This is a genomic window from Vibrio tapetis subsp. tapetis (assembly GCF_900233005.1).
GTDB classification, from domain to species: Bacteria; Pseudomonadota; Gammaproteobacteria; order Enterobacterales; family Vibrionaceae; genus Vibrio; species Vibrio tapetis.
In genome coordinates, this window is the sequence record NZ_LT960611.1 from 173,014 (window position 1) to 230,684 (window position 57,671).

Genomic DNA, 57,671 nt, shown 5'->3' on the forward strand with positions numbered 1-57,671 from the left:
ATTGGAATAGCCAGTATGCTGTTGCCCATAAGGTGCAACATGATCATTTGGTGCGACATAAGTGTCGAAGTTCAGGCGCCCCTTAACTTTACCTTCAGAGCGGTAAGCTGGGGTACTTTTGTTGGTACCCACCAGAGTCTGCTCCACCGAGAGCTTGCTGATCAAGTTATCTAACGATCTTTCAGATGCGCACATCATGGTTTTTAATTCCGTCATGCTCGTGATAAAAGCACCGTCCCTGTCAGATAACTCAGCTAATGCGACCAGCAAGAGTTTTTCTTCCATGGATACAGTTTTATAACACCATGCTTTTTCGAGATATTTTGACGACATTAGATTCTATACCATCCAGTTTAAGGAGAAACAGGCAGTTTCAGGATTGCGCTTGGATCTCGCATTATAGCAAAGTCTCAGTCGCGTATCATGATACTAATTAACATAAGTATAGTGTGGTTTGTTAGTAGTAGAGAAAAGCCAATCGCTGAAATTCTATATGGGTAGAAATTGATGGTTTTTTATGTCGCGGAACTTGATGGGTTTTCTAGCTAATGGGATTCTAGAAAAAGGCTCACTTGTTATGTAAGTGAGCCTTTTTGTGTACGGAGTAGTGATTAGTACTTTAGTAGCAAGATAATCATAGGTGTCACTAAGCCAAGGCCCGCAGCCATAGAAAAGTAAAAGGCGAATGCAAGCTTATCTTTCTTTGAGTCCATGGGAATTCCTTAAAATACATGCTTTAAATAGTTTTTAGACAACCATTTAATGGAGTAGGGATTTTAATAGCCATTAAGTTGCATGTCAAATGCATCTAAATCGAATAGTACTTGATGAGATCGACGGGCACTTACTGAAACTCGAGAAGGGGAAGCAATATGAGCGTTCAAACAGAAAAGCAAAAAGCCCAAGAAACAATGAGTTTCTTGGGCTTTCTAAATTTGGTGGCCCCTCGCAGATTTGAACTGCGGACCAATCGATTATGAGTCGTAAAATTGCTTGTTTCATGAAATCTCGCTTTATCTCGCAAAGTTACAAAGTCATTGATAATTAAGGTCTTATCTGGCTTGATTTATCGCATGCTATCTTACAAACTGTCATTAAGCGACTTCCTAACTACACCCACAACTACACCCAGTTTCGCGTTGGGTGTAGTTGCGCAACGAGGAATACGATCATGGCAATTACACAAAAGGAAATTATCGGCCTTAAACCTAAAAGTAATGCCTATTACGTTTGGGATGACGATAGAACCAAAGGTGTTGGTCGTCTCGGGGTGAAAGTCTTTTCCAGTGGTTCAAAGAGTTTTGTTTTTCGATACTACCGAGCGAGCAAAAGGATCTTTATTCAATTGGGGCGGGTTCCTGCATTAAGCCTTACCGATGCACGAGAAACAGCAAAAGATTTGGGCTTAATGCTAAAGCGAGGGCTCGACCCCAAGTTTGAACTGGTGTCGGCAGAAAGAAAGCGAGAAGCAGAGCGAAAAGAGCAAGAAAGTAGGGGGAGTATCGACTTACTCTTTAAAAGCTATACAGACAACATGAAAAAAGAGGGTAAGAGAACCCATCAGACGGTTTTTAGCGCCCTAGAAAAAGAGGTGTATCCATTTATCTCTAGGGGGACGAAAGCTTGTGATGTCACCACTGACGATGTTGTTAAAATTCTCGCCCATATGATAAGGCGAGGGGCCGCTACGCAAAGTAATCGAGTTAGAAGTTATTTACATGCGGCATTTAACTATGGCCTTTCTCATGACAATGATCCCGCTAACTATTTAGAGGAAGCCAAATTTGGGCTGGCTTTTAATCCTGTATCTTCCATCCCGAAACAAAAAAGTGCAGAACGTGTTGGCGAACGATACTTGAGCTATGCCGAGCTTCATCAGTTTATGCACGATATTGAGTTTGATTTGGAAGGAGTCGTGGCATCCGAAGTGATGAGGTGTCTTATCCTGCTTTGTATTCATACTGGAGGTCAAAGGCCGTATGAAATTGCGGCCTCTAAATGGTCAGCCATCAACTGGGATAATCATACTTTGCATATTCCTCCTGAAATATCCAAAAATAAGCGTAGCCATCTTATCCCATTAACGGCTTCGGCCATCACCATCTTACGCAGGCAGCGAGATTCGTCGCAAGATAACCCTTTTATATTTCCTCACCATACTGATTTTCAGGCGCATGTAAGGCTAGATTCATTGAGCCAAGCTATCGCGAGGTATCGACGGGATCATCCTGATTTTGAATACTTTATTCCAAGAGACTTAAGAAGAACTTGTAAAACCCTGATGGGCGAGCTTGGCATCAGTAAATCGACCAGAGATAGGCTGCAAAACCATGCCCTCAATGATGTGAGTTCTAAGCACTATGATCGCTATGAGTACTTATCTGAAAAGCGAAATGCACTGGAAGTATGGGAGCAAAAGTTATCGGGTGTAGAGGTTACAAGCGAGAACGTCGTAAGTTTTAGAGCGAATAGTAGGTAAACCAAGCCGATTCGCACTGCGTATTTCGAAACGGTTTATATAGAGAAGAATATAGGGGCGTTGAGATACTTGATTGCCCCTAAACATAAGTGGTCATCCAAACAAAGGAACAAGTAGCCAATGATGAGTCTTAGTGATGCCGTACTACAGGAAGTAGAAGATCGAATCTGCGAGGACATCGCGCGAGCAATTACATATTTTGCTTCTAGGGCAGTAGGCGTTAATGTACTAAAGCTGGCGACAAAACTGTCAATTATTACCATGAATAACCTTGGTAGCTCCGAGAAGACATTGAGCGAAAGCCTTAACTTGCTCAATATACCAATGGCAAAATCGCTTATTGCAGCTAGCTTTTATCAATATACAACGGCTGAACTAACGGAAGCTCTTGAGGTTGTTCAGGAAAAAGAAGTGCAAAATGCTTTGCAAGATATCTATCGGTCATGGTACGCACAAAAATAGTTGGTGTAGGGGGCGATTCGCAGTGCGAATCGGTGAGGAATCTGGAGTAACAGGCCCAGCGAATTTACTCTATAAGGGCTCCAAAAAATCAGAGATGAGAACAAAGTCATCATATTACTCTAGGTAATAAGGTTCTTTTAATCCAAAGAATCGACAGTGGAAGCAGGCTGATTCTTTATGAATATGAAGCGACTTTCCCCTGGAAAGCCGCGATGACTCTTTTTACCTATTGGATCGCTACGAGTAAGCTTGGTTTGCCAAACTGTACAAGTTTAGCATTGTTTGTCGTGAAAACAGCTCGCCAAAAATTTTCTAATTCGTTAACGGATTTCTGAGAAGAGTAACGTTTAGCTCCCTCAACATATCCCGCCCCTATCACATAGACTTCGCTGCCGTCAAAATCGCCTGTGAATCCAGCTTTGTCTATAATAGTTAGCGCTTTGTTAGCATCGGGAAGGTAAACGCTCCCTTTTTTATAGAACGAGATTGTCGCGCTATTTTCTAGCATGTCAGAGACCACTAGCACAATTTTACGTGATGAGGTCGAGCGCTTTATAAGGTCGTCACTCAAGTTCATCAAGGTTCCTACAAGCTCAGTTTGAGGGTAGTTAATTTCTTCTTGCGGGAAGGAGGCTGCTAGAGCCTTATGAATGGCGTTTATTGCTCCTTTTTGTTGCTCAAGGCATTGGTCTAACTTATGTAGCTTCATGCGATTCATATTGTCGCGGCTTTTCTTTCCAAGCGCGGATTCAAACGTACCGCTAAATACCACATCGGTATATGCGCCTTTAGCCAGTGCCGAGAATGTGATGATAGTGATTTTATCGCCTGCTTGATTGAAACGTTGCATCTGCTGGTGAACAGATTTTTTCAGATTTGTGTCCAAGTTAATTGTCTTATCAACAATGACAAATAGTTCACGTTCGGCATGGCCAAGCTTAAATTCACTAACATCGGCATAGTCATAACAAGATGGAATATCATTTCTCTCGATCGCGCTTGCTCCGAATGACAGGACACTTGCAGCTAAACATAGTGTCGGTAGACCATATTTTTTTAGCTTCATGGTTTTAGTCCCATTTCATCAAGTAATCGAGCTCGTTGCTCTTCTTCCGTCTCTACTGCTTTGTCGGCCTGAGACTTAGCTTCGAACTCAGCCATTAAACGCTTACGCATCTCATCATCACTGAATTTTGTTGACTCTCGGAGCTCGGCTTGAATTTTGTTGGCCTCTTTTACCTGCGCAAGTTCTTCTTTAGCTCTGTTAATCGAATGACTTTGTTCCAGTGTAAGGTAGCTGTAGAAATTGCGCTCTGTTGCACTTTCAATCATTTCGATCACGGCACTTGACTGGGTAATGTCCGGTAGTTTTTTTGCCATTCTAGCCTGGAGTCGTGTTAAAGACTTTTGTGCATAGTCAGCTACGTTGGTCGCTCTAAATTCGTAATGTCTAATAAACTCGTCACGAGTTGTAAAGCGATGAGTGTATTCGTATGCCTCTCGGCTGTGTTTTCCTGCAAATCCAAAAGTCATTGATACCCATGTTGCAAAGGCTTGTAATAACAAGAATAAGATGCCCATAACAATAAAGGTGGCCCAGCTTCCGCGCTCGGTGGCTTCGCACGCTTCATTATTTCCGGTAGTAACGGCTTGCTGATTCTGTTCGGATACGAACGTTGGGGCAGGGGTACCGTCGGAACTGTACAGGTTATTGAAGTCGATCGCCTGAGTCGGTACTGAGTCACCGTTTTGTGTGTTACACAAGACGTTTTGCGTTTGAGCGGACTCCAAGGCTTTACCCCGTATATAGGTTAATGACGCTGCAATGACTATCACGGCGCAGACAGTAATAATGGACGCGCGGTATGTCTTCGTTGCGGTACCTAGCTTAAGCCTGTTAAGCCGCTGGATGTAAGGCTTTTCATTTAGGTCACTTGGAGAATCAATGCGGCCAACACGGTTACCTACTTGTGCAACCAGCTCTTTTTCAGATTGACTATCGGCTTTCCAAAGTGAACGGATGCTATCAACTAGCTTGTTCCGGTGGAGCTCGGCACCCATTGAGTGAGTAACGAGGGCCAAGCCGACCGCGAAGCCAAACGCCAATATGTAGGCCATGATATGTCGGGTATTCTCTGATGCGGTTAGGTCAATAAAGCCAGACATTGTGTAGCTGAACCCCCAAGCTTCCAGAAACAATACGAGCATCAAACCTAACACCATTGGTGTAGTCATTGGCTTTCTACCATCCTCTCCAACAATATCTAAGTAGTTCTTACAGTCGTCATAATACTGGCCGGAACGGTGATTTTGAGTGTAGTACGGCTTATAGTCTTGGCAAATTTGATGTTCTGAATGGAACCACCCTTTCTGCGTCGTCGCGTTCTTTGCCAAAGAGTTGATCTTGCCAAAAATGAAGTTTCTATGGCGGAAGCCTAGCCACCATAACCCTAATTCTTCACGGTGCTTGTAAAGAAAAAGAATGAGTAGCGCGGTTACTACACTACAGCCCAATACTTGCTTCCAATAAAGTAGGAGTGTGTCGATCATATCCATTTGTCTTTCCTGCTATAAAGTGAGTGATAGTTGCAATTGCTTACGGTAAAGATGCCCATGACTTCGATAGAACACTTCAGCGTATTTAGTCTTATTCTCCCCCGAATTGTGGAAAATCAAGTCGGCACAGACTAAATGGTCTTGCTTTTCTTTTGGGTACATTCGATAGAGCACAGTGTCTTCCCCTCGCACTGTTTGAACTTTCATATCGAAGGTGTAATCCGGCTGTTGCGATGGATCTTGGTATTCAAGCAGAATCGATAACGTTGGATCGATGGTAGATTCGTAATCGTCACTGTCGATTTGGATGGGGCCGACGACGACGAGCGTTTGTTTTTTCCCTTTGTTGGCCTTGCCAAACCACGTTGTTTTAAAGAGTGCTGGCAACGATTCGTAAACGGAAGTGTGGTTATTAGTTGATTCTGAATATTTAGGCGGTGGCGTCATTACGCATGAGCGAACGGGGCTTGATGCTCGCGCAGAACGGATCAACCACCAGCTATCATCGTGATATGTTCCTAAGTTCGCCATGAGTTGGTCAGTATTTTTAGCTACAGCGTATCGCTCGCCGCGCAGCTTAAGAGGGTTATCATCACGATAGATCACTTTAGGTTTTTTTTTTGCGGCAGCAGTTCGTGATTTCGATTTTTTTGGGGGAGGAGCTGTCGTTGCGAAGTGGCTGCTATCAACCTTAGTTTGTTTGTTTTTTAGGAATGCTATCACCCTAAACTGTCTAGGTTCCATTTTTGCCGAAGGCGTTATGTTGAATACATCGACAATTTCTATTCTTCTATTCTTGTTCCTGCCACTAGCATTAGAGTTTGGGGCTATTGGTTGTTTCTCACCTGCACCAAATACACTAACCGGAACTTTTTCTTCACTTAAATGAAGCAAGCGTGCTCCGATGTATTTTGCACGTTCCTGGGAAAGTGCCAAATTGTCTTTCTTTGTGCCTACAGCATCGGTGTGACCGACCACTATTATATTGGAGTATGTGTCCAAACTATCAAGGTAGGCTTTCAACATCTTGTCGAGTTTTACGCGTTTCCTTGCTGACATGTCACTCTCGCTCGACTCAAATAGCTCATCTTGAGAGGATATAGTGACTATGTTTCCTAACGTTAAAGCATCATCGGGGAACCCAAACTCTTTCGCTTGTTGTTCAACAAGCTTTTTGAATTCAAGTGATTGGGGATCGGTTTTATCCACTTGGTACGAGAAAGGAGAAAAACTGACTTCGTAGCCCAACTCATTGGCTGCCAGCTCCAAGGCTTTTTTGCGATACGACATGTACGCTTTTTTTCCGCAATGTCGAACGACACTTGTCCCAACCGGAAGTTGACAATCCCCAATGCGATAGCTTTCTACGACCTTAGCTTTTTTAGGTACTGTAACACACCCTGATGTGATGAGAATTATGATTGCGAATACTACTAGCCTAATCATAAAGTGTCCTTACCTTATTGATTGCATCTTGTTGTTATGAAAGAGTTGTCATTACCTTGCTATTCTAATATGTATTGGTTTCTAGCGCATTCCCATGTCGAAGTTCATTTGTTGTTCTATGCCTCAAATAAGCAATCATAATGTGAGCGAATGTTAAATGGAGCTCACTCTATTGTGATTTTAGCTCTTGGTTGTTGCGTGGTTTTAAGCGTTTTGAAATTAACTTGTGTCGTTCATTGGCTGGGTAGACGGTTTATGGCCCAACCTATCCACCTAGGTTGGGCAAAGAAATTGAATGCGTACTGCGATTATCTAAGTGGCTTATTTATAAAACGAAAGGTATGGGGCCGTTGCGATATTTGATTGCTTCTTAACTTAAGTAAATATTTATAAAAAGGCACGAGTAGTCAATGATGAGTTTTGTTGATGCAGTATTTCAGGAAGTAGAAAAGCGAGTTAATGAGGACATCGAACTAGCAATCACTGGCTCAGCTTCTAGGGTAGTAGGAGCTGATGTTCCAAGGTTGGCGATAAAGCTATCAGTTAACCTAATAGCTCTGAGGAAACATTGAACGAAAGCCTTAACTTGCGCGCCTTATTAAAGGAAAAAGCACTTATTGCATCTACTTTTTACCAACATACAACTGCTGAATTAACTGAAGCTTTTGGGGTTGTTAAAGTAAAAGAAGTGCAGCATGCGCTTAAGGGCATCTATCTGTCATGGTACGCACAAAAATAGTTGGTTTAGGGACCGATTCGCACTGCGAATCGGTGGGGAAGGGCAACAGTGCAAACTAATTTCTTCCCCAAACCGTGTTTGGGCAGCAGTAAACCTTCATAACAAAAATTAGATCAACAGGCTGTTGACTAAAATCAGTACCGCTTACTACGTGAAAGAGACCACTTCCAAAGTGTCCAAAGTGCTGTTAGGTGAACTCCAGCACCCAATAGTGCAATAGTGCAATAGGTTATTGCACAATTAGTTCGGCAGAATAGTGACACTAGATACAATCTTAAGTTATCTATTGAAACATAGTATTCAACTCTCATCATTAGATACCAAATTTGTTGATCTATACACAGATCATACTCGGGCATTAGTGTACTGTTGATCATGTAAATATGATTTTAAATTAATAGCTTAGATTTTATTTGGATATGACACGACAAGAACTTCTGCAACAATCAAGTACTCTTTTAGGCCGTTTTGCTCATGAGGTGAAGGTAGCGAATGCGATGGGGCAATTTGACATAAACACTGTCGCGGAGGACTTCTTGATTCCTATTTTAGCGACAGCTCTAAACTGCCCCGATCTACAAAATCAAAATCGAATCCGAATGAATTTTCCGGCAGTTGACCTTGGATGTAAAACTAGTAGGGTTTCAATCCAAATTACTTCTGATGCTTCAAGCGCTAAAGTCTGTGAAACGTTGAAGAAATTCGATTCTCACAACCTTGGCAGTGATTTTGACGACATCTACGTTTATGTAATAACTGAAAGACAGAAGTCGTATACCTCACAGCAATTGATGCAATCAGTGGAGAATCTATCTATTGCGTTTGACCCATCGAATAATATTCTCGACTACCAAGACTTGGCTCAATTGCTCAATGAAATTAGTAATGAGCAACTTGAATACATCAATGGCCATCTTGAAAAGGAATTCCAACGGACGGATGTTAACCTCCAATTTCGTAGAAATCTGGATGAGTTCTTAAGGGTTAATCAGCTAAAAATAGAGGATGAAAAGCGAACAAGAAAATACATACCATCAGTGTTTGTTGAAACCTCAGAAACGAAAGAGGAGATGAGGTACTTCGCAAATCCAATGTTTTTCTTCAGAAAGATTGATGACGATATACGGCGAATTAACCTAGTTCATTTTAATGAGCTTTTAAGAAAAGCGAAAATTGAACCTGTAATAGATAGTTTACTTGAAATAACAGCTTTAGAATCGCCAAGTAGCATGCATGAGCTTCAAGAACGTCTGACTAAGCAACGTGCTGCGCTCGAAGACATACAAGAGCATCTTTCTCCGTTCTCTTGGTATGGTGAACGAGCTGAACGGTTTGTACCTGAGGGTTACTTGTCAGGCTACTGGGATGTCTTTCAACACAGTATCGAATCGAGCGGAAGCGGGGTGTTCAGCTCTATCGAAAAGGTTTCAAAAAAAATTGGAATTACACAAGCCAAAATATTTTTAATCACGGGCATGGCAGGGCAAGGGAAAACAAACTTCATTTGCGATTTAATTGAAAACCAATTTAGATCATTTGAGATTCCCACAGCCTTTATTCCTGCACGTGCACTGAATGATCATCCGGGTCCTAATCGCATTTTGTCGTACATCAAAAACAACCGATATGCTCCAGATGTCCAAGACCTCCATGACCTTTTTACACTATTAAACAAAGTTGCCGAAGAGTGTCAAAAGCCTTTTGTGATAGCCATTGATGGAATAAATGAAGTTGGCGATCTTGATGGATTTGCTGCTGAGCTTCGAATTTTCCTAGATGCAATGTGCCAGTATGAATATGTAAAGATCATCTTTACCTGTAGGAATGAATTTTTCGATCATAAGTTTGCTAGTGTATTCGAATCTCTACACTCCAATCTCGTATACCGTGTCAAAGATCTTCGCAAAAAAATGTCGGACAAAAATAAAGTTAGACTTCTTGATGCTTATCTAAGCCACTTCAATATCAAAGGCAAGTTCTCAAATATTGCATCTGAGTTCTTAAAAAACGATCTTATTTTACTGCGAATTTTCTCAGAAATTAACGAGAACAAGAATATTGGATATGTTCCGGATATCTACAAAGGAGATATTCTAGAGAAATACTTGATGATGAAGGTGAATGAGTTTCCTCACCACTCTAAGCGTAACGTATTGAACTCATTGTATAAGATATGTAGCCGAATGTTGGAAGATGGAATTTTTTCTCAGATACCTGTTGAAGGGGATGAATCCGAGAGGCAGATTCTTGAACAACTGATTGGGGAAGATATCATTTTGCGAAGAGAGGTCCCATCAACAGGGCTTGCATCTTTAGGTATTGAAAATATTTCATTTACATACGATGAACTGCGTGATTTCTTACTTGCGTTTTATACTGTGACTGAACTTTCAGCGCATCAATTAAAAGTTGATAGTATTTTTGAAAAAATCATCGAATGGCCAGTCTATGAAGGTTTTTTCCGTTACGCGTATATTTTGGCACGGAAGCAAAGAAACGATACAGTTTTGTCTGCATGTGAATCTTCAAAAGACTTCTCAAATCACTATCTGAACAATCTTTCACTTTTATCAGCAGATATTCAAAACCCCGAAGATGTGGTAAGAGTCGAAGGTACTTTGAAGAATAGATCCGAGGAAAGTAACCTTCGGGCTGTTGCTTGGTTCTTGTTTAGAAAAAGAGAAGAGTCGGACCACCTAAACATTCGAATTTTACTAGATCATGTTAGCAAACTTGATGAGATAGAATCCGAACATTTCATGAAAGTAATGTTTTCTAGCTCTAGCTATTATGGCGGGCGCCATATCTGGCGGGATGACGTTAGCAACCTGCTAAATAGCTTGAAGGATCTTAGAGAAGAGCAAAAATTGGGGTTGGGTAGCTCTGCTTTAGCTATGGCATTACATTTTGTTCCATATGCTCATTGGGATGTGAGAGAAAGTACTCTCAATTTCTTTTCTAAGTTTCAACACACACCGGAAGTTCTGGGTGCAATTGAAGTATGCAGAAATGCTGTTTCTACAAAAGTGCAGAATTGTTTGAAGGAAATAGAAGAATGAGAGGCGACATAGCGCTAATTTTGACGACCTCATGGAAGCCAAATAAAGAGGAGTTTCTTATAGCATTGGGAATATCTCCTCGAGGTCTTGGCGAGCAGCTTTTTGGAACTGTTTTCGATGCACTTTTTGTAGCATCTATTGAAGCCAAAGCTGAATTCAAAAAGTATTATTGCGTCGAGTATGCAAACTTCACAGATTACCTGATAGCACGTTATGGCAAAACTCTAAGTGAAGACGAGCTAGAAACAAGTAGTGTGTTCATTGTGGATTGGTTACCGCAGATCATCAATGAAGACTTTGAAGATAATAAGCTAGGTATTGTTCTGGAATGTATTAAAAAGTTAGAAGAGGCTAATAATGAAGGTTAAATTTGATTTTATATCAAATAGCTCGTCCACATCGTTTGTGTACATTTCAGACGAAGAGTTGAACGAGGAAGCTTTTTTCGAAGCCGCTGGAGTAGACAGAGAAGGCCCTGTAGGAGATTTGTTTTATCAAATGTACAACGAAATTAAAACTTCGCTACGTGATTCCGGAAAGCAGGTGTTAACAAAAGAAGATGCCGAAAGCTTTGCCGCATATGAATTTACTCCGGATGTTGTAAATAAAATGAAAGATGCCATTGAACAAGGAAAAATTGTCACAACATCAAAACTTAGCAGCGATGGTTCCCTTGCAGAATCGTTGTTGTGTGTGTCTATGTTTGAGGTTGAGTCAGACAGCTTCTACATCAACGCTTACAACAATGTGTGGTAGATAATGTTAAAAGCTATTCGATATAAGAATTTGGGTTATACATCCTTTTTCAATCCAGATAATGGTTTCTTCGCTCGGGTTCCTGACAAAGGGAAGAGAGAGCCGTTCTGGTCACCACACGGACCTGAGTTGATGGATATTTCAATCACAAATTGGTGTGATAAAGGTTGTCCTTTTTGCTACAAATCATCAACGAAATACGGCAAGCATATGGCGCTAGATGATTACAAGAAAGTGATTGACCAAGCAGCAGACATGCATACATTTCAGGTGGCTTTAGGAGGCGGAAACCCTAATCAGCATCCTGATTTTTTAGAGATTTTAGAATATACATATTCCAAAGGAATAGTGCCTAACTATACAACGAACGGTCGTGGATTGAGCGATAAAGTCCTTAGTGCTACTCGCAAGTATTGTGGTGCTGTCGCTGTTTCTGCGTATCCACCGTACGATGAGGCAGCTAGGACGCTAAAGAAGCTGAACAACCTCGGTGTCAAAACCAATATTCATTTTATCTTGGACGCCAAGAGCGTTGACACCGCAATTGATTGGCTAAAACAGCCCCCTGAATTTCTTACAGGAATAAACGCTATAATATTCTTAAATTACAAACCATCTGGTAGAAAAGTTTTTGAAGAAAGGCTCTTGCGTAATAGCCCTAGGCTAAATGAGCTTTTTGAATTAGCTACCTCTCAGCAAAGAAAGCTGAAAGTTGGTTTTGATGCATGTTGCGTCAGCGGCGTCTTTGCGCGAACGAACGCTAATACGTCAATGGTGGACGCATGCGATGCAGGTAGATTTTCGTTGTATGTATCAGAAGATTTAAAAGTATATCCCTGCTCTTTTCAGGCTGGATTAGTAGAAGGAGAGCAGCTGAATAATAAGACAAAGCTTCTAGATATATGGATAAAGTCTAAAAACTTCAAATCTTTTCGACGTTATTTCAGCTCGGATCGTTGTGGGGACTGTAGCCACAGCTCAGTTTGTATGAACGGCTGCCCACTATTCGATGAGCTTGTAGTTTGTGGAAACAGGTAAATACCAATTACGTTATTTTCTTAAACAACGGTACTGTTGTGGTTCGATGAATTGGACCACAGCGTTAGAGTGATGATGCCTTAATGGTTCAAAACTCTTTGCGATACTTGAGCTAATCCGTTATCCGTAAAATTAGCAAAGTCTCTAACTCAGAAATGTCCAAAAGCATGTTGGGCATAACCTTTATGTATGTAGTGTCAAAATGTAAAAAACTCAATTCGCACTGCGAATCACCTTGTCGCAGTTAATTTCCCCCCACTTTTTTGCCCTCAACTACCTAAAAGATCCAAGTGGCCGTGCAATTAATTTGTGCGACTTTTTTAGCTGCATACTCTCCTTGTCATCAATCAGAACTAAAGGAGTTGTTATGACAAGAGATAAAATCATGTCTCTACAAGAGGTAGCCGCTGAGGTTAAACGTAGCCCAAGAACCGTATGGCGTTGGTGGGCAAAAGATAAGTCTTTTCCAAAACCAATCCAAATGAATGGCCGTTGTTTAGGGTGGCGAGAGTCTGTTTTTGTAGAATGGTTAAACAAGCAGGGAGGTGAGTAATGAGCCTTCCTTTAGCTGAGCGGACTGAAAGTAGCCCTAAAAAAGTGGGGGAAGGGCCATCCTTCCCAGACTCTAAGTTAACAGGAAGTAGTTTAAAGGTACTGAATACCGCAGATAACCTAAAAGCGCTTCTCGATTTTTTGTCTTTTAAACCCTACCTGAACACCATGACTTATGAAGTTGAGATTGAGGCGAGCACGGAAACAGGGATTCGTGTTATTCCAAGAGACGAACTTAATAGCATTTTAATAAGTGAGTCTTCTAAGCATGGCTTTCCAAGAGATGGAATCGAGCACCACCTTCATATCATTGCAAAAAAAAATAAACGCCATCCAGTAGCTATGTTCCTTGAAGGTAAGCTGTGGGATAGAGTGGAACGTGTAGATGCAGTGATTGACTGTGTAGTATCAAAACAACCTGAATTAACGAAACTGATAATGAGACGCTGGTTTGTGGGGTGTATTGCATCTCTTTATGAGGATAACTTTAAGAGTAAGTTAGTGCCTGTCTTGCAGGGCGACCAATCGCGTATAAAAACAGCCTATATCAGTCGGTTTGCTGAAATTGTAGAACACGCCTTTTTAGAAGGAGCTGAGTTAAATCCAACAAAGAAAGACAGCATCATCTCAAGTATATACTCTTGGATTATAGAGCTGGGTGAACTAGAACGCACCACAAAGCATAGCCAAGGTGCATTAAAAGCCTTTGTTTCGAAAAAGGTGGATACAGTAAGGCCGCCATACTGTCGAGTAGACATAAAAAAACCTCGACAGAGCCATTTTATAGCCACTGTTAACGGGGAAGACTTCCTTAAAGATAGGACGGGTAATACTCGCTTTGCCGTCATTGAGCTGACGGCACCTGTAGAGATTGAGCGAGTGAACTCGTTACTAGGATGGTCATTTAAGCGTTCAGGAAGCACCAGTTGCGATCACCCTGAGAAGCTATTGCAGTTTTGGCTCGAAGTGAAGTGCATGTATGACGAAGGAGAACCTTGGATGTTTTCTCCAGAAGAGCAACGGCGAGTAGATCGGCTATCCAATCGATATTTAGATAAAGGGCACTTCTACAAGTTGATCGCGGAGTATTTACACACTAGCTCTGATTATTCTACGTGTAACGAAGAGTGGCTGACATCGACTCAAATATGTGGCGAATTAGGAGTTCAAACTACTAACGTTGTACATATAGGGAGAGCGCTAAAAATGCTGGCTGACGATGAACTGCTGGATAGCCGCCATAAAAATGGATACCGTTTATATCAATTTCCAACAAATTCATAGCTACTCCAAAGACACCAAAGTTACCCCACTGCTTCACTTTATAAAGTGAGGTAGTGGGGTAACTTTTTGGTTTTCGCACAGTATCAAAATACAAGAAAAGCTAGATGGTGAGAGCCATAGACGCGTGCTTAGCCCTGTCACTCCATCGGAGTGACAGGGCTTACAGCAACCACCATTATTGGGCTAGTCAGCCATATATCAACATGATAAGCGCGTGACCACGGAGCTTAAAGGGCCATGGCATTCCCAACGCCAACAAAATTGTCATGCCTAAATATACCGCCCATAATCGAGCTGAATCTAAGTAACACAGCCATCGCTGTACAGTTATCGCATAAGAAATTCCAACTTTTAGCGCATTCTATTTCTGGGCCCACACGGGTTTCTGAAAGTATCAATTGATAAAGGCTTACGGCTATTCAATTGTTCGAGAACTTCTCACGCAGTAGCTTTAGTCCCATTACCATTTTTGATTTCATCGAGAGTGGCACTTTAAAAAAGTGGGGGCAATAACACTAACCTAACTTGAACACCTGCTACTGCACTATAGAAATATGAACAAGATGAAATAGCCAATTGAAAGCCGACATTATGTCGGCTTTTTTATTTTCTACTTCCATCATTTCTTAAGGAGTTCGCATGGCGACCAACTTCATGTTCAAAGTCTCACAGGTGTTAAAACGAAATCCAGATGGCTCACATGCAACGAGAGCCGAGAGAAAAAAAGTCCTCAAGCTCGTTGATCGTAATCTGTCAGAGCTTGGCTTTAAAAAACTGGCGCTACACAACTTAGGGCCAAAGCACTTAAACGCGGTCATTGGTATGTGGATGGCGAATGGCCTTAGCACTGGCACCATCAAAAATCGAGTAGCGCATCTTCGTTGGTTACTAGAGAAAATTGACAAGGTAGGTGTGCTGCCTAAGAGCAATATCAGTCTGGGTATCCCTAACCGCGTGTATGTGACCAATCAAGATAAATCTAGGGAGCTTAAAGAAGATCAACTGAGCCTTATTACAGATGCTCACCTGCAAGCTTCCTTCCGTTTACAGATTACTTTTGGCTTACGACGAGAAGAGTCGATGAAGATCTGCTTGAAAGAAGCCGATAAAGGCACGTATTTGAGGGTGACTAAAACGAAGGGGGCGAGGCAAAGAGACATCCCCATTATCACAACACAGCAAAGAGAGCTTTTAGAGCAAATTAAGCCGCTGGTTGGTGTTGGCTCATTGATCCCTTCGGATGTGTCGTATAAGACACAGGTGGGGCGTTACGAGCAGGCTTGTATAAAGATGGGAATAGATAAAGCGCATGGACTGAGGCATGCCTATGCACAGAAGCGCTATCAACAACTCGTTGGCTTACCATGCCCCGCTAAAGGTGGTCCGAAAAGAGGGGACATGACAAATGAGCAGTATGAAACGGTCAAGCTGATTAGAACTCAGATCAGCGAAGAGCTCGGTCATGGAAGAGAAGAAGTCACAGCGGTCTACCTAGGAAGGTAGAAAACACCAATTTTGACTCAGTGGGTTCTATTGCTCGTGATGTGACACTTAACCCAACTGAGTCAAAATGGGCGAGTCCACAAAACCAAAAGGTTAAGCGATACATAAACAGTCCCACATCGACAAAATGCCAAAAAGAGTTATAAAGGGTCAAAGTAGGTTATAATCTGAGCAAAGCAAGTATTTAAAGGAGGCATGAAATGCTCACAGAATGTTTGGAAGAGTTAAGCACGATAAAAGTATCAGGTCTGGTTGCATTCTTGGTTATTATCGCAATTTGTACAGCTGGAACTTTATGGTTCGCATGTTGGTACGATAAAAAGCACGGAATTGATCAGTGAGTGTAACAAGTGTTTCTTTAAGAAAGCGCCTCTTTAACAAAGGGGCGCTTTTTTTAGTTCCGTTATGAGCTGATAGCTGGAAAAAGCTAGGTTTGGCCTAACCGCCTCAAAAATGTGCGTTAAGTCACTTCCTAACTACACCCACAACTACACCCAGAACCGTAAAATGCAAAAAAGGCGTAGTAGGTACTAACCTGCTACGCCTTTCTAAATTTGGTGGCCCCTCGCAGACTTGAACTGCGGACCAATCGATTATGAGTCGACTGCTCTAACCACTGAGCTAAGGGGCCGATAGGGGACTGATTATAGGGTATGCGGGTTAGTGTGTCTAGATGCTAGGGGGTTGATTTACGCCTAGTTTTTAGCCGTTCAGTTCACGGATAATAAAAAAGGTGAGCATTTGCTCACCTTTTAATCAACTTTCGAATTTTAAAGCGGTTGTTTACTCGTCTAGGAAGCTGCGCAGAGTTTCTGAACGGCTTGGGTGACGTAGTTTACGTAGTGCTTTTGCTTCGATTTGACGGATACGCTCACGTGTAACGTCAAATTGCTTACCAACCTCTTCTAGAGTGTGGTCAGTGTTCATGTCGATACCGAAACGCATGCGAAGTACTTTCGCTTCACGTGGCGTTAGGCCAGCTAGAACGTCTTTAGTCGCGCCACGTAGGCTAGTCGCCGTTGCAGAGTCTAGAGGCAGTTCTAACGTAGTATCTTCGATGAAATCACCTAGATGCGAATCTTCGTCGTCACCGATTGGTGTCTCCATAGAGATTGGCTCTTTAGCAATTTTCAGTACTTTACGGATCTTGTCTTCCGGCATTTGCATGCGTTCAGCCAATTCTTCCGGCAGTGGCTCGCGGCCCATCTCTTGAAGCATTTGACGCGAAATACGGTTCAGCTTGTTGATGGTTTCGATCATGTGTACAGGGATACGAATCGTACGTGCTTGGTCAGCAATCGAACGAGTAATCGCCTGACGGATCCACCAAGTTGCGTAAGTCGAGAACTTGTAACCACGACGATATTCAAACTTATCAACCGCTTTCATTAGGCCGATGTTACCTTCTTGGATTAGATCCAAGAATTGTAGGCCACGGTTGGTGTATTTCTTCGCGATAGAAATAACCAGACGTAAGTTCGCTTCAACCATCTCTTTCTTCGCACGACGAGCTTTCGCTTCACCGATAGACATACGACGGCTGATATCTTTAATGCTTTGTACCGGAAGAGAAGTTTCACCTTCGATTGCTTTCAATTTTAGAATGCAACGACGGATGTCATCTTCACTGCGGCGAATTTTTTCTGCATACGGCTTATCTGACGCTAGAATTTCATCTAACCAAGCTTCTGAAGATTCATTACCAGTAAACAGGGCAACGAAAGACTTCTTAGGCATTTTGCCGTATTCAACACAAGTACGAATAATCAAACGCTCTTGTGTGCGAACACGATCCATAGACGTACGTAGTTCTCTGACTAGGTAGTCAAACTGTTTTGGAATCAAACGGAACTGGCGGAAAGTATCCAGTAGTTCTGTTTTTAATTCAGAAGCCATTGCCACGTCGCGGCCTTGCTCATTAATAGCAAGTTGCAGGTTTTGATAAGCGTTGCGTAGATCTGAGAATTTCTCAGCAGCAAACTCTGGATCAATACCTGTGTCTTCTTCTTCCTCGTCTTCGTCGTCGTCCGACTCTGCTTCTTTATCTTCATCTTCAAGATCTTGCTCAGCAAGTTCAGAACCGATGTGAGTCGCAGTTGGCGCCGTTGTACCATCATCATCAGGATCAACAAATCCTGCGATAAGGTCGGTAAGACGAAGTTCTTCAGCTTGAACTTTATCAAATTGTTCTAAGATGTATGAGATAGTGCCAGGGTACTCAGCAACAGAAGCTTGTACCTGGTTAATGCCATCTTCAATGCGTTTCGCAATATCGATCTCGCCTTCACGAGTCAACAGCTCAACGGTACCCATTTCACGCATGTACATGCGCACTGGGTCTGTAGTTCGGCCGATTTCACTTTCTACGCTTGAGAGGGCAGCCGCTGCAGCTTCAGCTGCGTCTTCGTCCGCGACCGCTTCATTCATCATGAGGTCATCAGCATCGGGTGCTGTTTCAACAACTTGGATACCCATGTCATTGATCATCTGAATGATGTCTTCTACCTGCTCAGAATCAACGATTTCTTGCGGTAGGTGGTCATTTACTTCGGCGTATGTCAGATAGCCTTGCTCTTTGCCTTTAGCGACAAGTAACTTTAGCTGTGACTGCGGATTTTGATCCATAGACGATATCCAACTTCTAGTCAGGTGATGAATTTAGTTTTGCGAAATGCAAACCGCCAATTTTAACAAATATTTTGCACGCTGCCTATGTTAACTTTGCATAGTAAGTCGACAATTTGTGACCGTATCTATGCTTTTAGGTCTAGCATGAGGGCTACTAATTCCCTTTTTTCATCGGCACTTAGGCCAACGCTTCTATCTTTCGCTTGTAGCGATTCAATTTGTTTTTCAACGCATTGGGCAATAATGTTGTCCAATGAGTCTAAAAATATGTCTTGCAGGTCATTATCTTCACCTAGTGGGATTTCCCAACCGGCTAATCGAGATAATAATGGGCTGCTTTGTTCATTGCGCCAGTGCTCTAAGAGTTGACCTGTGTTTATATTGGGATGCGCACGGCACTTATCAAGTACTTCAACAAATAAACTTAACCCGGGTAGGGCAATATGTTCAACGCTCGATAAATCTGGTACCAATTCACTATAGCTCGGATTTTGTAATAGGAGTGCTATTACGACGCGCATCGGTGTACGTTTAATGTCTTTATGCGGCTGAGAGCGTGCTGTTTCTTCGCTCGGTAGCGTCGGTTTTTTATAGATCCCGGTTTTTTGCCCGAGTAGCTTTAGTAACTGTGATTGCAGGGCGTTATCAGGAATCTTATTAATTAATGGTAATGCCAGTGCTTCTAAAGCGGCTTTTCCTTCATCATTGCCGACATCAACCTGTGACAGCAAATTGTTAAACAGATACTTTGATAAAGGTTCAGCATCGCGTACTTGGGTTTCAAATTCATCTTTGCCAAATTTTCGGATATAGCTGTCAGGATCTTCTCCGTCAGGCAAAAATAGAAACTTCAACACATGGCCGCTTTTTAGAAAGCTGAGTGCATTCTCAAGTGCTCGCCATGCGGCTTCTCTACCCGCCCTGTCACCATCGTAGCAACACACTACGGTGCCGGTTTGGCGAAAGAGTAATTGTAGGTGGTCACCCGTGGTAGAGGTGCCAAGTGAGGCGACTGAGTAGTCTACGCCATATTGCGCAAGGGCAACCACATCCATGTAACCTTCAACCACCAGGATTTGTGGCGGTTCACGGTAAGCTTGTGTCACTTCATAAAGGCCGTATAGCTCTTTGCCTTTATGGAAAATAGGGGTTTCTGGGGAGTTTAGGTACTTAGGCGTGCCATCGCCAATAACACGGCCACCAAAACCAATAACTCGGCCTCGACGATCGCGGATAGGAAACATCACTCGGCCACGAAAACGGTCATAGCGGTTGCCTTTGTCGTTTTCAATGAGCATACCACCAGAGACAAGCATCTCTTGCGCGGCGGGTGTTTGGCCAAAGTTTTTGCGTACTAAATCCCATTCATCAGCAACAAAACCGATACCGAACTTTTGTACTACTTCGCCTGATAGACCTCTGTCTTTAAGGTAATCAATGGCGACTTTACTGCTCGACTGTTTCAGTTGAGAACGGTAAAACGCAGATATGCTGCCCATCATGTCGTATAGGCTACGTTTTTGTTCGGTATTGGCTTTTGGTGCTGTCGAGTATCCGCCACTGCGTTGTTCACGTGGTACTTCTACGCCTACAAATGAGGCCAACTCTTCGATACTTTCAACAAACTCTAAGCGTTCGTACTCCATTAAGAAGTCGATGGCGTTACCATGGGCTCCACAACCAAAACAGTGATAAAACTGTTTTTCTTGGCTGACACTAAAAGAGGGTGTTTTCTCATTGTGAAATGGGCAACACGCGCTGTAGTTTTTGCCTTTTTTCTTCAGTTTTACTCTCGGATCGACAATATCTACGATATCAACTCGCGCCAGTAAGTCATCAATGAAGGAACGTGGAATTTGTCCGGCCATATAACCTGATAAAAGTAAGAGTGGATTTATTAGCTTGCGGATACAAACAAGCCGTGCGCTCCATCAGGATAGCACGGCTTGCTGAATTTTCTTTAGGGCTTAAGCGAGTTTAGAGCGAACTAAACCACTAACTTTACCCATGTCTGCACGCCCTTGAATTTGTGGTTTCAAGACAGCCATTACTTTACCCATGTCTTGCATGCCCGTTGGATTAGATTCAGCAATTGCGCTATCAACTAGTGCACTTACTTCTTCTTCACTTAACGGTTGAGGCATAAAGCCTTCAAGTACGGTAATTTCTGCTTTCTCCACGTCAGCAAGATCTTGACGATTTGCTGATTCATATTGAGCGACAGAATCGCGACGTTGTTTAACCATTTTTACCAGCACAGCAAGAATGTCGTCATCAGAGAGTGTAATACGCTCATCAACTTCACGTTGCTTAATTGCTGAAAGGGCTAAACGAATAGTGCCAAGGCGCGGTTTGTCCTTGGCTTTCATCGCTAGTTTTTGCTCTTCTTTGAGTTGGTCAATCAGAGCCATAACTCAGTCCTTATGGATTAAGTTATTAGTACAGACGAACGCGACGTGCGTTTTCGCGAGCAAGCTTCTTAGCGTGACGCTTTTGAGCTGCTGCTTTAGCGCGTTTACGTACTGTAGTAGGTTTTTCATAGTGCTCACGACGACGCACTTCAGAAAGGATACCTGCTTTTTCGCAAGAGCGCTTGAAACGACGTAGAGCTACGTCGAACGGTTCGTTTTCACGTACTTTAACTACTGGCATATGCCTTTCACCTCAGGGGTTATTCGTTAACGCTGGTACTTTACTAACCAATCACAAATATGAAAGGTCTTTAACCAGCTTGATCAAAATGGTGCGGAATTTTAATCCGATCAGAACCCTTTTGTAAAGTATTATCGCAGTCAGAACTGGTTAATTTTTTTCCTAAGCGGTAAACTTGCGCCAATTCTAGCTAATACTGAGAACGTAATGCGCATTTTAGGTATCGAAACTTCCTGTGATGAAACAGGCATTGCCATCTATGATGATGAGAAAGGGCTCCTTTCGCACCAATTATACAGCCAAGTAAAACTGCATGCCGACTACGGTGGTGTAGTGCCTGAATTGGCTTCACGTGATCACGTTAAAAAGACGATTCCTCTTATTAAAGCCGCGATGGCTGAAGTGAATTTAACGCCTGCCGACATTGATGGCATTGCGTATACCGCAGGGCCAGGCCTTGTTGGCGCTCTGCTTGTCGGTGCCACTATTGGTCGCAGCATCGCCTATGCATGGGATGTACCGGCTGTGCCAGTGCACCATATGGAAGGTCATTTGTTGGCCCCAATGCTTGAAGATACACCGCCGTCATTTCCATTTATTGCTCTGCTTGTTTCTGGTGGTCACACCATGATAGTGGAAGTAAAAGGCATCGGTGAATATAAAATTCTTGGTGAATCTGTCGATGACGCGGCAGGGGAAGCGTTCGATAAAACAGCAAAACTTATGGGGCTAGATTACCCTGGTGGGCCGCTGCTATCGCGTTTGGCTGAAAAAGGAACACCAGGGCGTTTTAAATTTCCTCGTCCGATGACTAATGTACCAGGGCTTGATATGAGCTTCTCTGGTTTAAAAACATTTGCAGCTAATACTATTGCAGCAAATGACAATGACGATCAAACTCGCGCTGATATTGCGCATGCATTCCAAGAGGCCGTGTGTGCCACTTTGGTGATTAAGTGTCGCCGAGCACTCGAGCAAACGGGTATGAAGCGAATTGTGATTGCTGGTGGTGTGAGTGCAAACAAACAGCTGCGAGCTTCACTGGAGCAGTTGGCTAAAAAAATTGGCGGCGAAGTGTTTTACCCAAGGACTGAGTTTTGTACCGACAACGGTGCAATGATCGCCTATGCAGGTATGCAGCGCCTTAAAAACGGTGAAGTGTCTGACCTTGGCGTCGAAGCCAAACCAAGATGGCCGATTGATCAACTTGAGTCGATTAATCGCTAAATAAAACAGAGTTTAAAAACACGGCAGCTTATCGATATAAGCTGCCGTTTTCATTTGAATTGAACAACAGAAAAAGCTAATCAAGCATAAGGAAATATCATGGCTATATTCTCTCGTCATAATCACAACATGCACTATTTAGATGTAGGCAAGGGACCAGTATTGTTGTTTGGCCACAGCTACCTTTGGAACAGCAAAATGTGGGCGCCCCAAATTGAAGCTTTGAGTCAGAATTATCGCTGTATCGTACCGGATTTATGGGCTCACGGTGAGTCAGAGGCTCTGCCAAAGCAAACCACAAACTTACAAGATTACGCGGCCGATCTCTTAGCGCTAATGGATCATTTAGAAGTAGAGCACTTCAACATTGTTGGTTTGTCGGTAGGTGGTATGTGGGGAACAGAGTTAGCAATGCTTGCACCTCAACGTGTGAAGTCTCTGGTTATCATGGATACCTTTATTGGGTTAGAGCCTGAAATTACGCATCAGCGATACTTCGCCATGTTAGATGGAATAACGGCAGCGAAAAGCGTTCCTGCTCCCATTGTAGAAGCAGTGGCTCCTCTGTTCTTCGCTAATGATGCAAAGCAAGATAATCCAGAGCTGGTTCAGGGGTTTGAAAGCTATTTGGCTAGCCTTAAAGGTCAAGCGGCTGTTGACGTGGCGCGAGTTGGCCGAATTGTATTTGGGCGCCGTGATCAGTTTGAAGAAATCGAAAACTTAGCCCTACCGGTGTTAATCATGGTCGGCGATCAAGATAAACCAAGACCTGTGTTTGAATCTTACTTAATGCAAGATGCAATCACGGGGAGTGAGTTAGTGGTTATTCCAAATGCTGGTCACATCAGTAACTTAGAGCAGCCAGCTTTTGTTACTGAGAAGCTGACGGCATTTTTGGAAGCTAACGCGATCTGAATCCGCTAGGCTTTAGATGAGGTACGGTTACCTACTTTGGGTTCCGTACCATCATACAAGCGGCGGATATTTTGATGATGGCGAAGGATAATCAAACAACACAACATCGAGACGGGTAGGGTGTAATCTGGCGCGACCCACCATGTAAATAATGGGGCAATGAGTGCAGTGACGATCGCCGCAAATGACGAATAACGCGTAAAAAATATCACTACAAGCCAAGTCGTCATTAACATGGCGGTTAAATCTAACCCCATGGGGGCCATGGCTCCTAATGCCGTCGCCACTCCTTTTCCACCTTGGAAGTGAAAAAACAGCGGGTACATATGCCCCAAGCAAGCCGCAATACCCACCAAACCTAAAATAACGTCATCGACATTAAGGTACCAACTTAGCCAAACAGGTATCGTTCCTTTCAACATGTCACATAATAAAACTGCGGCTGCTGCGGGCTTTGAACCACTACGAAGTACGTTGGTTGCCCCAGGATTTTTTGATCCTGTGGTGCGTGGATCTTTAATTTTCAGCAGTCGACAAATCAAAACCGCACTCGAAATCGAACCTAATAAATAGGCCAATATGATCATAATTAGTGCGGTAGCGGTCATTGCTTTCCTTATGCAGCAAAGTTAATGCTGAATAGCTGGATGATTTTTAGTATATTTTACGGGTTTTTCTTTCAAATGGGTATCCGACCTGTAGAAGAGTTGATTAAGGATCAAAAATGGCACTGGACAAAGTTTTTATTGAGCAATTAGAAGTTATTACTACGATCGGTGTTTACGACTGGGAACAAGAGATCAAACAGAAGCTGGTTTTGGATCTTGAAATGGCTCACGACAACCGCCCTGCGGGAAAAAGTGATGATGTCGTCGATGCGCTGGATTACTCAAAAGTAAGTGAAGCCGTATTGAACCACATTGAAACAGGTCGCTTTTTATTGGTAGAGCGAGTGGCTGAAGAAATTGCAGAGTTGATCATGACTCAATTCTCAGTGCCGTGGATCAAAATCCGTTTGACTAAGCCTGGCGCTGTACCGCAAGCAAGTGGCGTTGGGGTGATCATCGAACGAGGCACTTTATGATAACGACCTACATTGGAGTAGGATCAAACATAGAGCGTGACAAGCACGTTCGTGTTGCGTTAGAAGAATTAGAACAGCTTGGTGAAGCGTTACGCTGTTCAACGGTGTATGACTGCGCGGCGGTCGGTTTTTCGAGTCATTCTTTTTACAACTTGGTTGTAGAACTGAAAACGTCACATTCCTTACGCAATTTCATGCAAAAATTGCGTGAGATTGAATTGAAGTGGGGCAGAGAGCCCGATGCTCAAAAACTGCAAGACCGCACGTTAGATTTAGATATCATTTTGTTTGGTGAAGAAGTGTCGGCTTCTTGCCCGCAATTACCACGAGACGATATCTTTAAATTCGCGTTTGTTATTCAACCATTATACGAATTGTGCCCTGATCGAGTCATTCCACAAGATGGCCGAACGGTGGCGCAAGTTTGGCAAACCCATTCTGACTTAGATTCACTGATCGCAGTGGATCTTTTTAAATAGTGAAGATGCAATGAGTTATTTTGAAGCCTTTATGTTGGCGCTTATTCAAGGCCTAACGGAATTTTTACCTATTTCGAGTTCTGCTCACTTGATCCTACCCTCTGCAATTTTAGGTTGGGAAGATCAAGGCCTAGCTTTTGATGTGGCGGTTCATGTTGGTACCTTGCTGGCGGTTGTGATCTATTTCCGCAAAGAAGTGATCACGTTGTTTGGGGCGTTATTTGGTTCCATATTTAAAGGTGACCGCAGTAAAGAAGCCAGATTGGCATGGATGATAGTGCTAGCGACGATCCCGGCTTGTGTGTTCGGCTTGTTCATGAAAGACATCATCGAGCTTTACTTACGCAGTGCGTGGGTGATCGCAACCACCACCATCGTGTTTGCTTTACTTCTTTGGTGGGTTGATAACAACGCAAAGTTAACCGATGACGAATACGTGGCGGATTGGAAAAAGTCGCTGTTTATTGGTCTGTCTCAAGCTGTGGCAATTATCCCGGGTACTTCTCGTTCTGGCGCAACCATTACGGCTGCGTTATATCTTGGTTTTACCCGTGAAGCTGCCGCACGTTTTTCATTTTTAATGTCGATACCGATCATTACTTTGGCGGGTGGCTACTTAGGCCTGAAACTGGCCATGAGTGGGGACCCGATACATGTAGGTTTTCTGCTAACGGGCATCGTAACGTCATTTATTAGTGCGTATATCTGTATTCACTATTTCTTAAAGCTGATCTCGCGCATGGGCATGCTGCCATTCGTTATCTATCGTCTGATCTTAGGCTTCGGTCTATTTGCTTTCTTGATGATGGGGTAAAAGCCGAATACAGAATTCGCTTTGCTTACGAGAGTATAGAGTTCTAGAAACAACAAGAGCCTAAAGGTTTTACACTTTTAGGCTCTTCTTTTTCTGTATTCTCAGGGCAAAGCCCGTCTCTGGATTCGCTGTTTTCTGCTCTATCGCTTTATATCTGCAATCGCTTCGATTCTTCGCTTATCCAACTCATCTCGAATTGCTTTGCCTTGAAAACCATCTGCGACCACCTGTTGCACGTCTACTGCCATTGCGGCTTCATATGCTAAGAGGAACATCCCGCTTTGTTCGTAGGGCATGTTTTCACAGCCTAGGCGACCTAGGTGGTCAGCCTCACAACAAAGTAGTATTTGTTTAAAACGGTCGGGCTTACGCCATGCATCCATTTTGTTGAGAATTTTTAGCATGGTACTTGGCTTAAGCTCTGGCGCTCGATGCACATTGGTGTGGTGTTCACAAACCAGTAAAGCTAAATCGCGATAATCATTCGGTACTTTGATTCGATTGCACAAGGCTTTAATAATTTTCAGCCCAGTATGGCAATGCATTTTGTGACTAGGCCATTCACTTTCAGGCGTAATGCCTTTACCTAAGTCGTGTACTTGCGCAGCAAACCGAACTATAGGTGACGAGCTAAGTTTTGCGGCTTGGTCTGCCACCATCAAGGTATGAATGCCTGTGTCTATTTCTGGGTGCCATTTTTCAGGTTGCGGTACACCAAATAGGCAGTCAACTTCTGGAAGTACAACGGCGAGCGCCTGACAGTCACGCAGAGCGCTTAGAAAGACACTTGGCTTTTGGGTTAAAAGGGACTTTTGCCACTCTTGCCATACTCGCTCGGCGGTAAGGTGAGCCAGCTCTCCACTGGTCACGATGTCGATCATTAACTGGTTGGTTGAAGCGTGTACCTGAAAGTTAAGTGGCGCTAACTTGGCAGCAAAACGAGCCACTCGCAATACACGTAATGGATCTTCACTGAATGCAGGCGAAACATGACGCAATAGGCGAGCACCGATATCTTGCTGGCCGCCATAGGGGTCGAACAATTCACCTTCTGTACTTTGTGCTATCGCATTAATGGTTAAGTCGCGTCGGATAAGATCTTCTTCCAATGTTACATCGGGCGCGGCGTAACACTCAAAGCCTGTGTAGCCATGGCCTGATTTTCGCTCTGTACGAGCCAATGCATATTCTTCATTGGTTTTTGGGTGTAAGAAGACAGGGAAGTCTTTACCGACGGTTTGAAAGCCTTGGTTAAGCATTTGTTGCGGGGTAGTTCCCACTACCACCCAATCGCGGTCATGCACTTTTAAACCGAGTAATTGATCACGAACGGCTCCACCAACTAAATATACTTCCAACTTTGAGCTCCTAAATGAGACAGATGCTTTACTTTCCATCCTGCAATGGTAGTTTGCTTGAATCTTAGCGAAGAGACATGAGTATGTATAAGGATTTTTTTGGCTTTGCGGAAGCACCGTTTTCAATTGTGCCTAACGCCCGTTATATCTTTTTGAGTGAGCGTCACCGGGAAGCCATTAACCATTTACAGGCAGGGCTTGGAAACGGTGGTGGTTTTGCCATGCTAACAGGCGAGGTGGGTACGGGGAAAACAACCGTATCCAAAGCGATATTGGCAGGGCTTCCTGATGACGTGCGTGCAGGGTTATTGTTAAACCCCACCTATTCGTGTTCTGATTTATTGGAATCAATCTGTGATGAGTACAATCTGGCTTATCCAGAAAACGCATCGCTAAAAGTACTCACTAAAGCTATTCATCACTATTTGTTGAGCAACCATGAGCAAGGTGCACAAACTTTGTTGGTGATTGATGAGGCGCAACACTTAGCGGTTGATGTACTTGAACAGCTAAGATTGCTGACCAATTTAGAAACCGACACCGAAAAGCTACTTAAGGTGTTACTTATTGGCCAACCCGAATTACAGGCAAACTTGCAGACCACAGAACTTCGCCAACTGGCACAGAGAATTACAGGCCGCTATCATTTGTTGCCACTTAGCCAAGATGAAGTGCTGCAGTATATTGAATTTCGCTGTACCAAAGCTGGTGGCAAACAAAATCTCTTTTCCATGGGGGCGATGAAGGCTGTGGCTAAATCTACCCAGGGTGTCCCCCGCTTAATTAACCTAATTTGCGATAAGTCGCTGCAATACGCGTATCAATCTGGTGAAAACAGCATTAGCGCCAAGTTAGCGACGCTGGCTTGTCAGGATGTCATGGCATTTCAGGCTCCGATGTCTCAATCTTTGTCGGTTGAAAGACCCGGCTCTAAGGCGGTTTATAGTGCCAATTCATCGTTATTCGCTACTCTAGTTCAGGTTGGTTTTACTGCGTTAGTCAGTGTGGGCTTAGCTGCAGGGTCTTACCTGGCAACGCCTCAGGTAATGACGTGGTATCAGGAGCAATATGGCTCTCAAGTGAAGGTCGAGCCTTCTCGCAAAGTTGCAAAAATCATCAGTGTTGAATCAAGTTTGCAGCCTTATCTTTCTCAGGCGGTAGATAATGTAGCAGCAGTGCAAGAGCTATATAAAGTATGGGGCCTGAAGGCGTCCATTGTTGATGGCAATTGCAGCGAAAGAAATCCCGGGCCATATTATTGCGAGCAAGCTCGTGCTGATTTTTCTCAAATAGTTAAAACGGATCGTCCTGTGGTACTAAAAATGCGGGTCGGAGACGAAAACTTCTATTCAGTTCTCTACCGTGTGGATGGCCAAAGTGCGGAATTATTAATGGCAAACAAGCGCATTCAAGTACCGAGACAATGGCTAGAAGATAACTGGCAAGGGGAGTATCAGTATTTGTGGTATAGCCCGATTAATCAGACGTTGAAACCAGGCCAATATGGGGCATTGGTTAGGGTATTAGACCAGCAAGTGTCGAAGGCCATTGGTGAGCCTGAATCTGGTAATGATCAATTTGACGCTGGGTTAAAAGGTAAGGTAGAAGCATTTCAACGTTGGCAAGGGTTGGATGTAGACGGTATTGCTGGTAGAAACACCTTGATTAAAATCGACAGTATAATTAATAAAGCTGCTCCTCGACTTCGTTTTGAAGAAGGAGTTAAGTTATGAGTTTATCTATAAAGCAGGCAGCTATCGTACTGCTACCTAGCCTAATCGCGGGAGCCATTGGGTACTCACAATATCAGCCTCAGCAAGCACAATCAGAAGGACTTATTAAACCGTCCGAATTGGCACCAATCAGTTTGATAAAAGTGGTGCCTTATCCTGAGTTTGAAAATTTGGCGCTTATTGAAAGAAACGTCAACCCAAGTCGTACTCAAGTAGCCGTTGCTCCTATTCGTTTTGTTAACGGGGAGGTGCTTGAAGGCGAAGAAATAAATGATCCTCTGGTATCGACAGACCCAACGCCAACAGAGTCAGTCTCGGCTAAATCGACTAGTCATCACTCCGATGGCGTTGAATTTGAAGAGTTAGACTTATCTTCACTTTCACCTGAGCTTGCACAGCAAATTCAAGATGCTTTTACCTCCACTGATGCTCAGAGTTCGGACTATGCATATGATGACAAAAAAGAAAGCCCAGTCGTTTCTTTGCAAAATGAAGGACAGAGGTTTGCTGGTAAGTTGCCAGCGATGAACCTACAGACGCACATGTTTGCTTCTAATCAACAAGGTCGCTGGATTAAAGTAAATGGCAAAGAAGTGCATGAAGGGGAGTGGATAACGCCTCAGGTACAACTGATGACTATCAATCCACGCAATGTCGTGATCAGTTATGACGGTGAGCAAATAGAAATGCCGGCATTGTATGAATGGCGAGGCTAGAAAGCTTTGCTACGTGTGTGAGGAAAAACTAAAAAAGGCGACCTAGAGTCGCCTTTTTTCTTATTGGGCTAGTGATTAGCTCCAACCGTTTGGTGATTTTTTTCGGCTTGGGATCATGTGGGGCAGCAATAGGCCGAACAACAAACCAAGGCCCGCAACACCGCCACCATACATAAAGTATTTGAGCAGCAAATCTTCTTTTTGTGTATCTAGCTTGGCACGAAGCTGACGAACTTCGTCTTGCGAAGTCAGAAGTTGTTTGTTCATTTCACTCTGGCTCGACTCTAAATCTTTAATTTGAGTATTACGCGCAGCAAGAGATTCAACAAGACCTGCTTTTGCTTCATCAGAGCTTTGACGAGCTGTCGCCAGTTTCTCTTTTACTTCGGTTAGTTCTTTTTCTAACAAAGGTAAACGTTCAGCCATGCTTGGTACTTTAGATACAAACTTACTCTCAACCCAACCCTTACGACCTTTTGAGTCGACGATCTCGCTGTAACCAGCTTTACGGTCAGCATTGACTAGGTTGACTTTATCACCAGCGTTTACACTACCAATAATGCGAAACTGATTGCTTGGACCTGCATGCATGTAGGTAAATAGGTTATCTGAAATGTAGCGGTTTTGAGCGTAACTGGTCGGCACTAAGAAAAGTGTCATGACAATCAAGCTAAGTAGTTTTTTCACAATATGTCCCTTAATTGATACTTGTGCGAGACGACGGCGTAGGAAGATGCCGTTCTAATCAAAATACAATGAGGGAATAGTAAGAAGTTTCGAGGCTTGGTGCAACAAAAGAGGGAGGCAAAGCCTTAATGCCGATCGTTTAGCTACTTGAACGATCCTCCAGAGGCCTCATAATCGGTCGTAACGTAAGTTACGGCCGATTTTTTATGTCTGAGTTTTCAAAAGAGTTACAGGTTACCGCAGAGTTTTGCCACGAACGTCCAATCGATGTGTTTAATAAACACATTCCTTGGGAATGGGTTGAAGAAGCTGTTCAACAAACTGGACGAGTATCGCTCAGAAAGCGACGCCTCCCCGCAGAGCAAGCTGTTTGGTTAGTATTAGGGATTGGGCTCCAACGTAATCGCTCCATTCAAGATGTCTGCGACAAGTTGGAGTTAGCATTCCCTGATGTAGATGGTGAACTCACACCTATGGCAACAAGCAGTATTATCAAGGGGAAAGAGCGCCTCGGCGATAAACCTATGCGTTACTTATTTAAAACTACAGCCCAACGGTGGGAGCAACAATCAGACTTTGACGAAGTTTGTGGCTTAAAGCTTCTTAGTGTCGATGGAACGTATTTCAAAACTCACAATACCGAAGAAAATCAGCATTTTGGGTTTGCTCAAAAAGGTGCATCATTTCCAAGCGTGTTGGCAGTAACATTAATGTCTACACGTAGCCACCTTGTGTCCGATGCTGCTTTTGGACCAGTAACAAACAGTGAAATATCATATGCCCAACAACTTGTGGGGTCAGCACCAGATGACTCATTAACACTTTTTGATAGAGGGTTCACTTCTGCGGAGTTATTTACCAGCTGGCAGGGTGCTAGCAGTAACAGCCACTGGTTAACACCAATCAAAACCAAAATGCGCTATGACATAATCGAGAGTTATACTGATTATGATCATCTCATTGAGATGCCTGTTTCACCACAAGCTCAAAAGCAGACTCCCTATCTTGGCAAGAGATGGCAAGCACGCCTTATTCTAATTCCAACCCCTAAAGGTGAAATCAAAGGCTTCATTACTTCGTGCTTATGCCCTGAGCGCTATCTGTTTGATGACTTAGTTAAAGTGTATTGGGAGCGTTGGGAAATCGAACGCAGTTACGGCGAACTAAAGCAGTATCAGTTACAAAACAAACCAACATTACGAAGTAAGAAAAAAGTCGGGATATATCAGGAGCTATGGGGAATATTAACCAGCTATAACATCGTGAGGCTGGAAATGGCTGAGATGGCTAAACAACATGAAGTTGAGCCTCTACGGATCAGCTTCATTAATGCCTTATTTTTGATTATGGATGAGATGATTTGGGCGAGCGACACTCGAAGTCCAGGAGCGATACCAAAAAACTTAAAAGCTCTCAGGGACAATGGGAAGCGGCTTATTCTCCCCAAGAAACGGAAAAGGAAACCATACCCCAGAGCGGTTTTAAAAAAGCCAGCCCGATACCCCAATAAACATGCCACTCGCTCTTAAGCGAGTGGCATTAAGGCAAAGCCTCCCTTTATGTGCGTTTGAGTCAATTAATGACACAACCCTTACACGGGTTAAGAGAATGCAGCTTGTAGACCGTAGAAGAAAATTACAGCCAATAGCGCACCTGCAGGAAGAGTAACAACCCAAGATGCAACGATGTTACGAACAACGCCAAGGTTCAATGCCGCAATACCGCGAGCAAAACCAACCCCTAATACAGCACCAACCAGAGTTTGTGTTGTTGAAATTGGAAGGCCAGTACCTGACGCTAATACAACGGTAGATGCAGTTGCAAGTTGCGCTGCAAAACCACGGCTCGGTGTTAATTCAGTAATACCAGTACCGACAGTCGCCATTACTTTGTGACCCATGGTTGCAAGACCCACAACGATACCGATACCACCAAGAGGAAGAATCCACCAAGCGATTGAGCTTTTTGCTGTGATTTCGCCTAAGTTTTCAACCGTTGAAACAACCGCTGAAAGAGGACCGATCGCATTTGCTACGTCGTTTGAACCATGAGCAAATGCCATGGCACATGCTGTGATAACCATTAACACAGTAAATACGCTTTCTACACCAGCGAAGCTATGGTCATTCTCTTGATTAGCGAATTTCTTCTGAATGTAGAAGTAGCCACCAACCATAACAAGGGAAGAGAAACCTGCAGCCCAAAGCCATGCTTCAGCACCTTCTAGGTGCAAGCCAACGTGCTTAAGCCCTTTTTTAATGGTTACAAGTGAAATCACCATTGTGGTAATAAACATGTAAACAGGAACAAAACGTTTCGCATTAATCAATGGATTTTCAGTATCAAAAATCAGTCGCTGAGCACTGACGAAAATCGCATAGGCAAAGAAGCCTGAAATTAACGGGGTAACAATCCAGCTACCAACAATCCCTTGAACCGACGCCCAGTCTACCGCTTCAGTACCGACTGATACACAAGCAAAACCGACGATTGCACCAATGATGGAGTGCGTCGTAGAAACCGGCCATCCCATGTACGATGCAAGCAATAACCATGTACCCGCGGCAAGCAGAGCTGACATCATACCAAACACTAATACATCAGGTTGATGGGTGAAGTATGACATCTCAATTACCCCTTTACGGATAGTATCTGTCACTTCACCACCCGCAAGGTATGCACCTGCGAATTCGAATATCATCGCAATGATGATGGCTTGTTTTACTGTTAGCGCTTTAGAGCCAACAGAGGTACCCATGGCATTGGCTACATCATTGGCACCGATACCGATCGCCATCATGAAACCAAATAGAGCTGCAATAATAATGATCACAGTGCCGTAGTTCTGAAGGATATCCATTGTAATACCTAGTTTGTTGAAAACTGTTGAGTATATTTTCGTGCGCGCACGCATAAGAGTAGTGCTTTGTTTTGGTAAACACTACTCAGTAATCATACTCGTTGTTATTAAGTTAAAGTTAGATTAAGAACGAGAGAGCATGAGCTCAAGACGCGAGCCTACACGCTGCGCTTGATCGGCAATGCCGCCCATCCATTCTAAAATCTTGTACAAGAACATGACATCGATTGGGTTGTACTTAGATTCTATCGCCATTAATTGTTGACGAAGTTCGATCTGAAGTGCATCCGTATCATCTTCGATGACATCAAGTTGATTGATCATTTCAGCTACTAATGTAACTTCGCGACCTTTGAAACCCGTTTCCAAAAGTTCATCGAGTTCGTTGATAACGTTTTGTGCTTGATCAGCAGCATCGAGGCAACGTTTCACGTAAGCGATGAAATTCTCTTGAAGAGGAGCTGGGATTTGAAGTTGACGACCTACAACACGACCTGAAATGTCCTTTGCAAGGTTTGCCAGCTTGTCTTGCTGTGTTAGCAATTCAAGCATGTCAGTGCGGTCTACAGGCATAAATAATCCACGTGGGAGCTTTAAGCGGATCTCACGTTTCAATACATCAGCTTCTTTCTCTAAATGAGAAATTTGCGCGCGAATTTCGGCTGCTTTATCCCAATCACCCTGAGCACAAACTTCAAAGAAGTTGACAAGGTGGGAACAACATTCGTTTACGCACACAACGTGACGCTGCAAAGGCTTAATTGGGGACTTTGCAAATAACCCCATAATTGTATTCACTGGCATGGTCATTCAACCTATTTAAAATATAACCTGATAAAGAAACATGCACCATATGACGGCGAATTCTTAAGCGGTGGCTATAAAGTCGCGCATGTTAACCCAATCACCCTGTCATTAAAACTGTTTTAGATCATTATTAGGGTGATAAATCCCACTTGCTCGGGTGGGGTTTAAGCCATATGCTGTCATGGTCATCCGTTAAAGGTAGAGCTATGGAAACCGAGATAGAACTGAAGTTTTTTGTTTCACCAGATTTTTCAACAAGTTTGGCAGAAAAACTAGCAAATGAAAAAGTCCTTCAGCACAGTTGCCGAGACTTAGGCAACACCTATTTTGATACCCCAGATAACTGGTTACGTCAGCATGATACGGGACTACGAATTCGTCGTTTCGATGATGTTTTTGTGCAAACAGTCAAAACCGCGGGTCGTGTCGTCGCTGGATTGCACCAACGACCAGAATACAATGCTGAGCATACTAACAATACGCCCGACCTTTCTCTCCATCCTAGCGACATTTGGCCATCAGGCAAAGACAATCAGGTACTTCAAAGTGAGCTAGTTGGCATTTTTTCTACTGATTTCACTCGTGAGCAGTGGTTAGTCAACATGACCGATGGCAGCCAGGTAGAAGTTGCTTTCGATCAAGGCCTTGTGAGCGCGAATGGAAAACAGACGGTCATATGCGAAGTTGAGCTTGAGCTTAAGTCGGGTCAAACCGATGCTTTGTTTAATTTGGCACGAGTACTATGTGCAGAAGGGGGGATTCGTCTAGGCAATTTAAGTAAAGCCGCTAGAGGTTATCGATTAGCGTATGACTACCAGGGTGACAAAGAAAAACCATTGAGCCTAGTCGATACCAATGGCACAGATAACGTAGAGTATTGTTTTATTCAGTCATTAGAGCATGCGTTAGAGCATTGGCACTACCATGAGCAAATTTACTTCGAGCGAGATTCGTTTGAAGCGCTGCATGAAATTGCCCATGCGATCTGCTTTATTCGCCAAACCCTAACCGTTTTCGGTGGTATCGTTCCAAGGCGCGCAAGCGCTATCATTCGTCAAGAACTTAAGTGGTTAGAAGAAGAGCTAACTTGGCTTAAGTCGGCCGATTATCTTGAAGAGTTAATGGACGATAAAGGGCATGTATTACGTAAGCTTGATGCGCAAAAAGAATTGGTTGAACAGCTACAAATTCAACGAGAGTCTTTGCCTGCTAGAGAAGAGCTACTAAAGCTCTTTCAATCGGCGAGATACACTAAGTTACTGTTAGATTTAAGCCGCTGGATTTTAACGCGTGGTTGGCAGCCGTTTCTTGATGAGAAAGCTCGAGATCAAATGGCGCAGAATATTCGCCCTTTTGCCGTCAAACAACTCGATCGTACTTGGGCTGAGTTAATGGAAGCATTCCCGCCTGAGCGAGAGCTTGGTCGCCAAGAATACATAGATCAAAAATATCGATTGATCCGCAATTTGTATACTGGGATCTGTTTTGCTTCGTTATTTGATGCGACGGATAGAAACAGCTTTCGCTTGCCGTGGGCCGATTTACAGCAGGGCATCGATGACTTACTGATGCTGGAGCCACTACAGAGCTTATTGGCCTCGCTTGAAGGTGATGAACAAAAGCAACTTGAAAAGTGGTTGAAACGCCAAGAGTACTCGATATTGCATGCTATGGAGCAAACTCGCTCTATGGGAATTGAAGTTGAACCTTATTGGCAATAAGCACAACCTCCTTACTCACACTAGATTAAGCCAACATAATGTTGGCTTTTTTGTTTGCCCAGCGAAGCTGGCAAACCCATTAGGCTGAAAGAAGCCTAAATCACCCTGATTGAGGGGAAGATAATCCGAATCGCAAGGGCGTTGCTGGCCAACGGCAGGGTTTGAAGGAAGCGATAGGAAGTTAACAGTACACAACGAAAGTGAACCTGATTCGGCAATTTAGGTGGGTAAGCGTGCAAAATAGCGTGAAGCCCGATACTCAATCAGACCTAGATTGTGCTTGAGGGTGGCATTGTTAACAGGGAGCCAGTGCAGTAACTGGGGAAGCCTGACACCACATCCGAGCAAACGTCGGAAGCATAAACTCAAGGCGAGAGCCAAGATCTATGTTGGTGCGAGGTGGCAGATGAATCCGTAGTAGTGAGTAAAGCTCGGCCGGTGAAGCCCAGTAATGGTGTGGAGGATAAAACTGAGCTGACCATCAGTAACACGTCTGATGGGACAACATTTTGCCAAAAGCAATCTGGTGTTGCGAAGGGATGAAGTACATTTTAAGTCTGTGATGAGCAGATGTTTTTTTTTCAGTGGTATACAAGTTGATTAGCTATCGAGGTATTCCGTCTCGGTCTTTGTGAAAGCAAAGCACTGAAGCGAGAAACCGTACAAGGGAGTAACTCTGACTCACTCTAGTAAATTGCCATTGAGCTAGAAGGCTAGAGAGTGGAGTGAAATACACCAACACTGTGAGAGAGCATTTGTCCCCACACGGCACACAATCTAAAGGAAAAAGTTGAGAGTTTACTACAGTTTATATGGTCACTTGCTCCACAAAGAGCGACTCTATAAAGGATTTAAAAAAGTGTGGAAAGCGAAAGGCGCGGCCGGAATAGATAGGCAGAGCCTAAGCGACTACGCCCAAAATCTGAGTGATAACCTAGATCAACTTCTTCTGGAACTCAAAACCAAGCGATACACCCCTCAACCCGTCAGACGGGTAGAAATACCGAAAGATGATGGTGGGGTGCGATTACTTGGGATCCCAACAGTACGGGATAGAGTTGTCCAACAAGCTCTAAATGATCTATTAACCCCAATCTTCGAAGAGCAGTTTCACCCATCCAGCTTTGGGTATAGACCGAATCGAAGTTGTCACGATGCTATAAACAAAGCGACGATGTTCATCCGTCGATACGGAATGCAACACGTCGTAGATATGGACTTATCGAAGTGCTTCGATAAGCTCGACCACGAGCTTATTCTAAAAAGCATTAAGAAACGAGTCACAGACAGTAGCGTACTGGAGCTCATCAAACAGTTCCTGAAAAGTGGCGTAATGGTTGATGGAGAGTGGCAGCATACCGAGATAGGTAGTCCGCAAGGTGGAGTAATAAGCCCACTGATAGCGAACATCTATCTGGATGCGTTTGATCAAGAGATGCGAAAGCGAGGACATCGAATAGTCCGTTATGCCGACGACATACTGATCTTCTGTCGCAGCCGTAAAGGTGCAGAAAATGCGCAAGTACAGGCAACGAAGGTCCTGGAAAAACAGCTCAAGTTAACGGTGAACGAAACCAAATCACACATAGCGCACAGCGGCGAAGGTGTGAAATTCCTTGGAATAGAAATCGGTAGCCATTATAGCCGTATTCAGCCAAAGAAAATGTCGACGTTCAAAGGAAAGTTGAAGCGAGTGACAAGACGCAATGGCGGTAAGCCATTGTTAGAAGTCATTAAACAACTGAATCCACTTCTGAGAGGGTTCAGCCAGTACTTTCGAATAGCGAATGCCAACAGGGAGTTTAAGAAACTGGCCGCGTGGTTAAGGCGAAGACTTCGCAGCGTCCAATTACGATTATGGAAAAAACCGACCCGACTCCACCGCAGGCTAAGACAGCTAGGTTACGAAGGGTCATTCAGGTATATCTGTATGGATAGTTGGAGAAATGCTGCGAGTCCATTAGCCAGTTACTCGATGCCAAATCAATGGTTTAACGACCTTGGATTAGTGAATCTTGAACACGTTAGGACAGGATATGTGTTCAGCCATTATGCTGAATGGAAATGTGCATGAGCCGTATACGAGGTCCGTACGTACGGTTCTGTGAGAGGGATGAGGCGGAGACGCCTCACCCTACTCGATATGTTCTCAAAAATTTACTTTATAGCTCACCTTGTTGATTAAAAGTTAACCGCGTCACAGTTGCTTCATGCAGATTTAAGTTCTTAGGCTTCCTGCCGCTGACTTTAGTGACAACAAATGCTAGCGAAAACATGAACAACAAGGATTGGATCACAATTAGCAAAAACAAATGGGCAAAAACGATCAGTTAGACAAAGGTGGCTAATTGATTTTGCTATCATGCCGTATTCATACGAAGCGTGAAATAAATACTAAGTACCGAGAATTGGCTTCAAAAATGGGATGCTGTGTCGTAACGCAGATCAGACAAAAACAAAATAATGGAGTGCCGTCTATGGCAAGCTTGACGTTTAGGCCTTGGGAAAGAATCATTACCGATATTAAATTGGTCCCCAAAATGGTGATGTTAATGGTGTTCAGCTCACTATTAATCATCGGTAAACAGCTTTGGGATGCGAACACATTTTATGATTCGTTGATTCTTGTCCAAAAAGACCAAGTTATGGAAGTGTCTAACGCGCAGGCCAACTTCTTCAATAACGTCATTAGAGAAAACAATGAGCAAGGGAAAGTGCTTGTTGAGCGCTCCATGTCCTCTCAAAGCCAATCAAATAGCAGTCAATATACTTACTTAGTTGAGCGTGATACGGGCAAAGTTATCGGTCACCCTAGAGCACAAAGTATGACTGATTTATCCATTCAAACGGATGCAGGCTCACGGCTTTCTGATTTACTGGGTAAAGTGCAACAACAAGGTCTCGGTTATGAGTTAACTGGCGGAGAGCGCTTTGAATATGCTAAGCAAATCGATGGGGTAAATTGGCTTGTCGTTACATCGCAAGGCACTGATACCGCTCTTGATATCTACAATGATTATTTAGTACAGATGGTATGGCAGACCATAGCTATGATAGTGATCTTCATTGTCATCTTGTTAGGTGCCGCAAAAGTCATGTTGCGTCAAACGTTGTACATTGCCGAAAGTATACAGAACCTAGCCAACAAAGATTTGTCAGAGACCATTGATATGGACTGCAAAGATGAATACGGCGATTTAGCGAGAGAGCTAGAGAAAACTCGCAGGCAATTGCATGACGTCATCGCAACCCAAGTTGCTTCGTCGCAAGAACTATTTTCGTTGACTGAAATCATGACTATTAGCATGTCTGAAACCAAAGATTCAGCGCAAGAAGAGTTCAGCGAAATAGACCAGCTTGCTACGGCGATGAGTGAAATGACAACCACGGTACAAACCGTGGCTGATCATGCACAAAGTGCGTCAAGTGTAACAGAAAGTGCATCTGAGCAAGCTGAAAAAGGCCAGCGCTTTGTAATGGACTCTGTTGGGAAAATGAATGAGCTATCCAGTGATATTTCTCAATCTGCCCAGGCCGTTAATGAAGTTGAAGAGCGTGTAGATGCTATCGGCAGTGTGGTTGGGACGATTCAAGGGATTTCTGAGCAAACTAACTTACTCGCATTGAATGCAGCCATTGAAGCAGCTCGTGCCGGAGAAGCAGGCCGAGGGTTTGCGGTTGTCGCAGATGAAGTGCGTAACCTTGCTCAGCGAACACAGCAAGCAACGGTTGAAATTCAAGACATGATTTCTCAATTGCAAAGCAGTGCGAATAGCGCGGTGGAGCTGATGGAAAAAAGCGTTGTTGAAGCGGCCGACGGTGTTGAATTGGTAACAAATGCCGGAGCCGAGCTCGGGGGTATTGTTGCTCAAGTTACTCAAATTAATGAAATGAATTTCCAAATTGCCACAGCAGCAGGACAGCAAAGTACCGTAGCAGAAGAGATGAACCAAAATCTGACTAACGTACGTGAATTGGTTGAAGCCTCTGTTGTTGTTGTCACAGAGCTGTTAGAAACATCAGAAATGATGGAGTCCAATGCGGCAGAATTAGATACTAAGATTCAATCTTTTAAAGTGTAAAAAACTCTTAAATAGATCAAACAATTGACGCCCACATAGCCTATGTGGGCGTTTTTTTATGTTACTGTTTTGTCTCGCCGCAAAGACAAGGATAGACGATGACCTTACCCGCCCCGCTAGATGCTCAATCACAACAAGCTCGAGAGCAAATAGAACATCAGTATCCCAATGTGTTTGACACATGGCCTCAAGCCAAATTAACTGAACTGGATCTCGTGTTAGGTTTAAGTGACTTCATTGCCGATTCATTGCAACGAGACGAGAAGTTGTGTCAACGCCTACCCGAAATGTTAGCGGTGCAAAACCGGTCTATTGACTATCGTGAAAAATTAAAGCGTCAGTTAGCCAAATGCGAAGACGAAGCAAGCTTGAATCGTAAGCTACGCCAATTCAGACGTAGAGAGATGTGTTATATCGCTTGGCGAGACTTTGTTGGTTCATGGTCGCTAGAAGCAAGTTTAATGCACCTGTCTGAACTGGCAGAGGCCATGATTTTCGAGAGCTATCATTGGCTTTACAAAACCTGCTGCCAAGAGTGGGGCACACCGTGTAATGCTGAAGGCGAAGCGCAGCCATTACTCGTGATCGGCATGGGTAAACTTGGCGGAGGTGAACTCAATTTCTCTTCTGATATCGATCTGATTTTTACTTACCCTGAAAATGGTGAAACTCAAGGTGTTCGCCGCACAATAGCTAACGCTCAGTTCTTTACTCGCTTAGGTCAGCGATTGATTAAATCGTTAGATCAGCCGACATTCGATGGCTTTTGCTATCGGGTAGATATGCGCTTACGTCCATTTGGCGAAAGTGGTCCTCTCGTCATGAGCTTTGCTGCACTTGAAGATTATTATCAAGAACAAGGCCGAGATTGGGAGCGGTATGCCATGGTTAAAGCTAGGGTCATGGGCAGCGAAATGTACCCTCAATATCAAGAATTGCGTCAGATGCTAAGGCCGTTTGTCTTCCGTCGCTACATGGATTTCAGTGCGCTGCACTCCTTGCGTCGAATGAAATCGATGATCACCAGCGAAGTTCGTCGTCGTGGTCTGAGCAACAATATAAAATTGGGCGCTGGTGGCATTCGCGAAGTGGAATTTATTGCTCAGGTTTTTCAACTTATTCGAGGCGGGCGTGAGCCAAGTCTAAGAGGGCGAGGGTTACTGGAAACTCTAACCGCGATCGAAGAACTCGGTCAGTTGGAAAGTACGGAAGTAGAACAATTAAGGTCGGGATACTTATTTTTACGCAAAATGGAAAACCTGATCCAAGCGTTAGCGGACAAACAAACGCAGACCTTACCCGACTCAGAAATGGATCAACAACGTTTGGCTTACGCCATGAAAGCCGAATCTTGGGGCGACCTGCTTACTCAGACTCAAGCCCATATGGAAAACATCCATCAAGTGTTTGAAGATCTTATCGGTGAGGAAGAAGAAGACGGAGACGCAATTCCGAAGCACTTTAGTGAATTGTGGGATATGGCTCATTCGACAGAAGTGATCGAACAAATCCTGGAACAAGATTTACACATTGAACAGCCCGCAGATATGGTGAATACCATTGTTCAGTTCAAAGCCGATTTAGCGAAGAAAACCTTGGGGCCACGCGGGCGTGAGGTCTTAAACCGACTAATGCCTAAAGTGTTTAACGCCCTTTATCATCATAAAGATGCGCAGTTTGGTCTGTCGAGAGTGTGTTTTTTACTAACCAATATCTCAACTCGAACCACCTATTTAGAATTGCTCGATGAACATCCGGCCGCATTAGTGCAACTTGTGCGCTTATGTACGGCTAGCCCTATGATTTCAGAGCAACTGGCTCGTTATCCAATATTACTTGATGAGTTAATCGATCCTCAGCAATTGTACAACCCGATTCCGTTGTCTGCTTATAAATCGGAACTGCGAGATTACTTAGCGCGTATTCCGCAAGATGATATGGAACAACAAATGGAAGCGCTGCGCCAATTCAAACAGATTTGTATCTTAAAAATTGCGGCGGCAGATATTGCAGGTGTGCTGCCTGTGATGAAAGTGAGCGATCATTTAACGTACCTAGCCGAAGCCATTGTCGATGCGGTTATTAGCCAAGCATGGTTGCAAGTCACTGAAAAGTTTGGTGAGCCGACTCATTTGAAAGACAGAGGAAGTAAAGGCTTTGCCGTCATTGGTTATGGCAAAGTCGGGGGGTGGGAGCTCGGATATAACTCGGATTTGGATATCGTGTTTATGCATGATTGCCCAGCCTCGGTCAATACTGACGGTAATAAAGAGATTGATGGTAGGCAGTTTTATCTGCGCTTAGCACAACGAATCATTCATATTTTTTCAACTCGTACCGCTTCGGGGATTTTGTACGAAGTGGATACTCGTTTGAGACCATCGGGTGTGTCGGGTTTGCTTGTAAGCCCAGCGGAAGCTTTTGATGAATATCAGTTGTCGGATGCTTGGACTTGGGAGCATCAAGCGCTGGTTAGGGCTCGAGCTATTTATGGTGATGCCCCTCTCATTGAGGCATTTAGTGGTACAAGGACTAAAATACTCGCCCTGACTCGAGAGGAAGCAACGCTTCAGAAAAACGTCGTTGAAATGCGCCAAAAAATGCGAGAACACCTAGGAAGCAAAAAAGCCGGCCGTTTTATGCTTAAGCAAGATGAAGGTGGTATTACCGATGTTGAATTTTTGGTGCAATACTTGGTCTTACACTTAAGCAAGACATACCCAGAGTTGATTCGATACTCTGATAATGTCCGAATCTTAGAGGTCGCGGCGCAATTAGACATATTGCCAGAGTCACAAACAAAGCAATTGATTTCGGCCTATACAACGCTTCGTGATGAAATTCATCATAGAAATTTATTAAACCAAGATGCAGACGTCGATGAAAGTCGATTCCTTGAAGAGAGGCAAGTGGTTACAAAGGCTTGGAATGCTTGGCTTGGTAAACAACAATAGTTATTTTTTGATGGTTTGGGGTTGTGTTACCATGCCCACAGATCTGATGTATTGGAGACAGTTATGAAACCCATTTTGCCTGATTACGCTCAATCTGGTGTATTGATCGTCGGCGACGTGATGCTTGATCGCTATTGGTATGGCCCAACAGGACGTATTTCCCCTGAAGCGCCAGTACCCGTGGTTAAAGTAGAAGAAAACGAAGAGCGTCCGGGTGGTGCTGCAAACGTAGCAATGAACATTGCCGCATTAGGCGGCAAAGCACACTTGGTTGGATTAACCGGTCAGGACGAACCTGCAAGAGTGCTCACCGATAAACTGTCATCACTGAAAGTGAAGTGTGATTTTGTTGAGTTGGAAGATTTCCCTACAATCACCAAGCTGCGAGTAATGAGCCGTGGTCAACAATTGATCCGCTTAGACTTTGAAGACAGCTTTAAGAATGTTGACTCTAGTTACGTCCTTACTCGTATGGAGCAAGCGCTACCAAATGTGAAATCGGTGATTTTATCGGATTACGCAAAAGGCGCATTGGAGCACGTTCAGGCGTTTATCCAGAAAGCTCGCTCGGCTAATGTGCCAGTCTTCATTGACCCGAAAGGCGCAGATTTTGAGCGCTACCGTGGTGCAACCCTATTGACGCCAAACATGGCTGAATTCGAGCTTGTTGCGGGTAAAGTTAAAGATGAAGCTGACTTGGTTGCTAAAGGTCTGGCTCTGATTGAAGAATTTGAATTTGAAGCACTGTTAGTTACACGTAGTGAGCACGGTATGACGTTGCTTCGCCGTGATCAAAAGCCATTCCACTTACCAACGCAAGCACAAGAAGTGTATGACGTAACCGGTGCGGGCGACACGGTTATCTCAGTATTGGCAGCCTCAGTTGCTGCGGGTAAGTCATTTGAAGAAGCGTGTGCTTTGGCTAATGCTGCTGCGGGTGTTGTTGTCGGTAAGCTAGGCACGTCTACGCTGTCTACCATCGAATTGGCAGAGGCGGTTCACGGAAGCCAAGATACTGACTTTGGTATTATTAGCGAAAATGCACTCATCGAAGCGGTGAAAAAAGCACGAGCTAAAGGCCAAAAAGTGGTGATGACCAATGGCTGCTTCGATATTTTGCACGCCGGTCATGTTTCTTATTTGAATCATGCGGCTGAATTAGGCGATCGCCTGATTGTTGCGGTTAATACCGATGAGTCCGTCCGCGCACTAAAAGGCCCGGGTCGTCCTGTCAATCCAACTGATCGCCGTATGGCGGTATTAGCCGGCTTAGGCGCTGTTGATTGGGTCGTACCATTTAATGAAGAAACCCCACAACGTTTAATTTCGGAAGTGCTGCCAACTTTGCTAGTCAAAGGTGGCGACTACGAACCACATGAAATTGCTGGTGGTGAAGAAGTGATCGCCGCAGGTGGTGAAGTTCGAGTTCTGAACTTTGAAGACGGTTGCTCTACGACTGAAATCATCGAAGCGATTAAAGGCGGAAAAGGCTAGAATTCGCAGCGCGAAGCCCGTCTCTGTATTCTACTCAAAAAAAACGACGCATCACGCGTCGTTTTTTATTCTTCAGTCTTTAGTACTTAGCTTTTAGTACTTAGCTTTCAGCACTTCTTAACCCGCAGCCTTAAGGCCCGCATTAATATCAAGAATATCTTGCTCGCTCAGCGTACCAACCGCTTGACGCAGTTTTAGTACACTTAAGATGTAATCGTAACGTGCGTTAGACAGGTTACGGTTCGCATCGTATAGACGGCGAGTAGAATCAAGAACATCAACGATTGTACGTGTGCCTACATCAAAACCGGCTTCTGTTGCTTCAAGTGCTGACTCTGCAGAAATTACAGATTGGTCGTAAGCACGGATAGCACCGATAGTCGCTGAGATGTTGTTGTTTTGTGCGCGCACGTCTTTTACAACGCTACGGTATACTTTCTCAAGGTCTTGGCTCGCTGCAACGTATTTTGATTCAGCTTGTTTTACTTGAGATGTGGTGTTGCCACCTGTGTATAGCGGTACGGCTAATTGAACACCGATGTTGAAATCGTTGTTAGATTGATTGGCAACAGATTCTGTTTTATCTGAATACTGGTAGCCACCTTTTAGGCTCAAAGATGGTAGGTGTCCAGAACTTGCCAGTTTGATCGAATCTTTCGCAATGTCTTGCGCAATACGTTGAGCAAGTAAGCTTAAGTTTTTCTCTTGCGCTTCTTTCACTAAGTCCGCAGACGGTGTGTCCGATTTGCTTGCAGAAAAACGCTCGGTATCTAATACGTCTAGGTTTGCGTGTTCTTGACCCGTGATTTCACGAAGTGATTCGTAACTGTTGATCAACGTGTTATCTGCAAGTACTTCAGATGCCAATACGCTGTCGTATTGTGCTTGTGCGTCATGCACATCAGTAATGGCAGAAAGACCCACTTCAAAACGTTGCTTAGTTTGCTCTAGTTGACGAGCAACGGCTGCTTTTTCAGCGCGCACGAACTCTAGGCTGTCTTGTGCACGAAGTACTTCAAAGTAAGCCTGTGAAACACGAAGGATCAAACCTTGTTGTTGCGCAGCGTAAGTTGAATCTACTTGACGGGCACTCATTTCAGCCAATTCAAGGTTTACCCAGCTGCTGCGTTGATACAACTCTTGAGTAAAGCCAACACCCGCAGAAAGAACGTTACTTTCTCTTTCTGGACGATCTGCACTAGTTCGAGCAATGTCGTAACCTGCAGTTAGGTTAATTTGTGGCAGTAAGGTACTACGAGAGCTGTTTACTGCTTCAAATGCTGCTTCGCGAGATGCTGCTGCACTAAGTAATTGAGGATCATTCTGTTTTGCTAAATTGTAGATCTCAGTGATGCTGTCAGCTGATGCTGTTGCGGACAAACCGCCAAGCGCAGCACTGATTAAAATTGGAAGCAGCTTTTTCATCTTGCTTTTCCTTTGCCTTAAATTAATAAATGACGCCACACGAGTGTAACTTATATTATTGCTCATTGTGCAAGCAATAGCGCTATTTGTCACTATATAGTCCACTCGTATAGCAAAATAACTGGTTCTCTAAATTTTTTTGCAATCATTGTCAAAAAAGTTGAGCGCTGTCATTGGTCATAGCGCTTAAGTCCTAGTATTATTTCTACTTCGGAGGGTTCTATGTGCCAGTCAGACAACAAATTCAAACAGTTTACTCATAGTGATGTGAAAATCATCTCAAAAACCATACTTTTTTCAGGTTTTTTTGAAGTGGTGAAATACACCTTTCAACATAAACTATTTGAAGGTGGTTGGAGTAGCAATGTTCAACGTGAAATGTTTGAACGTGGTCACGCAGCAGCCCTGTTACCATATGACCCGCTGACCGATCAGGTCGTCATGATTGAGCAAATTCGTGTTGGGGCATTGGAACATGATAATCCGTGGCAGCTTGAAATAGTGGCAGGTATCATCGACGAAAATGAATCGGCCGAAGACGTTGTAAAGCGTGAGGCATTTGAAGAGGCAGGTATTGCTGTTGAGCTCGTTGAGTCAATCACTAGCTATTATCCTTCTTCGGGTGGGTGTTCAGAGAAACTCGATGTATTTGTTGGTCTGGTGGATGCATCAAGCGCAACGGGCGTTCATGGCTTAGACTATGAAGATGAAGACATTAGAGTGCATGTTTTCTCCAGAACTGACGCTTATCAAATGGTCAAAGAGAGAAAAATTGAGAATGGTGCCTCAATAATGGCATTACAATGGTTAGAATTGAACCATGAAGAATTAAAATCTAGGTGGGTAAACGAGTGAAAACAAAACCATACCATGTCGATCTCGCCGAGTTGATGCGTGTGTATGAAACCAACTATGCTAAGTTGAATGCTTTGTTGCCAACCCAACCGAGTGTAGGAGATGTACGCTCCTACCAAGTAGAACAAATGGTGTACCAGATTGAAGTGTCTGAAATCACCAAATATACAACGGTAGTCGATATCTGCCAGTGTGAAGAGTTACCGATTTTTCCACTGCCTAAAATGGCCGTTCGTTTGTACCACGATGCAAGAGTTGCGGAAGTATTTGCTAGCGAGTTGATGGTTAGGGTTCAAGCTAAGTACGATTACCCTAATACTAAAATGGCACAAAAAGATGAAAAGTTTCAGCTTAATCGTTTCCTCGGTGAATGGTTAACGTTTTGTTTGCGTAAGGGCATTAGCCGTACGCCTGTTTATTAGTTGTCAGATAGAGCATTAAAGAGAATTAGTCAGGTTTTATATTTTGAGATTGGCATTAGAAGCAACGGAAAGCATTAAGCTTATACAAATAACAGATACCCATCTGTTTGAACCAGAGGATGGCTCTTTGTTGAGTGTGACTACTCTCGACAGTTTTCATGCGGTTGTCGACGCCGTTCAAGCAACTAAATTCGACTATTCCGCTATTCTCGCAACAGGTGATATCTCTCAAGACCATACCGATACTTCCTATCAGCGCTTTGCCAATGGTATAGCACCACTGAAAAAACCGTGCTTTTGGCTACCAGGTAACCACGATTACAAGCCAAGCATGCAAAGTGTTATGCCTTCTGAGCAAATCGTTGCAACTACTCATGTCTTATTGGGTGATAAATGGCAGATCATCTTACTAGATAGCCAAGTGGCCGGTGTACCATATGGTCGCTTAAGTGACGAGCAATTGACCTTGCTTGATGAAAAGTTATCAACTCACAGCGATAGACATAGCTTAGTGTTGCTGCATCATCACCCAATTTTGGTCGGAAGTGCGTGGCTTGATCAACATACCCTACAAGAGTCTGAACAATTGTGGTCGATTATTGGTAAGCACAACAATGTAAATGGCATATTGTGCGGCCATGTTCATCAAGACTTTGACGTTAAGCACCAAGGAGTGCGTGTTATCGCGACTCCATCAACGTGTGTTCAGTTTAAGCCGAATTCAGCAGACTTCGCACTTGATAATCAATCTCCAGGCTGGCGCATGCTAGAATTGTTTGCCAACGGTGAATTGAAGCTTGAAGTCGGCAGGCTAGAATCAGATAGCTTTTTACCGGACTTTACCTCCGCAGGTTATTAACTTGCCGCTACCTTTCGAGGAAAAACCGCCCGTGAATACATCAGAAAAACCATCGCTATTACTTTATATTCATGGTTTTAACAGTTCGCCTAAATCCCTTAAAGCTCAGTTAATGATTGAGTTTTGCCAACAAAATCGTCCTGATATCAAAGTGATTGTTCCTCAAGTTTCGTGCTACCCAAAGGCTGCAAGCCAACAGCTTGTCCAGTTGATAGAATCTCATATCAATGATTATAAAATAGGGCTTGTAGGGAGCTCTCTGGGCGGTTATTTGTCGACTTGGCTGAACAGTCGTTATGGATTGAAAGCGGCATTAGTCAATCCAGCAGTACGGCCTTATGAATTACTCGTTGATTATTTGGGTGAGCAAGTTAACCCTTATACCGATGAGAAGTACTTGCTTGAAACCGTGCACATGCAAGAGCTGAAAGCGTTAGATGTTACCCATTTAACTCAGCCTGACGATTTTTGGTTGTTGCAACAAGAAGGCGATGAGGTATTGGACTATCGTCAAGCGGTCGATAAATACCAGTTAAGCCGTAAAACGGTTGAACCTGAAGGCGATCATAGCTTCGTTGGTTTTGAGCGATACCCAGAACAAATCATCCAATTTTTAGAACTATAGAAACCTTGACCTCATCAACGCAATGGGTATGGGGTCATAAATTTATCCTTTAGTTTCGTCTCTCACTTGACATCACTTGGTCTGTTCCAGACTATGTCTCATCATAGTTTCGAACACTGCGTATTTGCTGCCTTTTTCTTCTATCAGGCTTATTTTCCAACAGTGTCCAGTATAAAACTTAACAATCTAGCTGCGAACGACAATTTGTGGCCCAAATCATTTGAGTATAAATCCGTATTATGGCTGAACAATATAATGCGAAAGACCTTTCGGTTCTTGAAGGTCTTGACCCAGTAAGACATCGCCCTGGCATGTACACTGAAACCGATCGCCCGAACCATCTCGCTCAAGAAGTGATTGATAACTCGGTCGATGAAGCGTTAGCAGGGCATGCAAAGAAGATAAAAGTCATTCTTCACGCTGATCAATCACTGGAAGTGATCGATGATGGGCGTGGTATGCCTGTTGATATCCACCCAGAAAAGGGGATCTCAGGTGTGGAACTTATTATGACCAAGCTGCATGCTGGTGGTAAGTTCTCTAACGATAACTATAAGTTTTCCGGTGGCTTGCACGGCGTAGGCATCTCTGTTGTGAATGCCCTATCAACGCGTGTTCAGGTAACAGTGAAGCGTAATGGCGAAGTCCATGAAATTGCCTTTGAAAGCGGTAACACGGCGTCTCCATTAACGACAACGGGTACGTGTGGTGTGAGAAACACCGGTACATCTGTTCATTTTTGGCCTGACCCTAAATACTTTGATAGTTCTAAATTTTCCGTATTGCGCTTAGTCAATAACCTGCGTGCAAAAGCGGTGCTTTGTTCTGGCTTGGAAATCACCTTCAGCGATAAAGTGAATGGCGACGAGTATAAGTGGCTTTACGAAGACGGCTTGAACGACTACCTAGCGGAAGGTGTGAAAGGTTATATCGTTCTACCTGAATCACCTTATATTGGTGAATTTGTCGCAGAAACAGAAATGGCAACGTGGGCGATCATTTGGCAGCCTGAAGGCGGTGAACTGATCACCGAGAGCTACGTAAACTTAGTACCAACCAAACAAGGTGGTACGCATGTGAACGGTTTGCGCCAAGGTTTGCTTGATGCCATGCGCGAATTCTGTGAGTTCCGTAACTTGTTACCTCGTGGAGTTAAGCTCACGGGGGACGATGTATTTGATCGTTGTTCTTATGTATTGTCGGTCAAAATGCAAGAGCCACAGTTTGCAGGGCAAACCAAAGAACGTTTGTCTTCTCGTCAGTGTGCAGCTTTTGTTTCTGGTGTGGTTAAAGATGCCTTTAGCTTGTGGTTGAATGAAAAGCCACAGCTAGCTGAATTGTTAGCTGAATTGTGTATTGCCAATGCGCATCGCCGTATGCGAGCAAGCAAAAAAGTGGTTCGTAAAAAAATCGCTTCTGGCCCGGCATTACCGGGTAAGCTGACCGATTGTTCAGTACAAGATTTAAACCGTACCGAAATTTTCTTTGTGGAGGGTGACTCGGCAGGCGGTTCTGCGAAACAAGCTCGTGATCGAGAATTCCAAGCAGTAATGCCTCTACGTGGTAAAATTCTGAATACTTGGGAAGTGTCTGCTGATCAAGTCTTGGCCTCTCAAGAGGTACATGATATCTCAGTCGCTTTGGGTATTGACCCTGACAGCGATAATCTAGAAAGCTTACGTTACGGTAAGATCTGTATCCTTGCGGATGCGGATTCCGATGGTCTTCACATTGCGACCTTACTTTGCGCTTTATTTACGCGTCATTTCCGTTCTTTGGTTGAAGCGGGTCATATTTATGTGGCGATGCCTCCTCTATTTAGAATCGATTGCGGCAAAGAAGTGTTCTACGCCTTGGACGAAGATGAAAAAGATGGCGTTTTAGAAAGATTAAGTAAGAAAAAAGCCAAGATAAACGTTCAGCGATTTAAAGGACTGGGTGAGATGAACCCACTTCAATTGCGTGAAACCACCATGGATCCAAATACTCGTCGTTTAGTGCAACTTACGATTGATGATAATGCGGAAACCGATGAAATGATGGATATGCTGCTAGGTAAAAAGCGCGCCGATGATCGACGCACTTGGTTACAAAGCAAAGGCGACTTGGCAGAGGTTTAATAGATGTCTACTGAAATTACATTTGATGGCGTTGAACAGCAGCCAATGCGCAAGTTCACCGAAGACGCTTATCTCAATTACTCCATGTATGTAATCATGGATCGCGCGTTGCCTTATATTGGTGACGGCTTAAAACCAGTACAGCGCCGTATCATTTACGCGATGTCAGAGTTAGGCTTATCAGCCGCGTCAAAATATAAAAAATCCGCTCGTACCGTTGGTGATGTACTGGGTAAGTACCATCCACATGGTGACTCTGCGTGTTACGAAGCCATGGTGTTAATGGCTCAGCCGTTCTCTTACCGTTACCCATTAGTGGATGGGCAAGGTAACTGGGGGGCGCCAGATGACCCTAAGTCTTTCGCAGCAATGCGTTATACCGAAGCGAAACTGTCTAAATTTGCTGAAGTTCTACTGGGTGAATTAGGCCAAGGCACAGTTGAGTGGCAACCAAACTTTGATGGCACAATGAAAGAGCCACAAATGTTGCCTGCTCGCTTACCTCATATCCTGTTGAATGGCATTACAGGTATTGCGGTTGGTATGGCGACAGATATTCCTCCGCATAATGTGCGTGAAATTGCCAAAGCAACCGTTCACTTGATCGATAACCCTAAAGCTGAACTAAGCGACATTATGAGCTTTATTCAAGGGCCGGATTATCCAACAGAAGCGGAAATTATTTCTCCTTCTTCTGATATCGAAAAAATTTACCGCACCGGTAAAGGCAGCATTAAAATGCGTGCGGTATGGCACAAAGAAGGCAGCGATATTGTCCTGACTGCTTTGCCACACCAAGTATCGGGCTCTAAGTTATTAGAGCAAATCGCCGCTCAAATGCGAGCGAAGAAATTACCAATGGTCGACGATCTTCGTGATGAAGGCGATCATGAAAACCCGACTCGTATCGTGATTGTGCCGCGTTCTAATCGTATTGATTGCGATCAGTTGATGAACCACTTATTTGCCTCAACCGACTTAGAAAAGAACTTCCGCGTTAACTTGAATATGATTGGCCTAGACAATCGCCCTCAAGTTAAAGGGCTAGTCAAAATCATTTCTGAGTGGATTGAGTTCCGCCGAACGACAGTACGCCGTCGCTTGCAGTATCGATTAGATAAAATTCTTGCTCGTTTACACATCTTAGAAGGTTTGTTGGTTGCTTATCTCAATATTGACGAAGTCATTGAGATAATCCGCACTGAAGATGAACCTAAAGGTGTCTTGATGCAGCGCTTTGGTATCAGTGATATCCAAGCAGATGCCATTTTAGACATTAAACTGCGTAACTTAGCTAAGTTAGAAGAGTTTAAGATCCGTGGTGAGCAAGAAGAACTAGAGAAAGAGCGCGATAAACTGCAATTGCTTCTTGGCTCTGAGCGCCGTATGAATACGCTGCTTAAGAAAGAAATTGAAGCGGATGCTGAAAAATACGGTGATGACCGTCGCTCTCCTATTATTGAGCGTGCAGAAGCAAAAGCAATGACTGAACGCGATTTAATCCCAAGTGAAACAATCACCGTTGTTTTATCGGAGAAGGGTTGGATACGTCACGCGAAAGGCCATGATGTTGATGCCTCCACCTTGAACTTTAAATCTGGTGATAACTACCTTGCGCATGCAAGAGGTAAGAGTAACCAGCAAGCGGTGTTCTTAGGCAGCGATGGCCGCAGTTACTCGTTGGAGTCACATTCACTGCCATCTGCACGAAGCCAAGGTGAGCCAATTACAGGCCGCTTGAACATCAGTCAGGGTACTTCGGTGACTCAGGTGATCATGGGTGAAGATGAGCAATTGTGGCTAGTGGGTTCTGATGCGGGTTATGGCTTTGTTTGTAAAGGCAGTGACTTGTTGTCGAAAAACCGCAGTGGTAAAGCTCTGGTTAACTTACCAGCAAGCTCTGAGTTAATGGCGCCAAGTGCGATTAATAACTTAGACAATGATGAGATTTTAGCAATCACGAATCAAGGTCGAATGTTGATGTTCCCGATGAAAGATTTACCACAATTGGGTAAAGGTAAGGGCAACAAAATCATTAATATTCCATCGGCTAAGTCAAAAGCTCGTGAAGAGATGGTGTCGCATTTGATTTCCATCCCGCAAGGCGCAACAATCACTCTTTATGCCGGTAAACGTAAGCTCGGTTTGAAACCCGCAGACCTAGAGAACTTCCGTGGTGAGCGTGGTCGTCGTGGTGGTTTACTGCCAAGAGGATTGCAACGAGTTACGCGCATTGAAATTGATTCTGACGAGTCCGATATAGAAGACGTTCAAGAGTAAGTTTCTATAACGTTAACGTCTAGAACGAAAAAATCCCCGGCTTTCCGCTGGGGATTTTTATATTTGGCTAGAGGCTAGAGGCTAGAGGCTAGAGGCTAGAGGCTAGAGGCTTATCCTTTTGGATCATCGCCAACCGTGACTTGCAGCCTTTGTTCTTCCCCTTTTCTTAAGACTAACATGCTGACTTCGGTGCCGGGTCTTAGGCCTGCGACAATTTCCAATACACTGTCTCGTCCTTTTACTTTTTCATCGTCAATCATCAAGATGACATCTTGTTTTTGGAATCCAGCTAGCGCTGCAGGCCCTGTTGGGTCTATCCCCATGACGATAATGCCACCCACGTAGTCACCCCCTAACAACCGTGAAGACACGGCGTTAATATCTTGGCCATCAATACCAATATAACCGCGAATGACACGACCATCAGCAATGATTTTTTCCATGATGGTGTTCGCTAAAGAGTAGGGAATGGCGAATGAAATCCCGTAGGTTTCAAAATCGGTCGCTTGTTGAAAAGACGCGGTATTGATACCCACCAGTTCACCACTGGTATTAACCAATGCGCCACCAGAATTACCTTGGTTGATTGCTGCATCAGTTTGAATGAAAGCTTGGCGACCATCTGCACTAATGGAGGAGCGGCCAGTGGCAGAAATGATACCAAAGGTCGTTGTTTGACCTAAATTATAAGGATTACCAATCGCCAAGACGACATCGCCGACTTTCGCTTGATAGTCTGGATTCAATGGGATAACAGGCAGGTTTTCTATTTCTACTTTGAGTATAGCGAGGTCAGTTCTACGATCCTTACCGATCAATGTGGCAGCAGAGTAACGGCCATCTTGCAGGGCAACGATAATTTGATCTGACTGGGCAATAACATGGTAGTTGGTAATGATGTAGCCTTTATTACTGACAATGACACCAGAACCTAAGCCTTGCGTTTTTAATTGAAGCTTATCTTCTTCTACGTACTGTCGGCTATAAATGTTGACCACAGCAGGTCCGGCACGCCTAACTGCGTGGCTAAATGATAGCAGCAGATCGCCAATGGTCTCTTCAATTAGAGGTTTCGGTAGGTTGATAACGGAACTACGAAGTGATGGTACGGCTACCAGTAGTATGATGGCAGTCGCCAAGCCCATTAATATTGAGCGCAGAAGTGCTTTTCCCATAGTACCCTCTCATCGATACTGCATAGAACCTCAGTTCGACTCGAATCATTATTAAAAATTGAAGCGATTACAAACATGTAGACCCAAAGAATAGCACTGCTTTTAGATGAAAGAAAAGGGAACTTACATCAAGTTCCCTTTATCAATGCTTACGCGTTATCTCATTAGGTTATCTAACGACTAAATAGATAGTGCGATCACCACGTTGAATATTGAGCGCTAACACACTTGGCTTGCTTTCTAATAAGCTGCGTAGTTCAGCAAGGTTTTTCACTCTCGTGCGGTTTACGCCGAGGATAATATCGCCTGCTTGCAATTGGTAAGCTTCAGCAGGGGAACCTTTTGCTACTTGGGTAACCTTAACCCCTTTCTTTGAATCACTGGCATCAGTGTTGACAAGTTCAGCACCAGTCAGCCCTTCGTGAAGTTTATCCGCTTTAGTTTTCGCGTCGCTGGCTTCTTGTAAAGTAACATCAAACGACTTAGATTTGCCGTCTCGTATTACCCCGAGTTTCACTGTTTTCCCTGCGCCTAGAGAGGCGATTTTAGCTCTCAGTTCACCAAAGGTCGCGATGTTTTTATCGTTGATGGATACAATGATGTCACCCGCTAGAATGCCCGCTTTATCAGCCGCACTGTCTTGCAAAACTTGGCTGACAAACGCGCCTTTACTTGAATCATAACCTAAGGCTTCGGCAAGCTCTGAGGTTATTTCACCACCTTGAACGCCTAGCATCCCGCGCTTAACTTGGCCGAACTCCAAGATTTGGTCAGTGATGTTTTTCATCATATTGGTAGGGATGGCGAATCCAATGCCAACATTGCCACCGTTAGGGCCAAGAATGGCGGTGTTGATGCCTATTAGTTCTCCGTTAAGGTTCACTAAGGCGCCACCTGAATTACCACTGTTAATTGCCGCATCGGTTTGAATGAAGTTTTCAAAGTTTTCTAGATTAAGGCCACTGCGTCCTAGTGCTGACACAATGCCGGAAGTGACGGTCTGGCCAAGTCCAAATGGATTGCCTATCGCTACGGAAAAGTCACCGACGCGCAGCTTATCGGAATCGGCTAACTTAATTTGAGTGAGGTTTTTGACCTTTTTACTTAGCTTTAAGAGTGCGATATCAGACATTTCGTCGCCACCGATGAGCTCTGCATCGTATTCACGGCCATCACTAAGTTGGACGCGTATCTCATCGGCTCCCTTAATGACGTGATAGTTGGTCACTATTTGACCTTGTTTGGCATTGACGATTACGCCAGAACCTAAGCCTCGAAAAGGCCTCTCTTGCAGTTGTTCGGTAGGGAACTCTGGACCAAAGAAAAATTGGAAGGCTTCTGGAATGCGCTGATTAGATACTTGTTTGCCTTCGACAGCAATACTAACTACGGCAGGGGTAACAAGCTCTAGCATTGGAGCAAGGCTTGGTAATTGTTCGCCACTGACAGCAACAGGCAGTGCTGCACTTGCAGGCAGTGGCGTGATGATTGAACTTAAGCTTAAAGTTAAAGCTGACAAAACAAGCAAAGGTTTTTTCATCATAAGACTCCTCTCTAATAGGTGAGAATTATGACCAAGCTGGTTAAATAAAGTTCAATCAATGTTGTTTACGCAGACTTTTTCTCATCCATGGAAGGTGGCGTTTCGATGATTTCTTTCTCGTCATCTTTTAGCAACCCAGTGGCGCCGTTGGCGTAATCCTTTGGTTGAGAATTTGAGTCATCGTTTGATTGTGTATCAAGCTGTGGCTCAGGGTTTTGCTGAGTTATCTTCTTCACAAATGGATTATCTTGTTCTGGTATATTTGGCAAAAGCTCACTCGAGGTCTTTGCCATGTGTTGATATAGCTTAGTGTAATCTTTACCAAGGATATCCAACATTTCAGCCGTTTGGGAAAAGTGGTCGGTGAGTTCTTGGCGTTGTTGCTCCAACTCAAATTTAGCGCCATCCAGCTCTTTTTGAACCAGTTTTTGCTTATTGTATTCCGGTGTCATAAAGCGAGAAATTGCAAAACCAATGATAAGACCGATAACCAGTCCAATTAAGGCGTACATCCAAGGCATAAAAGCTCCTTTGTCGTTGTTGTCACTTTTAGGGTGGGAGGCATAAGTCAATATTTGGTGCGTTAAGCGGTGACACTATTGGTTATTATTTTTACCAATTACCGACCATAGAATGTTACTACACTGTTACATGTAAGCACGATCATGGTACTATGACTCGATACTCCGATAAAGAAAAAAGCACGTCAGAATAGTAATAAGATGTGCCAGAAATTTTTGACTAACTGAATATAATTTCTCTATGTTTGATAATTACGCCGCTTGACTTATGTGGCGGATTTTACGTAAGCATGGACTGCTTTAAGGTATAAACCCCTACCATGACCCCAAAACAGAAGTATTTGCAAGATATTGAACTTAATGGATTTAGTGTCGACGCAGCTCAGACAGAAGCCGTCGAATGCTTGGAGCAGTTATATCACGAGTTTGTCGAGTATCAACAAATGCCAGAGCCTCAGCAAGGCCGTTTAGCGCGTTGGTTAGGGAAGAAACCACAGATAAAAGAACAACCCCAAGGCGTGTATTTTTGGGGCGGCGTCGGGCGCGGTAAAACCTACTTGATGGATACCTTCTTTGATGCCGTGCAAAGCCCTAGAAAAATGAGAGTGCATTTTCATCGCTTTATGTACCGAGTCCATGATGAGTTAAAGGGGCTGCAAGATGTCAGCGATCCTTTAGAAAAAGTCGCGGATAACTTTAAAGCAGAAGCGGATCTTATTTGCTTCGATGAGTTTTATGTCTCAGATATAACCGATGCAATGATTTTGGCCACTTTGCTGCAAGCGCTGTTTGCACGAAACATGGTGTTGGTCGCTACCTCAAATATCCCACCGCAAGACCTTTATAAAAATGGCCTACAGCGTGCTCGTTTTATGCCAGCAATCGAACTTATTCAAAAGAACTGTAAAATACTTAATGTTGATAGCGGGGTCGATTATCGACTGCGTACCCTCGAGCAAGCCGAGATTTATCATTATCCGTTGGATGAAGAGGCCGATCGAAACTTAAGTCTTTACTATCAGCAGTTGGTTGGTAACGGACACGTTCAGGTTTCTAATATTGAAGTGAATCACCGCAAGTTGGAGGTCATTAATAGTCACGATGATGTCTTGTTTGCTAGCTTTGCTCAGCTTTGCGAAACCATGCGTAGTCAGAATGACTATATTGAGCTGTCTCGTGTTTATCATACCGTTTTGCTTGCTGACGTAAAAACGATGCAAAGGGAGAGCGATGACGCCGCTAGACGCTTTATTGCCTTGGTTGATGAGTTTTATGAGCGCAATGTAAAGCTGATTATTTCGGCGGAAGTGGCATTAGAATCACTTTACTTAGGTGGGCACTTAGCGTTTGAATTTAAGCGCTGTCAATCACGCCTTATTGAAATGCAGAGCCATGAATATTTGGCGAGAGAGCACTTAGCTTAGCGCAAATGTTACCTTTCTTGGATTGCTTACTAAAATACGAGTGAAAAAATTGACTTTTTTGCTCGAAAAGAGGTGATTTTTTCCTCACTCTTCTCTATAATCCTGCGACCTACCGTTACTGCCGGCCTCTAATTGCAAAATTATTGCGGTTATGCCAAGAGTTTCCAACACTCGAAGGGGTGATAATGGTGCTCTTAGACAGTGGGAACAAATACTTGTTCCTTAAGTGTAAATTTTTTAAATAGGTAATTATTAGCATGAAAACTTTCGTTGCTAAACCAGAAACTGTAAAACGCGACTGGTATGTAGTAGATGCTGAAGGCAAAACTCTTGGCCG

Annotated in this window: 49 protein-coding genes and 1 tRNA gene (2 of these 50 only partly in view); 32 read left to right on the top strand and 18 right to left on the bottom strand. The window is 43.8% G+C overall.

What is annotated here, in order from left to right:
- Nucleotides 1-333: the 5' end (the start) of a hypothetical protein gene (locus tag VTAP4600_RS00860; protein ID WP_102521065.1), read on the bottom strand. It extends 438 nt beyond the left edge of the window; only the first 333 of its 771 coding nucleotides appear in the window; the start codon lies at nucleotides 331-333; the stop codon falls past the left edge of the window.
- An 838-nt stretch (nucleotides 334-1,171) separates the two neighbouring features.
- Between VTAP4600_RS00860 and VTAP4600_RS00865 the strand changes: the two genes are divergently transcribed.
- A complete protein-coding gene (locus VTAP4600_RS00865; RefSeq protein ID WP_102521066.1) occupies nucleotides 1,172-2,479 on the top strand; it encodes a tyrosine-type recombinase/integrase in 1,308 nt (435 codons plus the stop codon).
- A gap of 120 nt (nucleotides 2,480-2,599) precedes the next feature.
- Nucleotides 2,600-2,941, top strand: a complete 342-nt coding sequence (locus VTAP4600_RS00870) for a hypothetical protein (RefSeq protein ID WP_102521067.1) — start codon at nucleotides 2,600-2,602, stop codon at nucleotides 2,939-2,941.
- A 226-nt stretch (nucleotides 2,942-3,167) separates the two neighbouring features.
- Here VTAP4600_RS00870 and VTAP4600_RS00875 read toward each other — a convergent pair whose 3' ends face one another.
- The 3 genes from VTAP4600_RS00875 to VTAP4600_RS00885 are packed head-to-tail and all read right to left on the bottom strand — an operon-like array spanning nucleotide 3,168 to nucleotide 6,943.
- Entirely contained in the window at nucleotides 3,168-4,007 is an 840-nt protein-coding gene (locus tag VTAP4600_RS00875) for a hypothetical protein (protein WP_102521068.1), read from the bottom strand.
- Complete coding sequence (locus VTAP4600_RS00880; protein ID WP_102521069.1) at nucleotides 4,004-5,497, bottom strand: hypothetical protein; 1,494 nt, start codon at nucleotides 5,495-5,497, stop codon at nucleotides 4,004-4,006. Before VTAP4600_RS00880 ends, VTAP4600_RS00875 begins: the two co-directional genes overlap by 4 nt.
- A 12-nt stretch (nucleotides 5,498-5,509) precedes the next feature.
- Complete coding sequence (locus tag VTAP4600_RS00885) at nucleotides 5,510-6,943, bottom strand: OmpA family protein (RefSeq protein ID WP_102521070.1); 1,434 nt, start codon at nucleotides 6,941-6,943, stop codon at nucleotides 5,510-5,512.
- Nucleotides 6,944-7,511: 568 nt separating this feature from the next.
- Here VTAP4600_RS00885 and VTAP4600_RS25865 point away from each other — a divergent pair.
- The 9 genes from VTAP4600_RS25865 to VTAP4600_RS25870 all read left to right on the top strand — a co-directional run bounded on the left by VTAP4600_RS25865 (nucleotide 7,512) and on the right by VTAP4600_RS25870 (nucleotide 16,215).
- Nucleotides 7,512-7,682 carry a hypothetical protein gene (locus VTAP4600_RS25865; RefSeq protein ID WP_172443042.1) on the top strand — a complete coding sequence of 57 codons (171 nt, stop codon included), beginning with the start codon at nucleotides 7,512-7,514 and terminating at the stop codon, nucleotides 7,680-7,682.
- Nucleotides 7,683-8,101: 419 nt separating this feature from the next.
- Entirely contained in the window at nucleotides 8,102-10,741 is a 2,640-nt protein-coding gene (locus VTAP4600_RS00890; RefSeq protein ID WP_102521071.1) for an SMEK domain-containing protein, read from the top strand.
- Nucleotides 10,738-11,109: a hypothetical protein gene (locus tag VTAP4600_RS00895; RefSeq protein ID WP_102521072.1), complete on the top strand. Its 372-nt coding sequence runs from the start codon at nucleotides 10,738-10,740 to the stop codon at nucleotides 11,107-11,109. The genes VTAP4600_RS00890 and VTAP4600_RS00895 overlap by 4 nt, the downstream gene beginning before the upstream one ends.
- Nucleotides 11,099-11,497: a hypothetical protein gene (locus VTAP4600_RS00900; protein WP_102521073.1), complete on the top strand. Its 399-nt coding sequence runs from the start codon at nucleotides 11,099-11,101 to the stop codon at nucleotides 11,495-11,497. The genes VTAP4600_RS00895 and VTAP4600_RS00900 overlap by 11 nt, the downstream gene beginning before the upstream one ends.
- A 3-nt stretch (nucleotides 11,498-11,500) precedes the next feature.
- The gene (locus VTAP4600_RS00905) at nucleotides 11,501-12,535 is read left to right on the top strand and encodes a radical SAM/SPASM domain-containing protein (protein ID WP_102521074.1); all 1,035 of its coding nucleotides are present in this window, start codon (nucleotides 11,501-11,503) and stop codon (nucleotides 12,533-12,535) included.
- 367 nt (nucleotides 12,536-12,902) lie between these two features.
- The gene (locus VTAP4600_RS00910; protein ID WP_102521075.1) at nucleotides 12,903-13,088 is read left to right on the top strand and encodes a helix-turn-helix transcriptional regulator; all 186 of its coding nucleotides are present in this window, start codon (nucleotides 12,903-12,905) and stop codon (nucleotides 13,086-13,088) included.
- Complete coding sequence (locus tag VTAP4600_RS00915; protein WP_102521076.1) at nucleotides 13,088-14,371, top strand: VapE domain-containing protein; 1,284 nt, start codon at nucleotides 13,088-13,090, stop codon at nucleotides 14,369-14,371. The genes VTAP4600_RS00910 and VTAP4600_RS00915 overlap by 1 nt, the downstream gene beginning before the upstream one ends.
- A 639-nt stretch (nucleotides 14,372-15,010) precedes the next feature.
- Complete coding sequence (locus VTAP4600_RS00920) at nucleotides 15,011-15,874, top strand: phage integrase N-terminal domain-containing protein (RefSeq protein ID WP_102521077.1); 864 nt, start codon at nucleotides 15,011-15,013, stop codon at nucleotides 15,872-15,874.
- A 200-nt stretch (nucleotides 15,875-16,074) separates the two neighbouring features.
- Entirely contained in the window at nucleotides 16,075-16,215 is a 141-nt protein-coding gene (locus VTAP4600_RS25870; protein WP_172443043.1) for a hypothetical protein, read from the top strand.
- Nucleotides 16,216-16,429: 214 nt separating this feature from the next.
- Here the strand turns inward: VTAP4600_RS25870 and VTAP4600_RS00925 are convergent.
- The 5 genes from VTAP4600_RS00925 to rpsU form a co-directional block, all read right to left on the bottom strand.
- Nucleotides 16,430-16,505: transfer RNA gene (locus VTAP4600_RS00925), tRNA-Ile, on the bottom strand.
- 152 nt (nucleotides 16,506-16,657) lie between these two features.
- Complete coding sequence (gene rpoD / locus VTAP4600_RS00930) at nucleotides 16,658-18,499, bottom strand: RNA polymerase sigma factor RpoD (protein WP_102521078.1); 1,842 nt, start codon at nucleotides 18,497-18,499, stop codon at nucleotides 16,658-16,660.
- 128 nt (nucleotides 18,500-18,627) lie between these two features.
- Nucleotides 18,628-20,370 (bottom strand): DNA primase, encoded by a 1,743-nt coding sequence (gene dnaG / locus VTAP4600_RS00935; RefSeq protein WP_102521079.1) that lies wholly within the window; start codon nucleotides 20,368-20,370, stop codon nucleotides 18,628-18,630.
- A gap of 99 nt (nucleotides 20,371-20,469) precedes the next feature.
- Nucleotides 20,470-20,913 carry a GatB/YqeY domain-containing protein gene (locus tag VTAP4600_RS00940; protein ID WP_102521080.1) on the bottom strand — a complete coding sequence of 148 codons (444 nt, stop codon included), beginning with the start codon at nucleotides 20,911-20,913 and terminating at the stop codon, nucleotides 20,470-20,472.
- Between the two features lie 25 nt (nucleotides 20,914-20,938).
- Nucleotides 20,939-21,154 (bottom strand): 30S ribosomal protein S21, encoded by a 216-nt coding sequence (gene rpsU, locus VTAP4600_RS00945; RefSeq protein ID WP_001145625.1) that lies wholly within the window; start codon nucleotides 21,152-21,154, stop codon nucleotides 20,939-20,941.
- A 207-nt stretch (nucleotides 21,155-21,361) separates the two neighbouring features.
- Between rpsU and tsaD the strand changes: the two genes are divergently transcribed.
- Nucleotides 21,362-22,381, top strand: coding sequence for a tRNA (adenosine(37)-N6)-threonylcarbamoyltransferase complex transferase subunit TsaD (gene tsaD, locus VTAP4600_RS00950; protein ID WP_102521081.1), 1,020 nt, complete (start codon nucleotides 21,362-21,364; stop codon nucleotides 22,379-22,381).
- A 99-nt stretch (nucleotides 22,382-22,480) separates the two neighbouring features.
- Nucleotides 22,481-23,296 carry an alpha/beta fold hydrolase gene (locus VTAP4600_RS00955; protein ID WP_102521082.1) on the top strand — a complete coding sequence of 272 codons (816 nt, stop codon included), beginning with the start codon at nucleotides 22,481-22,483 and terminating at the stop codon, nucleotides 23,294-23,296.
- A 5-nt stretch (nucleotides 23,297-23,301) separates the two neighbouring features.
- Here VTAP4600_RS00955 and plsY read toward each other — a convergent pair whose 3' ends face one another.
- Nucleotides 23,302-23,904: a glycerol-3-phosphate 1-O-acyltransferase PlsY gene (plsY, locus tag VTAP4600_RS00960; protein WP_102521083.1), complete on the bottom strand. Its 603-nt coding sequence runs from the start codon at nucleotides 23,902-23,904 to the stop codon at nucleotides 23,302-23,304.
- A 116-nt stretch (nucleotides 23,905-24,020) separates the two neighbouring features.
- On the opposite strand from plsY, the gene folB reads away from it, so the two are divergent.
- From folB to VTAP4600_RS00975, 3 genes are read left to right on the top strand one after another with little or no spacing between them, the layout of a single operon-like run.
- On the top strand, nucleotides 24,021-24,380 hold the full coding sequence (gene folB / locus VTAP4600_RS00965) for a dihydroneopterin aldolase (RefSeq protein ID WP_102521084.1): 360 nt from the start codon (nucleotides 24,021-24,023) through the stop codon (nucleotides 24,378-24,380).
- Nucleotides 24,377-24,859 (top strand): 2-amino-4-hydroxy-6-hydroxymethyldihydropteridine diphosphokinase, encoded by a 483-nt coding sequence (gene folK / locus VTAP4600_RS00970; RefSeq protein ID WP_102521085.1) that lies wholly within the window; start codon nucleotides 24,377-24,379, stop codon nucleotides 24,857-24,859. The genes folB and folK overlap by 4 nt, the downstream gene beginning before the upstream one ends.
- A gap of 10 nt (nucleotides 24,860-24,869) precedes the next feature.
- On the top strand, nucleotides 24,870-25,673 hold the full coding sequence (locus VTAP4600_RS00975; RefSeq protein WP_102521086.1) for an undecaprenyl-diphosphate phosphatase: 804 nt from the start codon (nucleotides 24,870-24,872) through the stop codon (nucleotides 25,671-25,673).
- Between the two features lie 140 nt (nucleotides 25,674-25,813).
- Here the strand turns inward: VTAP4600_RS00975 and VTAP4600_RS00980 are convergent, their stop codons facing one another.
- Complete coding sequence (locus tag VTAP4600_RS00980) at nucleotides 25,814-27,031, bottom strand: multifunctional CCA addition/repair protein (protein WP_102521087.1); 1,218 nt, start codon at nucleotides 27,029-27,031, stop codon at nucleotides 25,814-25,816.
- Nucleotides 27,032-27,114: 83 nt separating this feature from the next.
- On the opposite strand from VTAP4600_RS00980, the gene VTAP4600_RS00985 reads away from it, so the two are divergent.
- Both VTAP4600_RS00985 and VTAP4600_RS00990 read left to right on the top strand, forming a co-directional pair.
- Nucleotides 27,115-28,764 carry an ExeA family protein gene (locus VTAP4600_RS00985; RefSeq protein ID WP_102521088.1) on the top strand — a complete coding sequence of 550 codons (1,650 nt, stop codon included), beginning with the start codon at nucleotides 27,115-27,117 and terminating at the stop codon, nucleotides 28,762-28,764.
- On the top strand, nucleotides 28,761-29,480 hold the full coding sequence (locus VTAP4600_RS00990; RefSeq protein ID WP_102521089.1) for a general secretion pathway protein GspB: 720 nt from the start codon (nucleotides 28,761-28,763) through the stop codon (nucleotides 29,478-29,480). The genes VTAP4600_RS00985 and VTAP4600_RS00990 overlap by 4 nt, the downstream gene beginning before the upstream one ends.
- 75 nt (nucleotides 29,481-29,555) lie before the next feature.
- Here the strand turns inward: VTAP4600_RS00990 and VTAP4600_RS00995 are convergent, their stop codons facing one another.
- Nucleotides 29,556-30,167: a TIGR04211 family SH3 domain-containing protein gene (locus VTAP4600_RS00995; protein WP_102521090.1), complete on the bottom strand. Its 612-nt coding sequence runs from the start codon at nucleotides 30,165-30,167 to the stop codon at nucleotides 29,556-29,558.
- A gap of 206 nt (nucleotides 30,168-30,373) precedes the next feature.
- Between VTAP4600_RS00995 and VTAP4600_RS01000 the strand changes: the two genes are divergently transcribed.
- Complete coding sequence (locus VTAP4600_RS01000; protein WP_102521091.1) at nucleotides 30,374-31,696, top strand: IS4 family transposase; 1,323 nt, start codon at nucleotides 30,374-30,376, stop codon at nucleotides 31,694-31,696.
- A gap of 71 nt (nucleotides 31,697-31,767) precedes the next feature.
- Here the strand turns inward: VTAP4600_RS01000 and VTAP4600_RS01005 are convergent, their stop codons facing one another.
- Complete coding sequence (locus VTAP4600_RS01005) at nucleotides 31,768-33,027, bottom strand: inorganic phosphate transporter (RefSeq protein ID WP_102521092.1); 1,260 nt, start codon at nucleotides 33,025-33,027, stop codon at nucleotides 31,768-31,770.
- A gap of 123 nt (nucleotides 33,028-33,150) precedes the next feature.
- The gene (locus VTAP4600_RS01010) at nucleotides 33,151-33,831 is read right to left on the bottom strand and encodes a TIGR00153 family protein (RefSeq protein ID WP_172443044.1); all 681 of its coding nucleotides are present in this window, start codon (nucleotides 33,829-33,831) and stop codon (nucleotides 33,151-33,153) included.
- A 209-nt stretch (nucleotides 33,832-34,040) separates the two neighbouring features.
- Here VTAP4600_RS01010 and VTAP4600_RS01015 point away from each other — a divergent pair, with 209 nt between their 5' ends.
- The 5 genes from VTAP4600_RS01015 to hldE all read left to right on the top strand — a co-directional run bounded on the left by VTAP4600_RS01015 (nucleotide 34,041) and on the right by hldE (nucleotide 44,085).
- Nucleotides 34,041-35,555, top strand: coding sequence for a CYTH and CHAD domain-containing protein (locus VTAP4600_RS01015; protein ID WP_102521094.1), 1,515 nt, complete (start codon nucleotides 34,041-34,043; stop codon nucleotides 35,553-35,555).
- Nucleotides 35,556-36,345: 790 nt separating this feature from the next.
- Nucleotides 36,346-37,629, top strand: coding sequence for a group II intron reverse transcriptase/maturase (gene ltrA, locus VTAP4600_RS01020; protein ID WP_102521018.1), 1,284 nt, complete (start codon nucleotides 36,346-36,348; stop codon nucleotides 37,627-37,629).
- A gap of 403 nt (nucleotides 37,630-38,032) precedes the next feature.
- Nucleotides 38,033-39,637: a methyl-accepting chemotaxis protein gene (locus VTAP4600_RS01025; RefSeq protein WP_102521095.1), complete on the top strand. Its 1,605-nt coding sequence runs from the start codon at nucleotides 38,033-38,035 to the stop codon at nucleotides 39,635-39,637.
- Between the two features lie 98 nt (nucleotides 39,638-39,735).
- On the top strand, nucleotides 39,736-42,591 hold the full coding sequence (gene glnE / locus VTAP4600_RS01030; protein ID WP_102521096.1) for a bifunctional [glutamate--ammonia ligase]-adenylyl-L-tyrosine phosphorylase/[glutamate--ammonia-ligase] adenylyltransferase: 2,856 nt from the start codon (nucleotides 39,736-39,738) through the stop codon (nucleotides 42,589-42,591).
- 63 nt (nucleotides 42,592-42,654) lie between these two features.
- A complete protein-coding gene (hldE, locus tag VTAP4600_RS01035; protein ID WP_102521097.1) occupies nucleotides 42,655-44,085 on the top strand; it encodes a bifunctional D-glycero-beta-D-manno-heptose-7-phosphate kinase/D-glycero-beta-D-manno-heptose 1-phosphate adenylyltransferase HldE in 1,431 nt (476 codons plus the stop codon).
- Between the two features lie 117 nt (nucleotides 44,086-44,202).
- Here the strand turns inward: hldE and tolC are convergent, their stop codons facing one another.
- On the bottom strand, nucleotides 44,203-45,510 hold the full coding sequence (tolC, locus tag VTAP4600_RS01040; RefSeq protein ID WP_102521098.1) for an outer membrane channel protein TolC: 1,308 nt from the start codon (nucleotides 45,508-45,510) through the stop codon (nucleotides 44,203-44,205).
- Between the two features lie 222 nt (nucleotides 45,511-45,732).
- Here tolC and nudF point away from each other — a divergent pair, with 222 nt between their 5' ends.
- The 6 genes from nudF to parC all read left to right on the top strand — a co-directional run bounded on the left by nudF (nucleotide 45,733) and on the right by parC (nucleotide 52,671).
- The gene (gene nudF, locus VTAP4600_RS01045; RefSeq protein WP_102521099.1) at nucleotides 45,733-46,365 is read left to right on the top strand and encodes an ADP-ribose diphosphatase; all 633 of its coding nucleotides are present in this window, start codon (nucleotides 45,733-45,735) and stop codon (nucleotides 46,363-46,365) included.
- A 35-nt stretch (nucleotides 46,366-46,400) separates the two neighbouring features.
- Nucleotides 46,401-46,787 carry a DUF1249 family protein gene (locus VTAP4600_RS01050; protein ID WP_231897893.1) on the top strand — a complete coding sequence of 129 codons (387 nt, stop codon included), beginning with the start codon at nucleotides 46,401-46,403 and terminating at the stop codon, nucleotides 46,785-46,787.
- Nucleotides 46,788-46,830: 43 nt separating this feature from the next.
- Nucleotides 46,831-47,646: a 3',5'-cyclic-AMP phosphodiesterase gene (gene cpdA, locus VTAP4600_RS01055; RefSeq protein ID WP_102521101.1), complete on the top strand. Its 816-nt coding sequence runs from the start codon at nucleotides 46,831-46,833 to the stop codon at nucleotides 47,644-47,646.
- Between the two features lie 31 nt (nucleotides 47,647-47,677).
- Nucleotides 47,678-48,271 (top strand): esterase YqiA, encoded by a 594-nt coding sequence (gene yqiA, locus VTAP4600_RS01060; protein WP_102521102.1) that lies wholly within the window; start codon nucleotides 47,678-47,680, stop codon nucleotides 48,269-48,271.
- Nucleotides 48,272-48,510: 239 nt separating this feature from the next.
- Nucleotides 48,511-50,391, top strand: coding sequence for a DNA topoisomerase IV subunit B (parE, locus tag VTAP4600_RS01065; protein WP_102521103.1), 1,881 nt, complete (start codon nucleotides 48,511-48,513; stop codon nucleotides 50,389-50,391).
- Between the two features lie 3 nt (nucleotides 50,392-50,394).
- Nucleotides 50,395-52,671 carry a DNA topoisomerase IV subunit A gene (gene parC / locus VTAP4600_RS01070; protein ID WP_102521104.1) on the top strand — a complete coding sequence of 759 codons (2,277 nt, stop codon included), beginning with the start codon at nucleotides 50,395-50,397 and terminating at the stop codon, nucleotides 52,669-52,671.
- Between the two features lie 110 nt (nucleotides 52,672-52,781).
- On the opposite strand, the gene degS is transcribed toward parC, so the two are convergent.
- From degS to zapG, 3 genes are all read right to left on the bottom strand, one after another.
- Nucleotides 52,782-53,846, bottom strand: a complete 1,065-nt coding sequence (degS, locus tag VTAP4600_RS01075) for an outer membrane-stress sensor serine endopeptidase DegS (protein WP_102521105.1) — start codon at nucleotides 53,844-53,846, stop codon at nucleotides 52,782-52,784.
- 169 nt (nucleotides 53,847-54,015) lie between these two features.
- Nucleotides 54,016-55,386, bottom strand: coding sequence for a Do family serine endopeptidase (locus VTAP4600_RS01080; protein ID WP_102521106.1), 1,371 nt, complete (start codon nucleotides 55,384-55,386; stop codon nucleotides 54,016-54,018).
- A gap of 68 nt (nucleotides 55,387-55,454) precedes the next feature.
- Nucleotides 55,455-55,910, bottom strand: a complete 456-nt coding sequence (zapG, locus tag VTAP4600_RS01085) for a Z-ring associated protein ZapG (protein WP_102521107.1) — start codon at nucleotides 55,908-55,910, stop codon at nucleotides 55,455-55,457.
- A gap of 320 nt (nucleotides 55,911-56,230) precedes the next feature.
- On the opposite strand from zapG, the gene zapE reads away from it, so the two are divergent.
- Both zapE and rplM read left to right on the top strand, forming a co-directional pair.
- Nucleotides 56,231-57,334: a cell division protein ZapE gene (zapE, locus tag VTAP4600_RS01090; protein WP_102521108.1), complete on the top strand. Its 1,104-nt coding sequence runs from the start codon at nucleotides 56,231-56,233 to the stop codon at nucleotides 57,332-57,334.
- Nucleotides 57,335-57,591: 257 nt separating this feature from the next.
- Nucleotides 57,592-57,671, top strand: the start of a protein-coding gene (gene rplM / locus VTAP4600_RS01095; protein ID WP_102521109.1) for a 50S ribosomal protein L13. It continues 349 nt past the right edge of the window; 80 of the gene's 429 nt are visible here — the first part of the coding sequence; it begins with the start codon at nucleotides 57,592-57,594; its stop codon lies off the right edge, out of view.

Excerpts from the sequence above, each read along its gene's own strand:
- VTAP4600_RS00865 (WP_102521066.1), top strand. The coding sequence starts at position 1,172 with ATGGCAATTACACAAAAGGAAATTATCGGCCTTAAACCTAAAAGTAAT.
- VTAP4600_RS00870 (WP_102521067.1), top strand. The coding sequence starts at position 2,600 with ATGATGAGTCTTAGTGATGCCGTACTACAGGAAGTAGAAGATCGAATC.
- VTAP4600_RS00875 (WP_102521068.1), bottom strand. The coding sequence starts at position 4,007 with ATGAAGCTAAAAAAATATGGTCTACCGACACTATGTTTAGCTGCAAGT.
- VTAP4600_RS00880 (WP_102521069.1), bottom strand. The coding sequence starts at position 5,497 with ATGGATATGATCGACACACTCCTACTTTATTGGAAGCAAGTATTGGGC.
- VTAP4600_RS00885 (WP_102521070.1), bottom strand. The coding sequence starts at position 6,943 with ATGATTAGGCTAGTAGTATTCGCAATCATAATTCTCATCACATCAGGG.
- VTAP4600_RS00890 (WP_102521071.1), top strand. The coding sequence starts at position 8,102 with ATGACACGACAAGAACTTCTGCAACAATCAAGTACTCTTTTAGGCCGT.
- VTAP4600_RS00895 (WP_102521072.1), top strand. The coding sequence starts at position 10,738 with ATGAGAGGCGACATAGCGCTAATTTTGACGACCTCATGGAAGCCAAAT.
- VTAP4600_RS00900 (WP_102521073.1), top strand. The coding sequence starts at position 11,099 with ATGAAGGTTAAATTTGATTTTATATCAAATAGCTCGTCCACATCGTTT.
- VTAP4600_RS00905 (WP_102521074.1), top strand. The coding sequence starts at position 11,501 with ATGTTAAAAGCTATTCGATATAAGAATTTGGGTTATACATCCTTTTTC.
- VTAP4600_RS00910 (WP_102521075.1), top strand. The coding sequence starts at position 12,903 with ATGACAAGAGATAAAATCATGTCTCTACAAGAGGTAGCCGCTGAGGTT.
- VTAP4600_RS00915 (WP_102521076.1), top strand. The coding sequence starts at position 13,088 with ATGAGCCTTCCTTTAGCTGAGCGGACTGAAAGTAGCCCTAAAAAAGTG.
- VTAP4600_RS00920 (WP_102521077.1), top strand. The coding sequence starts at position 15,011 with ATGGCGACCAACTTCATGTTCAAAGTCTCACAGGTGTTAAAACGAAAT.
- VTAP4600_RS25870 (WP_172443043.1), top strand. The coding sequence starts at position 16,075 with ATGCTCACAGAATGTTTGGAAGAGTTAAGCACGATAAAAGTATCAGGT.
- rpoD (WP_102521078.1), bottom strand. The coding sequence starts at position 18,499 with ATGGATCAAAATCCGCAGTCACAGCTAAAGTTACTTGTCGCTAAAGGC.
- dnaG (WP_102521079.1), bottom strand. The coding sequence starts at position 20,370 with ATGGCCGGACAAATTCCACGTTCCTTCATTGATGACTTACTGGCGCGA.
- VTAP4600_RS00940 (WP_102521080.1), bottom strand. The coding sequence starts at position 20,913 with ATGGCTCTGATTGACCAACTCAAAGAAGAGCAAAAACTAGCGATGAAA.
- rpsU (WP_001145625.1), bottom strand. The coding sequence starts at position 21,154 with ATGCCAGTAGTTAAAGTACGTGAAAACGAACCGTTCGACGTAGCTCTA.
- tsaD (WP_102521081.1), top strand. The coding sequence starts at position 21,362 with ATGCGCATTTTAGGTATCGAAACTTCCTGTGATGAAACAGGCATTGCC.
- VTAP4600_RS00955 (WP_102521082.1), top strand. The coding sequence starts at position 22,481 with ATGGCTATATTCTCTCGTCATAATCACAACATGCACTATTTAGATGTA.
- plsY (WP_102521083.1), bottom strand. The coding sequence starts at position 23,904 with ATGACCGCTACCGCACTAATTATGATCATATTGGCCTATTTATTAGGT.
- folB (WP_102521084.1), top strand. The coding sequence starts at position 24,021 with ATGGCACTGGACAAAGTTTTTATTGAGCAATTAGAAGTTATTACTACG.
- folK (WP_102521085.1), top strand. The coding sequence starts at position 24,377 with ATGATAACGACCTACATTGGAGTAGGATCAAACATAGAGCGTGACAAG.
- VTAP4600_RS00975 (WP_102521086.1), top strand. The coding sequence starts at position 24,870 with ATGAGTTATTTTGAAGCCTTTATGTTGGCGCTTATTCAAGGCCTAACG.
- VTAP4600_RS00985 (WP_102521088.1), top strand. The coding sequence starts at position 27,115 with ATGTATAAGGATTTTTTTGGCTTTGCGGAAGCACCGTTTTCAATTGTG.
- VTAP4600_RS00990 (WP_102521089.1), top strand. The coding sequence starts at position 28,761 with ATGAGTTTATCTATAAAGCAGGCAGCTATCGTACTGCTACCTAGCCTA.
- VTAP4600_RS01000 (WP_102521091.1), top strand. The coding sequence starts at position 30,374 with ATGTCTGAGTTTTCAAAAGAGTTACAGGTTACCGCAGAGTTTTGCCAC.
- VTAP4600_RS01005 (WP_102521092.1), bottom strand. The coding sequence starts at position 33,027 with ATGGATATCCTTCAGAACTACGGCACTGTGATCATTATTATTGCAGCT.
- VTAP4600_RS01010 (WP_172443044.1), bottom strand. The coding sequence starts at position 33,831 with ATGCCAGTGAATACAATTATGGGGTTATTTGCAAAGTCCCCAATTAAG.
- VTAP4600_RS01015 (WP_102521094.1), top strand. The coding sequence starts at position 34,041 with ATGGAAACCGAGATAGAACTGAAGTTTTTTGTTTCACCAGATTTTTCA.
- VTAP4600_RS01025 (WP_102521095.1), top strand. The coding sequence starts at position 38,033 with ATGGCAAGCTTGACGTTTAGGCCTTGGGAAAGAATCATTACCGATATT.
- glnE (WP_102521096.1), top strand. The coding sequence starts at position 39,736 with ATGACCTTACCCGCCCCGCTAGATGCTCAATCACAACAAGCTCGAGAG.
- hldE (WP_102521097.1), top strand. The coding sequence starts at position 42,655 with ATGAAACCCATTTTGCCTGATTACGCTCAATCTGGTGTATTGATCGTC.
- tolC (WP_102521098.1), bottom strand. The coding sequence starts at position 45,510 with ATGAAAAAGCTGCTTCCAATTTTAATCAGTGCTGCGCTTGGCGGTTTG.
- nudF (WP_102521099.1), top strand. The coding sequence starts at position 45,733 with ATGTGCCAGTCAGACAACAAATTCAAACAGTTTACTCATAGTGATGTG.
- VTAP4600_RS01050 (WP_231897893.1), top strand. The coding sequence starts at position 46,401 with ATGCGTGTGTATGAAACCAACTATGCTAAGTTGAATGCTTTGTTGCCA.
- parE (WP_102521103.1), top strand. The coding sequence starts at position 48,511 with ATGGCTGAACAATATAATGCGAAAGACCTTTCGGTTCTTGAAGGTCTT.
- parC (WP_102521104.1), top strand. The coding sequence starts at position 50,395 with ATGTCTACTGAAATTACATTTGATGGCGTTGAACAGCAGCCAATGCGC.
- degS (WP_102521105.1), bottom strand. The coding sequence starts at position 53,846 with ATGGGAAAAGCACTTCTGCGCTCAATATTAATGGGCTTGGCGACTGCC.
- VTAP4600_RS01080 (WP_102521106.1), bottom strand. The coding sequence starts at position 55,386 with ATGAAAAAACCTTTGCTTGTTTTGTCAGCTTTAACTTTAAGCTTAAGT.
- zapG (WP_102521107.1), bottom strand. The coding sequence starts at position 55,910 with ATGCCTTGGATGTACGCCTTAATTGGACTGGTTATCGGTCTTATCATT.
- zapE (WP_102521108.1), top strand. The coding sequence starts at position 56,231 with ATGACCCCAAAACAGAAGTATTTGCAAGATATTGAACTTAATGGATTT.